The organism is Bacteroides gallinaceum (assembly GCF_030373775.1).
Lineage (GTDB): Bacteria > Bacteroidota > Bacteroidia > Bacteroidales > Bacteroidaceae > Phocaeicola > Phocaeicola excrementipullorum.
Map to the genome: position 1 here is coordinate 1 of NZ_JAUDEN010000023.1, position 41391 is coordinate 41391.

At 50.4% G+C, this 41391-nt stretch carries 32 protein-coding genes, 2 tRNA genes and 2 pseudogenes; 15 read left to right on the top strand and 21 right to left on the bottom strand.

Annotated elements, in window-relative coordinates; all coding sequences use genetic code 11:
- Positions 1-259: pseudogene (locus QUW60_RS11830) on the bottom strand (hypothetical protein); the annotation flags it as partial.
- Between the two features lie 631 nt (positions 260-890).
- Here QUW60_RS11830 and QUW60_RS11835 point away from each other — a divergent pair.
- Positions 891-1715: a pyridoxamine kinase gene (locus QUW60_RS11835; RefSeq protein WP_375337979.1), complete on the top strand. Its 825-nt coding sequence runs from the start codon at positions 891-893 to the stop codon at positions 1713-1715.
- Positions 1716-1854: 139 nt separating this feature from the next.
- Here the strand turns inward: QUW60_RS11835 and QUW60_RS11840 are convergent, their stop codons facing one another.
- Positions 1855-2226 carry a DUF2023 family protein gene (locus QUW60_RS11840; RefSeq protein ID WP_258338315.1) on the bottom strand — a complete coding sequence of 124 codons (372 nt, stop codon included), beginning with the start codon at positions 2224-2226 and terminating at the stop codon, positions 1855-1857.
- Between the two features lie 15 nt (positions 2227-2241).
- The gene (gene fldA / locus QUW60_RS11845) at positions 2242-2751 is read right to left on the bottom strand and encodes a flavodoxin FldA (RefSeq protein ID WP_258338314.1); all 510 of its coding nucleotides are present in this window, start codon (positions 2749-2751) and stop codon (positions 2242-2244) included.
- A 346-nt stretch (positions 2752-3097) separates the two neighbouring features.
- On the opposite strand from fldA, the gene QUW60_RS11850 reads away from it, so the two are divergent.
- The gene (locus QUW60_RS11850) at positions 3098-3919 is read left to right on the top strand and encodes a metallophosphoesterase family protein (RefSeq protein ID WP_434736867.1); all 822 of its coding nucleotides are present in this window, start codon (positions 3098-3100) and stop codon (positions 3917-3919) included.
- Positions 3900-4568 (top strand): hypothetical protein, encoded by a 669-nt coding sequence (locus QUW60_RS11855; RefSeq protein WP_258338313.1) that lies wholly within the window; start codon positions 3900-3902, stop codon positions 4566-4568. The genes QUW60_RS11850 and QUW60_RS11855 overlap by 20 nt, the downstream gene beginning before the upstream one ends.
- A gap of 33 nt (positions 4569-4601) precedes the next feature.
- On the opposite strand, the gene QUW60_RS11860 is transcribed toward QUW60_RS11855, so the two are convergent.
- From QUW60_RS11860 to QUW60_RS11895, 8 genes are all read right to left on the bottom strand, one after another.
- Entirely contained in the window at positions 4602-6260 is a 1659-nt protein-coding gene (locus QUW60_RS11860) for a S41 family peptidase (protein ID WP_289560721.1), read from the bottom strand.
- Between the two features lie 157 nt (positions 6261-6417).
- Positions 6418-9645 (bottom strand): carbamoyl-phosphate synthase (glutamine-hydrolyzing) large subunit, encoded by a 3228-nt coding sequence (gene carB, locus QUW60_RS11865; protein WP_289560723.1) that lies wholly within the window; start codon positions 9643-9645, stop codon positions 6418-6420.
- 31 nt (positions 9646-9676) lie between these two features.
- Positions 9677-10822, bottom strand: a complete 1146-nt coding sequence (carA, locus tag QUW60_RS11870; RefSeq protein WP_258337869.1) for a glutamine-hydrolyzing carbamoyl-phosphate synthase small subunit — start codon at positions 10820-10822, stop codon at positions 9677-9679.
- Positions 10823-11233: 411 nt separating this feature from the next.
- A tRNA-Thr gene (locus QUW60_RS11875) sits at positions 11234-11306 on the bottom strand.
- A gap of 97 nt (positions 11307-11403) precedes the next feature.
- Positions 11404-11610 (bottom strand): Sec-independent protein translocase subunit TatA/TatB, encoded by a 207-nt coding sequence (locus tag QUW60_RS11880; RefSeq protein ID WP_258337870.1) that lies wholly within the window; start codon positions 11608-11610, stop codon positions 11404-11406.
- An 89-nt stretch (positions 11611-11699) separates the two neighbouring features.
- Entirely contained in the window at positions 11700-12131 is a 432-nt protein-coding gene (locus tag QUW60_RS11885; RefSeq protein ID WP_258337871.1) for a DUF1893 domain-containing protein, read from the bottom strand.
- Complete coding sequence (locus QUW60_RS11890; protein ID WP_289560727.1) at positions 12128-13522, bottom strand: aldo/keto reductase; 1395 nt, start codon at positions 13520-13522, stop codon at positions 12128-12130. The genes QUW60_RS11885 and QUW60_RS11890 overlap by 4 nt, the downstream gene beginning before the upstream one ends.
- 32 nt (positions 13523-13554) lie before the next feature.
- Positions 13555-15075: a 4Fe-4S binding protein gene (locus QUW60_RS11895; protein WP_289560729.1), complete on the bottom strand. Its 1521-nt coding sequence runs from the start codon at positions 15073-15075 to the stop codon at positions 13555-13557.
- Positions 15076-15586: 511 nt separating this feature from the next.
- Here QUW60_RS11895 and QUW60_RS11900 point away from each other — a divergent pair.
- From QUW60_RS11900 to QUW60_RS11925, 6 genes are all read left to right on the top strand, one after another.
- Positions 15587-17077, top strand: coding sequence for a butyryl-CoA:acetate CoA transferase (locus tag QUW60_RS11900; protein WP_289560731.1), 1491 nt, complete (start codon positions 15587-15589; stop codon positions 17075-17077).
- Between the two features lie 40 nt (positions 17078-17117).
- Complete coding sequence (locus QUW60_RS11905) at positions 17118-18032, top strand: ribonuclease Z (protein ID WP_258337875.1); 915 nt, start codon at positions 17118-17120, stop codon at positions 18030-18032.
- A 75-nt stretch (positions 18033-18107) separates the two neighbouring features.
- A complete protein-coding gene (locus QUW60_RS11910; RefSeq protein WP_258337876.1) occupies positions 18108-18659 on the top strand; it encodes an RNA polymerase sigma factor in 552 nt (183 codons plus the stop codon).
- Between the two features lie 45 nt (positions 18660-18704).
- On the top strand, positions 18705-19079 hold the full coding sequence (locus tag QUW60_RS11915) for a hypothetical protein (RefSeq protein WP_258337877.1): 375 nt from the start codon (positions 18705-18707) through the stop codon (positions 19077-19079).
- A gap of 13 nt (positions 19080-19092) precedes the next feature.
- Positions 19093-19560 (top strand): hypothetical protein, encoded by a 468-nt coding sequence (locus tag QUW60_RS11920; RefSeq protein WP_289560736.1) that lies wholly within the window; start codon positions 19093-19095, stop codon positions 19558-19560.
- A gap of 96 nt (positions 19561-19656) precedes the next feature.
- Positions 19657-19741 (top strand) — tRNA-Ser (locus tag QUW60_RS11925).
- 285 nt (positions 19742-20026) lie between these two features.
- Here QUW60_RS11925 and QUW60_RS11930 read toward each other — a convergent pair.
- The 5 genes from QUW60_RS11930 to QUW60_RS11950 form a co-directional block, all read right to left on the bottom strand.
- Positions 20027-21757 (bottom strand): ABC transporter ATP-binding protein, encoded by a 1731-nt coding sequence (locus tag QUW60_RS11930; RefSeq protein WP_289560737.1) that lies wholly within the window; start codon positions 21755-21757, stop codon positions 20027-20029.
- On the bottom strand, positions 21754-23580 hold the full coding sequence (locus QUW60_RS11935; protein WP_289560740.1) for an ABC transporter ATP-binding protein: 1827 nt from the start codon (positions 23578-23580) through the stop codon (positions 21754-21756). The genes QUW60_RS11930 and QUW60_RS11935 overlap by 4 nt, the downstream gene beginning before the upstream one ends.
- A gap of 6 nt (positions 23581-23586) precedes the next feature.
- Positions 23587-24408, bottom strand: a complete 822-nt coding sequence (locus QUW60_RS11940; RefSeq protein WP_289560742.1) for a class I SAM-dependent methyltransferase — start codon at positions 24406-24408, stop codon at positions 23587-23589.
- Between the two features lie 156 nt (positions 24409-24564).
- Positions 24565-25176: a TetR/AcrR family transcriptional regulator gene (locus QUW60_RS11945; protein ID WP_258337882.1), complete on the bottom strand. Its 612-nt coding sequence runs from the start codon at positions 25174-25176 to the stop codon at positions 24565-24567.
- A 235-nt stretch (positions 25177-25411) separates the two neighbouring features.
- On the bottom strand, positions 25412-26233 hold the full coding sequence (locus QUW60_RS11950) for an alpha/beta hydrolase (RefSeq protein WP_289560745.1): 822 nt from the start codon (positions 26231-26233) through the stop codon (positions 25412-25414).
- A 445-nt stretch (positions 26234-26678) separates the two neighbouring features.
- On the opposite strand from QUW60_RS11950, the pseudogene QUW60_RS11955 reads away from it, so the two are divergent.
- Positions 26679-27527, top strand: a pseudogene (locus QUW60_RS11955) (glycoside hydrolase family 3 C-terminal domain-containing protein); the annotation flags it as partial.
- A 448-nt stretch (positions 27528-27975) separates the two neighbouring features.
- Here QUW60_RS11955 and QUW60_RS11960 read toward each other — a convergent pair.
- From QUW60_RS11960 to QUW60_RS11980, 5 genes are all read right to left on the bottom strand, one after another.
- Positions 27976-28992, bottom strand: coding sequence for a FimB/Mfa2 family fimbrial subunit (locus QUW60_RS11960; protein WP_289560747.1), 1017 nt, complete (start codon positions 28990-28992; stop codon positions 27976-27978).
- 63 nt (positions 28993-29055) lie between these two features.
- Positions 29056-30606 (bottom strand): hypothetical protein, encoded by a 1551-nt coding sequence (locus QUW60_RS11965; RefSeq protein ID WP_289560748.1) that lies wholly within the window; start codon positions 30604-30606, stop codon positions 29056-29058.
- Between the two features lie 52 nt (positions 30607-30658).
- Positions 30659-31759 (bottom strand): hypothetical protein, encoded by a 1101-nt coding sequence (locus QUW60_RS11970; protein ID WP_289560750.1) that lies wholly within the window; start codon positions 31757-31759, stop codon positions 30659-30661.
- A 1-nt stretch (position 31760) separates the two neighbouring features.
- Positions 31761-33227: a DUF3868 domain-containing protein gene (locus tag QUW60_RS11975; protein ID WP_289560752.1), complete on the bottom strand. Its 1467-nt coding sequence runs from the start codon at positions 33225-33227 to the stop codon at positions 31761-31763.
- Positions 33228-33252: 25 nt separating this feature from the next.
- Positions 33253-33840, bottom strand: a complete 588-nt coding sequence (locus tag QUW60_RS11980) for a DUF3575 domain-containing protein (protein WP_258337902.1) — start codon at positions 33838-33840, stop codon at positions 33253-33255.
- A 400-nt stretch (positions 33841-34240) separates the two neighbouring features.
- On the opposite strand from QUW60_RS11980, the gene QUW60_RS11985 reads away from it, so the two are divergent.
- The 5 genes from QUW60_RS11985 (at position 34241) to QUW60_RS12005 (ending at position 41138) form a co-directional block, all read left to right on the top strand.
- Positions 34241-35380 (top strand): Gfo/Idh/MocA family protein, encoded by a 1140-nt coding sequence (locus QUW60_RS11985; protein ID WP_289560754.1) that lies wholly within the window; start codon positions 34241-34243, stop codon positions 35378-35380.
- A gap of 480 nt (positions 35381-35860) precedes the next feature.
- Positions 35861-37510, top strand: a complete 1650-nt coding sequence (locus tag QUW60_RS11990) for a tetratricopeptide repeat protein (RefSeq protein WP_289560756.1) — start codon at positions 35861-35863, stop codon at positions 37508-37510.
- Between the two features lie 226 nt (positions 37511-37736).
- Positions 37737-39026, top strand: coding sequence for a DUF3575 domain-containing protein (locus QUW60_RS11995; protein WP_289560758.1), 1290 nt, complete (start codon positions 37737-37739; stop codon positions 39024-39026).
- Positions 39023-39934 (top strand): DUF5119 domain-containing protein, encoded by a 912-nt coding sequence (locus tag QUW60_RS12000; RefSeq protein ID WP_289560760.1) that lies wholly within the window; start codon positions 39023-39025, stop codon positions 39932-39934. Before QUW60_RS11995 ends, QUW60_RS12000 begins: the two co-directional genes overlap by 4 nt.
- 43 nt (positions 39935-39977) lie before the next feature.
- Positions 39978-41138: a fimbrillin family protein gene (locus tag QUW60_RS12005; RefSeq protein ID WP_289560762.1), complete on the top strand. Its 1161-nt coding sequence runs from the start codon at positions 39978-39980 to the stop codon at positions 41136-41138.
- Positions 41139-41391: the final 253 nt, after the last annotated feature.

Sequence of the window (41391 nt, forward strand, 5' to 3'; positions counted from 1 at the left end):
AAAGATTTCCTTTTTGCAATGAAGAAACAGCATAGCCGCTGCTGCGTTTGATGACGACATAGTCACCGCTTGCCCCAAGCTCAATGCTTGCATACGGAGAAGAACTGTCTGTGATTTCATATTTCCCGCTGACAGATTCGTACTGGGGAGGATTCATATTGACAACGACATCTTCAGTGTCGTCACTACAAGAAAAGAAACACGGAACTGTCAACACGGCCAACAGTACCAGAAACGGAATTTTACAATACTTTTTCATAATTATTACTGTTTAATGTTGAATTTGATTGTCGGTAATCAAAATTCTGCAGACGGGATACAGCAATAATTATGTCTTTAAGGGAAAGAGCCGTCCCATTACTTTCAATACATCGGATAAACTCATTTATCACATATCGAATTGCCAAGGTAATGTAATTCCCTTATCGGATGCCCGATTTTGCATTGTAAATTTACAAATCAACAACCAGAAATAAGACCAGCCATCCGTTAAATTATCAAAACTGCTACAACATTTTTATCAATACTTTTCGCACAAAGCACAATCGGACACTGACCGGCAGGAACTGTATCAGTACCCTATAACCATACTTCTGCCGCTCTTGGTTTCAAGGAGGCATATTCCCCATACAGATTTACGACGAAAAGTTTGCCCAATTCGCCAAAAGTAACGTCCTTTGCAAAAACTGTTACAAATATATACCATCATGGCCGACAACTATATCGAAAAGCAATACGAGGCATACGAGGCGCGCAAGGCTGCCTGGGAAAAAGAGAACAAATACAAGCGGAAGAAGACTGCCGCACGCACGCAGCCGGACAGCACTCCCTGCGAACGGCTCTTCCACAACCACGGAAAAAGAGTGGTGGCCGTACACGACCTTTCCGGAATGGGACGGGTATCGCTGATGGCTGTGATACCCATTCTTTCGTCCATGGGACTGCAGGTGTGTCCCCTGCCCACCGCCATCCTTTCAAACCACACCCAATATCCTGTCTACTCGTTCCTCGACCTTACCGACGAAATGAAGCGGATCATCGAAAAATGGGAGGAACTGGACATGCGCTTCGACGCTTTCTATTCGGGATACCTCGGATCGCCGAAACAGGCTCAGATTGTGGAGGACTTTATCAGAAGATTCCGGCGGCCTACCGACCTCGTTGTCGTAGACCCTGTCATGGGGGACAACGGAAGCCTTTACAAGGGGATCACCGAAGACATGGTTACCGAAATGAAGAAGCTGATCTGCCTGGCAGACATCATCACGCCGAACATGACGGAGCTGTTCCGCCTGCTCGACATGCCTTATCAGGAGTGCATGACCGACGCGGAACTGAAGGCTGCGCTCAAGGCTCTGTCTGACAAGGGACCGAGCATCGTCATCGTAACCAGCGTGCCGGTCAAGGACGACCCCCACTCCACCTCGGTCTATGCATACAACCGGTTCGGGAACCGCTACTGGAAGGTTACCTGCCCTTACCTGCCCGCGCACTATCCCGGCACGGGCGACACGTTTACCAGCGTCATCACCGGATCGCTGATGCAGGGCGACAGTCTGCCCATCGCGCTCGACCGCGCCACCCAGTTCATTCTGCAGGGCATACGCGCCACCTTCGGCTACGAATACAACAACCTGGAGGGAATCATGCTCGAAAAGGTGCTGCACAACCTTGACATGCCTATCCAGGTGAGCAGCTACGAACTGCTGGAATAGACAAGTGCAAAAGCGGGAGGCACAGCGGGAGGAAAGCCCGCCATGCCTCCGCAGAAAAAGAGAACCTGATTAAAAACGTTTGTCCGTTGTCCGAGAACAATGAACGAACAGAAAAAATGTAGAGATTCGAAACAGTTCCTCAGTTGTTTTTCATCACGCAGTTCTTGCGCGACTTGCGGTCGCAATACCGCTTGCACTGCGCGCAGATATCGTATCCGAGCATCGCTCCCAGAATAAAATCCTCCTCAGGCGTCAGCTCGTTGAGCGGACGTTTCACCATCACACGGATTGCCTCAATGCACTCCGCCTTCCCGAAAAACAGGTTGATGCGTTCGCTGTCCACCTCCTGAATCACAAAACGGATGCGCTGGCTCTTCAGCCGCTTCACGGCAAAGGCTTCGTATTTCTTGTTCGTGGTATAAAGCACCATCTGGCGCACACCTTTCTTCAGCTCATAAATATGGTTCAAGAACACCTTGAGTTCTATCGGATTGATATCGGGAGCAATCATAAGCAGGCTATGTCTTTATACGGTTAAATCAGCTTTCAGCATCTCGGTCCACGACTCCACACGGGCTTCCGTCTTGTCGCTTTCGTTCATCTCGTCGATGGCCAGCCCCACAAACTTCCCGTCGGCCACGGCGACAGACGCGCTGTAGGTATAGTCCGACTCGGGCACCGCGCCGATAAAGACGCATCCGCTGTCCTTCAGATCCTCGTAGAGCACGCCCATGCCGTCGCAGAACGTATCGGCATACGACTCAGAGTCGCCGCACCCGAAGAGGGCAATTGTCTTTCCCTTCAGATCGGCACCCTTCAGCACCTTGATGCCGTCGTACCAGTCATCCTGAAGCTCGCCGTCGCCCCAAGTCGAAGTGCCCAGTATCAGCGCATCGTACGAAGCCACCTTGTCAGCGGTCATTTTGCTCACATCATGCAGATCAGCCGGCGAGATACCCAGCTTTCCGGCAATCAACCGGGCCACCGACTCTGTCGTTCCGGTTGTGGAACCATAAAAAATACCAGTCTTTTTCATTTTTCTCGTTTTTGATTTGACACGACAAAATAAGCGCATGGCGGCGAGATATGAAATACCTAAAAATTGGGATTTTTTTCTCCGTTCTGCGCCAAACAATCATACGGAACACTTTTAGCGTCTTTCTGATGTTTTGAATTTTGTTTTTTATCTTCAAATTTGCAACACAAATAAACATTTGCGGGTGTATGCAGCCTGACGGACTCCAAAAAGCAAGAAGAAAACAGCCGGAATCGGGGGAAAATCTTTATCTCCAACTTAAAGATGGTTGGCTCCAGGCTGAAGACAGACTATTTCAAGGCTTCGGAAAACAATGTGCGGCAGACATTCGCCCAAACCTTTATTTATGAACAATTGCAGAACTCACATCTTGCCTGCGCTTTTGTGCTGCTGCCTGACGTTTCCGTCGGGAGGATGCGACATGATCGAATACCATCCCTACGACCTCGACATTGACGGAGAAACGGGCATCAACGCAAAGAACATGCAGCGCATCGAAGCGGAGCTGGAAGGCCGGAAGCGCATCACGTTTGCCGTCATCAGCGACACGCAGAGATGGTATGACGAAACGGAAGAGGCGGTAGAGTCGCTCAACGGACAGAAAGACCTTGATTTTGTGGTGCATACCGGCGACTTGTCCGACTTCGGACTCAAACTGGAGTTTGAGAAGCAGCGCGACATACTCAACCGGCTCAGCGTGCCTTATGTATGCATTCTGGGAAACCACGACTGCCTTGCCACGGGCGAAGAGGTGTTCAACCGGATTTTCGGAGAAAACAACTTCTCGTTCAACGCCGGGAATGTACACTTCCTGTGCCTCAACACCAATGCCCTTGAATTCGGCTACGACACGGCCATACCCGACTTCCAGTATATCAGAAACGACCGGCAGAGCCTCCCGGAAGGAATAGAGAAGACAGTGGCAGCCATGCACGCCGGCCCTTTCTCCGAGCAGTTCAACAACAACGTGGCCTATTTCTTCGAACAGACGATAACATCCTTCCCTTCACTGCAGTTCTGCGTCTACGGACACGGACACAATGTCAGCGCAGATGAGCTGTTTGAAGACGGCGTAATGTACTACGAATGCGCCTCAGCGAACAAACGCTCATACCTGCTGTTTACCATCAACGAAAACGATTATACCTATGAAGTGGTTTCCTATTAAAATATTGTGCATCCTGCCGGCTTTCCTTTCTCCTGCGGTACATGTATGTGCCGGAGATACCATTCCCGCCCCGGCCGTTCAGACCCGGCGGTGGGACAAGCGCGTCCACCTGAAATACAAACGCTGGGAACGCCTGAAGCCCACCCAGGCTTCGCTCCAGTATGCCGGAGGAATGGGCATGTTCGCCATCGGAGCCGGATGGGACTACGGCAAGCGATGCCAGTGGGAAACCGACTTTCTCTGGGGATTCCTTCCGAAGAAATATGCGGGCGAAAAAACAAGGCTCACTTTTACGGTAAAGCAGAACTACATCCCGTGGAGCATCAGTTTCGATCCCCGCTGGACACTCGAACCGTTTTATTGCGGGCTGTACGTGACCACCATCACGGGCGACGAGTTCTGGAAAAGAGAGCCGGGAAAATATCCAAACAAATACTACAACTTCAGCACCAAGCTGCGCCCGTACATCTTTATCGGGCAGCGGTTCGGGTTCAACCCTTCGCACAACCTGCTGCGGAACATCTCCGCCTATTACGAAGTGAGCACCTGCGAACTGTATCTGGTCAGCAAGGCAACCAACCGCACGCTCCGCATGAAAGACATCCTCCGCTTCTCGTTCGGCATAAAGGTGCATCTGTTCAGGGACTGAAAAAAATCTTGCCGGAAAAAGTTCCGCCGCCCGTCATTCATCGGCAATCAGCTCAAATGCTTTGCCGAGAGCTTTCTCCTGCGGAACAGCATAGTCGGGCAATGTGCCGTGAATGTCGTTTTCGTCCGCCCCGTACAGCCAGAAGCGTTTCCAGGAAATGGTGCATGCCAGCCGGGAAACAGGCAGCCTGTACAGGAGGACATCTCCGAAAGACACGCTCATTCCACCCGTTTCCTCACCGATCACGGTTCCCATTCCGAAATGCTTGAACGCCCATGCGAACGAGCTGGCCGAAGAGAACGTCATGTGACTGGTGAGCAGATACACCTTGCCCTTATAGCGTTTCTCCGCAAGCGGAAGAATAAGACCGCTCCCGTCCTCTCCTTCTCCATCGAAGAAAGTCCATCCCGGTTTCAGCCCCGGATAATCCGTCAGGCGCAAGGTTGCGGGAGTGATCCGTGCCAATCCTTTTCCCATCTGCCGGAAAGGCTTGTGCGAGATATAGCGCAGCAGCACGTCACCGACCGCGGAGTTTCCCCCTCCGTTGCCGCGTATGTCAATAATAAGATTGCCTATATGTTCCTTGCCGAGCACGGAAAACATGGAGTCGGCGAAAGCCGCCATCCGCCGGGGATTATTGAACGAGCGGAAATCCATGACAGCCACGTCCTTATCTTTCAGTATCCGGAAAGAATAGTCGGACGCCTTACGTTCCTCCTTCTTCTTGTCCGGCATCCGTGCCTTCATTTCTGCAAAGACGGCCGGACGCAATGTGGAGTGAAGCGTGTCTGTTCCTTCCTCCAAACGGTAAGCCACATCGTATTGCCCGGCAGCATAGAGCATTTCGAACAAGGCTGCGAAATCATAACCCAGACGCGAAAGGCGGAAAAACTCACGCTCGCCGCTCGCATAAGGCATCATGGCCTCCAGCATCTCCGCCGCACTCCGACCGTTTATTGAAAGCACTTCCGCCCCCGCCGGTATCAGTCCGTCGATGCAGCGGTCCACAAAAATGCGGGGTTCCGAAGTGGACACCTTGACAAAAAGCGGCAGGCGGAGATAAGTTTCAGTGAATATGTCATTATAGGGAAAACGGAGCATCGTATGCCCGTCGCCTACCAGCGTAACCAGCGGAGCTGCACGGCGGAAAAGTTCCAGTGCAGTGACCGAGTCAGGCATCTCATCCTTCACCTTGTTCACAGCACGGAAGAAATCTTCCTGACGACATGCGGAAAACAGGTCAGGATGGATTTCACCCAACGTATAGACCAGCGCATCCACATCGAACCTTGCCTGCGCCTTCGAGAGTTTCCCGTCAGCCCCTCTCCTCAACATCTCGGCAGAAGGCTCCTCCAAAGGGTTCGCCGACTCCCACTGAACGCGCGTGAACGCGGAGTCCCCCTCAGCGGTCAGCACAACAAAGTCATATGCTCCGTCCTTTTCTACATCAAAAACAACAGAGTCACGCTCGTTGGCGAACTTCACCCTCCTCCCCGATGTCGGATAGACATCCGGACGCGTACGGGGATCCGCCAGCCACACTCCGGGCTGAAGCCGACCGTCCACCCATACATGAATATCTTCCTTTCCCTCACGAAGCACCGGCAATGTCTTTGCCTCGTCCTGTGCAGAAACCCCTACAGCCGCAGAAAGCAATCCGCAGACCAACAATGTTTTTTTCAAGTTTTTCATAAGTATATTAAATATTACGGAAAGCAAATCTATTAAAAAAAATCCGTATGGCAACAATTTCGCACGGAATTTTGCATAGAAAAGCTGCCCGCCATTGACGTACGTTTCGTCAAAGACGGGCAGCATTCCATGTTTTGATTTATATATCTGACTCGCGTTATTTATATTCGTCCCAGCTCTTGATGGCAATGTCGTCAATGCTCATCGAGCAGAAGGCATTGATGAACGCGCTCGCCAGACGGGCATTCGTAATCAGCGGAATATTCAGGTCGATAGCCGCACGGCGGATCTTGTAGCCGTTGGTAAGCTCGCCCACCGACAAGTCGCGCGGAATGTTCACCACCATGTCAATCTCCTTGTTGTGAAGCATTTCAAGGGCCTGGGGATGTCCTTCCTCACTCGGCCAGTACACACGCGTGTTCTCGATACCGTTCTCGGAAAGGAACTTCGAAGTTCCGCCCGTTGCATACAGGTTATATCCCTTTGCCTTCAATGCGCGCGACGCCTGAAGCATGTCGACTTTCTGCTTTGTGCTGCCCGTAGAAAGCAGGATATTCTTCGCGGGAATACGGTAGCCCACAGAAAGCATCGCCTTCAGAATAGCGCATGAGGTATCATCGCCCAGACAGCCCACTTCGCCGGTAGAAGCCATGTCGACACCCAGCACAGGGTCGGCCTTCTGCAGACGGTTGAACGAGAACTGGCTGGCCTTGATGCCCACATAGTCAAGCTCGAACAGATTCTTCTCAGGTTTCTCAACCGGCAGTCCGAGCATCACCTTGGTGGCAAGCTCGATGAAGTTTATCTTGAGCACCTTGCTCACGAACGGGAACGAGCGTGAAGCACGGAGGTTGCATTCGATTACCTTGATGTCGTTGTCGCGGGCAAGGAACTGGATGTTGAACGGCCCGGAGATGTTCAGCTCCTTGGCAATCTGGCGTGAAATGCGCTTGATGCGGCGCACCGTTTCCACATACAGCTTCTGCGGCGGGAACTGGATCGTCGCATCGCCCGAATGCACGCCCGCAAATTCGATATGCTCGGATATGGCATAGACAATGATTTCACCGTTCTGAGCCACTGCATCCATCTCCACTTCCTTGGCATGTTCGATGAACTGGCTTACCACCACCGGATGCTTCTTCGACACGTTGGCCGCAAGCTGCAGGAAACGCTCCAGCTCGTCCTGGTTGGAGCAGACATTCATGGCAGCTCCCGAAAGCACATACGACGGGCGCACCAGCACCGGGAATCCGACCTTCTTGATGAAGGCGTTGATGTCGTCCATCGAAGTCAGCGCACTCCATTCCGGCTGGTCCACTCCGATACGGTCGAGCATGGCCGAGAACTTGTCGCGGTCTTCGGCATTGTCGATGCTCTTGGCCGACGTTCCGAGAATGTTCACCTGCTGCGCGTCAAGACGCATGGCCAGATTGTTCGGAATCTGTCCGCCGGTCGACACGATGACACCGTGCGGGTTCTCCAGGTCAAGGATGTCCATCACACGCTCAAAGGTCAGTTCGTCGAAATAAAGGCGGTCGCACATGTCATAGTCGGTAGATACTGTTTCGGGATTGTAGTTGATCATCACCGAACGGTAGCCTTCCTTGCGGATTGTGTTGAGAGCCTGCACGCCGCACCAGTCGAATTCCACCGACGAACCGATACGGTAAGCTCCCGATCCGAGCACCACGATGCTCTTGTGATCGCCCAGATAATGCACATCGTTTGCCACGCCGCTGTAAGTGAGGTACAGGTAGTTGGTCTGCGCCGGATACTCGGCAGCCAGCGTATCGATCTGCTTCACCACCGGAAGAACGCCAGTCTGCTTGCGGTAAGCGCGCACGGCAAGGATGCCGTCTTCCATATCTCCCTGATAGCCGATGGCGCGGGCCACCTGGAAGTCAGAGAATCCCTGACGCTTTGCCTTGTAGAGCAGCTCTTTCGGAAGCTCGGAAAGCTGTATATGGTTGTTTCCCCACTCGTGCAGTTCCCTGGAGGTCTGCATGATGTTTTCGAGCTTGTAGAGGAACCACTTGTCGATTTTGGTAAGCTCGTGAATCTGGTCGACGGTATATCCGGCGCGCATTGCCTTCGAGATGACGAAGATACGCTTGTCGGTCGGCTCGCGCAAAGCCTTGTCGATGTCGGCGATAACCAGTTCCTTGTTCTCCACGAAACCGTGCATGCCCTGGCCGATCATGCGGAGTCCTTTCTGAATAGCCTCTTCGAACGTACGTCCGATTGCCATCACCTCACCCACCGACTTCATGCTGGAGCCCAGCTCACGGTCTACGCCATGGAACTTGCCCAAGTCCCAGCGCGGAATCTTGCACACCACATAGTCGAGTGCCGGCTCAAAGAAAGCCGAAGTGGTTTTGGTCACCGAGTTCTTCAGGTCGAACAGTCCGTAGCCCAGTCCCAGCTTGGCAGCCACGAATGCCAGCGGATAACCCGTAGCCTTCGATGCCAGCGCCGAAGAACGGCTCAGACGCGCATTCACCTCGATCACACGGTAATCTTCCGATTCGGGATCGAACGCATACTGCACGTTGCACTCTCCCACGATACCGATGTGGCGGATGATGCGGATAGCCAGTTCACGGAGCTTGTGATATTCACTGTTGGTCAGCGTCTGGCTCGGCGCAATGACAATAGACTCTCCCGTATGGATACCCAGCGGGTCGAAGTTCTCCATGTTGCAGACCGTGATGCAGTTGTCGAAACGGTCGCGCACCACTTCATACTCCACTTCCTTCCATCCTTTCAGACTCTTTTCCACGAGCACCTGCGGAGAGAACGAGAAGGCTTTCTCGGCCAGCACGTTCAGCTCTTCCTCGTTGTCGCAGAATCCCGATCCAAGACCGCCCAGCGCATATGCCGCACGGATGATAACCGGATAGCCCAGGTCGCTGGCAGCCTTGCGCGCCTGCTCAATGTTCTCGCACGCCTCACTCTTGATGGTCTTCACGTTGATCTCGTCGAGCTTCTTCACGAACAGTTCACGGTCTTCCGTGTCCATAATGGCCTGCACGGGAGTGCCCAGCACCTGCACACCGTATTTCTCGAACACGCCTTCCTGATAGAGAGCCACGCCGCAGTTCAGTGCCGTCTGCCCTCCGAACGAGAGCAGTACGCCGTCGGGCCGCTCCTTGCTGATGACTTTTTCCACAAAATACGGAGTGACGGGAAGGAAGTAGATTTTGTCGGCCACCCCTTCGGATGTCTGCACCGTAGCGATGTTCGGATTGATGAGCACCGTTTCGATGCCCTCTTCTTTCAGTGCCTTAAGCGCCTGCGAACCGGAATAGTCAAATTCGCCCGCTTCACCGATTTTCAATGCGCCTGACCCCAGCAGCAAAACTTTCTTTATATTTTCTTTCATTGATGTTCTTTCAGTTAATGGTTGGTTATTGTTAGATCAGCTTCACGAACTCGTCAAAGAGGAATTCCGTGTCTGTAGGTCCGCTGGCGGCTTCCGGATGGAACTGCGCGGAGAACCAGGGATTGCGCTTGTGGCGGATTCCTTCGTTCGACCCGTCGTTCATGTTGATGAAAAGCGGTTCCCAGTCAGCGCCAAGCGTATTGTTGTCCACCGCATATCCGTGGTTCTGCGAAGTGATGAAGCAGCGTTCCGTGCCCACCATGCGGACCGGCTGGTTGTGGCTGCGATGGCCATATTTCAGTTTGTATATTTTCGCCCCTCCCGCCTTCGAGAGCAGCTGGTTTCCCATACAGATGCCGAAGATGGGAAGCTTCTCGTTTTCCATCGCCTTGCGGATGTTCTGCACGGCAGCGTCGCATGTGTCCGGATCACCGGGTCCGTTGGAAATGAAAAGTCCGTCGAACTCGATTCCGTTAAAGTCGTAGTCCCAGGGCACACGGATCACTTCAACGCCTCGCTTGAGGAGGCAGCGGATGATATTCGCCTTCACTCCGCAGTCAACCAGAAGCACGCGCTTGCTGCCTTCCGCATTGAACGAAGCCAGCCGGGAATTGATTTCCCCTTTCGGCATATCTGCCGGCAGCTTGCAGCATTCATTTCCTTTGTAAACAACTATCTCGTCACACGATACCTTGTCCACATAATTCACGCCCGCATACTGCGCTTCGGGCACATTTTCCGGTTCATCGTCAAACACGATTTTACCCATCATCACCCCATGTTCGCGCAGCACCTTCGTCAGTTCCCTCGTGTCGATGCCTGTAATTCCGGGAATCTGTTCACGCTTCAACCATTCGGCAAGACTCTCCACCGCATTCCAATGACTGTACATTTCACTGTAATCGCTCACGATGATAGCTTCCGCATGAATCCTCTCACTCTCCATAAAAGTGGGCAGACCGTTCGCCTCGAAAGTGAACGGAGGCACCCCGTAGTTGCCTACCAGCGGATAGGTCAGCGTCATCAGCTGCCCCGCATACGAAGGGTCGGTCAGACTCTCCGGATAACCGGTCATCGCCGTATTGAACACCACTTCGCCCGCTACCGGCTTCTCATAACCGAACGACTTGCCGTGAAAGCGGCTCCCGTCGTCAAGGATTAACGTCACGTTTCTCATTCCTTATCTATCTGTATCGTTATAGTTGTTGTTTTTAGCGTCACTCCAAAAAAAACCCGGACTTGCCGAAAAGCAATTCCGGGAATATGAAGAAATAAAACAAATTGTGCCGAGAAAAAAGAAAGGCTCTTCCGGTGTCCGCCAGCCGAGCGGAATCCCGAATGTATGAATAGCTGCTGCACTGTACATAAGTCCGTCATTCATGAGTCGCTTCTTTGTTTGATTCATAATTCGGAGTGCAAATATACGGATTTTCCGCCAAAAGAATGCGCTGTTTTGCAAAATAAATTGCAAAATATTTCCAGAAAGGGACGGAACGCATGTTCTTTTCATCCGCCAGGCGAGTGATACGGCCTAAAAAGAAAATTGCAAGCGCCCTGCATACAAGCACTTGCAACAAACATCAAAGTGAGCCGAAAGCGGGACTCGAACCCGCGACTTACTCATTACGAATGAGTTACTCTACCAACTGAGTTATTTCGGCATTGTTCCCTTCCGAAAACGTGTGCAAAGATACAACTTTTTCGGAAATGCAAAAACTATTTGCCTGTTTTTTTCAACAATCTTTTTTTATTTGCCTCTCACGACTCGCTTTTCTTCTCCTTCTGTTCCTTTTCGGGAGCAGGCTCGTCAATGTTCACGCTTTTTTCCACTTCGTTCAGCCCTTCCTTGAAGCTGCGCACTCCCTTTCCTACTCCTCGCATCAGTTCAGGAATCTTGCGTCCGCCGAAGAGAAGCAGAATCAGCACGACAATAATTATAATCTCAGGCATTCCCAATCCAAACATATCCGTAAATTTTATAAATCCGGATGCAAAGCTATGCTTTTATTGAATACGAACAAAATTTTCCCTGCAAAATTCGGGCGCAAAGACCATTATCCAGCCGAAGGCTTTTCCTGCATCTTCTTCACGAAATCGCAGATGACAGGATAAAGCACTTCCGGATTGTCCGACACGTCGCAAACGGTTTCCAGCGGACAGCGCCCGGTACGGGTGCGGTTGATGATGAAGGGAACCTTCTCGTCATAGCTCAGTTCAACGCCGCACTTCTCCAGCAGTTCGCAAGCCGGCTCGCTGATGACATCGGTCCACACCTCCGAAACTCCTCCCAGAGCCAGCATAGCCGCGGCTCCCTTGCCGATCACCTTGTCGGCAACCTTCGCTCCCCGCATAAAATCCGGATCCGAACGGTAAAGCTCGAAAAGGTCAACCACTCCCCTCCGCGTGAATGTGCGGATTTCGCCGTCTTTGCTCACCACACACGAATAGTTTCCGTCGTGCAGCAGCCTGATCAAATCTTCTCTCATAATGTTTCCTGCTTTAGTTTTTCTGCATACGCATCAATCCGCCTCAGCTCTTTCGGAATGTCAATGGACTGCGGACAATGGGGATTGCATTGCCCACAGCCCACGCAATGGTCTGCCTGGCGAAGCTTGGGAACACTCCGGTCGTACCCCACAAGAAAAGCCCTGCGCGCCTCGGCATAGTTCTTGTCCATACGGCTTTGGGGAATGTTTCCCTCATTCACGCATTTATTGTAATGCAGCAGCACGCCCGGAATGTCGATGCCGTAAGGACAAGGCATGCAATACTTGCAGTCGTTGCAGGGCACCGTCGGATACTCGCGCATCAGCAAGGCCGTATCGAGCAGAAACCGGTTTTCCTCGGCGGTGAGGGGAACCAGAGGCGAATAGGTGCGGATGTTGTCCTGAAGATGCTCCATGTACGTCATTCCGCTCAGCACCGTGAGCACCATGGGCAGAGTCCCTGCAAAACGGAACGCCCACGACGCGACGCTGCTTTCAGGATTGCGCGCTTTCAGGCGCGAAAAGATATGCTCCGGAAGCTTGGACAGACGGCCGCCCAGCAAAGGCTCCATGATGACCATCGGAATGTTCCGCCGGGAAATCTCGGCATACAGGTAGTCGGCATTCACGTTGTTGCCCGTGGCATACTTCCAGTCTGAATAGTTCAGCTGGATCTGGATGAAGTCCCAATGCACCTTCTCGTGAAACGACAAGATAAAGTCGAACTCCTCTTTCGAGCCATGAAACGACCAGCCCAGGTGCCTGATACGCCCCGCTTCGCGCTCCTTCAACAGATAGTCGAGCAGCCCGTTGTCAAGGAAGCGCACCTTGAAGCTTCTCTTGCCGGAAGAACCCAGCGAATGGAGCAGGTAATAGTCGATATAGTCAACCTGCAAATGCTTCATCGAATCGTGATACATCTCCACGCTCGACTTGAAGTCGCTCCGGTCAAAATTCGACATTTTCGTGGCAATAAAGTATTTCTCGCGCGGATGGCGCTTCAAGGCCATGCCCGTAGACCGTTCCGACCACCCCTGCACATAGACAGGAGCCGTATCAAAATAATTCACCCCATGCCCGATGGCATAGTCGACAAGGCGGTTCACCTCCTCCTGGTCAATCACATTTCCGTCGCCTGCCGGCGAAGGAAGAGTCGGCCAGCGCATACATCCATAGCCGAGCAGCGAAACCCGGTCGGGAGAAGGAGGAAAATTCCGGCAGGTCATCTTGCCTTCGGGCACCTCGGAAGCAGCGTTTCCCGAAGCGTCCGCTTCTTTCTTCGGAGCACATCCGCAGACTCCGGCCGTAGCCGCCACCGTACTGATTCCCACGATTTTCAGGAAATTGCGGCGATTCATCTTATCTTTCTTACACATATCGTTCTTTTCCATAGCAAAAACTGTTTTTTATCCGACAACCCGGATCAGATTACCCGGTGCACTTCGTGGCCTTCCACATAGATGGCGCTCAACGGACGTGCCGGGCAAAGATACTCGCACGCCCCGCACCCGATACACCGCTCCGCATCCACGGCCGGAATCTTCAGCGACTCCGGATCGGAAGGATCAGAAGGTATCATGGTTATGGCTCCCGCCGGACAATGCCGGGCACAGTTGCCGCACTCCTGCCCGTCGGTGAGCGGAATGCAGCGGTCTTTCACCCACACCGCATGGCCGATCTGGATGCTCGACTTGTCCGCCCGGCTGATTTTCAGGATGGCGCCGGCGGGACATACTTCAGAACATTTCGTACACTCCGGACGGCAATAGCCCCGTTCGTACGACAGATAAGGCTGCATAAACGTATCGAGCCGGCGCGAAGGGCGGAGCACCTCGTTCGGACAGACCGACACGCAAAGCTGGCAGGCGGTGCAATGCGCCTGCATGTGGCGCGCACCCACCGAACCCGGAGGAGTGAGCGGAGTGGCGCGCACCGGCTCTTTCTTGCCGATAATGTCAGCCAGCCCCCCATCCATTTTAACGGGCTCCACCTTCTTTGCCACCTGCGCGCTGACCGCCGAAGCGAACATCACGGCCGTACCTGCAATGAAAGCCCTCCTGCCGTTGCCTTCATCAGCCACCGGCTTCTGCCGGCCGGCAGATACAGGCTCTGTACGGACAGCCTTCTTTCCATAAGCGAAACGGTAGCCGATGGCTCCGCGCGAGCATTTGTCCAGGCAATCGAAACACATCACACAGCGGCTTGCGTCTACCCGATGGGCTTTCGCGTCGATGCAGGACGCCTTGCAGTTGCGGGCGCAAAGCGTACATCCGTTGCATTTGGAGGTATCGACGGTTATCCGGAAGAGCGAGAACCGGGAAAGCATCCCCAGCACTGTGCCCACCGGACAAACCGCATTGCAATAAGTGCGCCCGCCGCGCCAGGCCAGTACAGCCACGGCAAGGATCATCACAAAAGATACGGCAAAAACCGCCGCGCCCTTCATCCAGACCTCCACCGAATAAAAAGCATAGCTGTTCATCCTCTCGGCGAAATAAGCCAGCACATTGTTTCCCCACATCCACAAAGGCTGGAGCAAGGCATTGGCCGCACGCCCGTAGATGGCATACGGATCGAGCCACGCCGAAGCATGAAAGACGGCGGCCAGCACAAGAAATACGGCCAGCACGCCATAGCGCAGCCAGCTTTTCGATTCGGAAAACGCATAGGGGAGCTTCTTTCTGCGGTGTCCGAAACGCGCCGCCAGATCCTGGAACACGCCCAGCGGACAGATGACCGAACAGTATACGCGCCCGAAAACCAGCGTAAGCAAAACAAGAAAGACAATGACACCGGCATTGAGGGCAAGCACTGCCGGAAAGAACTGAATCTTGGCCAACCAGCCAAGCCAGAGATGAATCGCGCCCGTAAAGTCAAGAAACAGCAATGTGACGAGCGTGAAACAGACGGCGGCCGATATCTGCCTGAGTCTTTTCATTAGCATATCCACAAAAATTTGTTAGTGTTTCGTTGTTAGACTTTGCGAAGTTAAACATATTCTGCGAAAACAAGGCGCATATTTCTGCAAAAAAGTCATAAACACAAACACACTGACAGACAAGAAACGTTGCGCCAATGTCCCTCCGGAACCAGCCTGAAAAAATAACCCGTCATCGCAAGTAAAATAACCCGTCATTCAAAGTAAAATGTCCCGTCATCCTGATCAAAATGTCCCGTCATCTTTTCGAGGCTTCAGAGATGGACGGAAAGCGCAGGCATTCAACCCCTTATACAAGGATGAGGCATTCTGCCAGAAACCGCAAGGCAAAGCTCCTCAAAAAATGCCAGGCAAAAGCACAAACGATGAATCACGCCGGCATCTTCCGCGCCGCCTGCCAAAGCCTTCCATATCAAAAAGCAAGAAAAACATCAGTCCGCATTGATAATTTGGAATAAAAACACTAATTTTGCCGATACTTTTTACAACAACTAACTTTTTCAGCTTAATTTATATCATGAAATATCCGTTCATATCCGCCGCGGAAGCGGCCTCATCCATCCGGCACGGAGATACCGTAGGAATCGGAGGATTCTCTTCCGTAGGAACACCGAAAGCCGTTCCTGCCGCACTGGCCGAACATGCCGGAGCCATGCACCGGGAAGGAAAAGAATTCAAGGTTGGCCTGATAACAGGAGGCGCCACAGGAAACCAGGTGGACAGCGCGCTGGCTCTTGCCGATGCAGTTTCGTTCCGCACCCCCTTCCAATCGAACAAAGACATGCGCAACTCGATCAACGCAGGCGAAGTGCAGTACTTCGACCTTCATCTTTCGCAGATCGGCCAAGACGTGCGCTACGGCTTTCTGGGGAAAGTCAACGTGGCCATCGCAGAAGCCTCCGACATCACCGACGAAGGAGAAATCATTCCCAGCACCTCAGTGGGCATCACGCCTACCCTGCTCCAGGTGGCCGACAAGATCATCATCGAGCTAAACGAAGCCCATTCGGGAAAGCTCGCCGGCATGCACGACATCTACGTTCCGGCCATGCCTCCCCACCGCACCGAGATACCTATATATAAGGTGAACGACCGCATCGGAACCCCAAGCGTGAAAATCGACCCGAGCAAGGTGGTGGGCGTGGTGCGCACGAACGAACGCGACCGCATAGCCGCATTCACTCCGCTCAACGAAACGACCGTGCGGATCGGGCATAACGTGGCCGAATTCCTATGCAGCGAATGGAAACGCGGAGCCATCCCGCAGGAGTTCCTGCCCCTGCAGTCGGGTGTGGGCAACATCGCCAACGCCGTATTGGGCGCACTGGGCGACAACCCCGCGCTTCCGGCCTTCTCGATGTTCACCGAAGTCATCCAGAACTCGGTCATCGACCTTATGGCAAAAGGACGCATCCGCTTTGTGGCAGGAAGCTCGCTGACACTTTCGGACGACCACCTGGACATGATGTACGACGACATCGACACCTTCCGCAGCCGCGTGCTGCTCCGCCCGCAGGAAATCACCAACCACCCGGAACTGATCCGGCGGATGGGCATCATCGCCGTAAACACCGCACTCGAGGCAGACATCTTCGGCAATGTAAACAGCACCCATGTTTCGGGATGCAAGATGATGAACGGAATCGGAGGTTCGGGCGACTTCGCACGCAACGCTTTCCTTTCCATCTTCACCACACCGTCTACGGCAAAAGGCGGACTGATTTCTTCAATCGTGCCCCAAGTGTCGCATGTGGACAGTACGGAACACGACGTGCGCATCCTCGTAACCGAACAGGGCGTGGCCGACCTGCGCGGGAAATCGCCTTCGCAACGCGCGCGCTGCATCATCGAGAACTGCGCCCATCCCGACTACAGACAACTGCTGTGGGATTACCTGAAACTTTCGGAAGGACACTCGTGCCATACGCCGATGTCGCTGAAAAACGCGTTCAAGATGCACATCGCCTTTGCGGAAACAGGCGACATGAGGAACACAAAGTTCGAGTGATTTCCCGCTACATCAAAAAAAACGCCTATCTTTGTCCCCCATGGAAAAATTCGACATACACATATTGGGATGCGGTTCGGCCCTGCCCACACTCAGGCACAACGCCAGCTCGCAAATAGTCAACGTGCGCGAAAAGCTCTTCATGATTGACTGCGGAGAAGGAACGCAGGTACACCTCCGCCGCTCGCGGCTCCGGTTCAACCGGCTGAACCACATCTTCATCTCCCACTTGCACGGGGACCACTGCTTCGGGCTGATGGGCCTTATCTCAACATTCGGAATGCTGGAACGCACGGCACAGCTTCACATCCACGCGCATCCGGAGCTGGAGCGGATTCTCAAACCGCAGCTCGCCTTCTTCTGCAACGGACTGCCCTTCGATGTCGTCTTCCACCCCATCGACCCGGCAAAGCGCGAAATCATCTACGACGACCGGTCGGCAAGCGTGGAAACCATCCCGCTGAAGCACCGCATGCCTACCTGCGGGTTCCTCTTCCGCGAAAAGCCGACCGCCAACCACATCCGGCGGGACATGATCGACTGCTACGAAATCCCTCTATATATGATCAACCGCATAAAGAACGGGGAAGACTACGTTACGGCAGACGGCAAGGTGATTCCCAACGAAAAGCTCACCTTTCCGGCCGACCCTCCGCGCTCATACGCCTACTGCTCCGACACGGTCTACCTCCCCCGGATCACGGAACAGATAGAGGGAGTCGACCTGCTTTTCCATGAAGCGACCTTCGGAGAAGACAATGCCGCGCGGGCACGGAAAACCCAGCACTCAACGGCGGCGCAGGCGGCACGGATAGCCCTCGAAGCAAAGGTGAAGCGGCTGGTCATCGGCCATTTCTCGGCAAGGTATGAAGACGAAAAGGTGCTGCTTGAAGAAGCAAAAGCCATTTTCCCCCATACGATGCTGGCCAACGAAAACCTGACCATCTCCATCTGAACAGTTAAAGAAAACTAACCCGTTTAAACCCGACATCCCGAACAATGTCATACCAGACAGTATGAACTCCAAAGCATGAACAAATACAACGAAAAAGAAACCATATACCGCCTGCAGGATCCCGAAACACGGCGTGACGCATTCGGCGAGGTTGTACGCGCCTACAGCGAACAGCTATACTGGCAGATAAGGCGCATGGTCTTTTCGCACGAGGACGCAAACGACCTGCTCCAGAACACGTTCATGAAGGCCTGGGACAATCTGGACTACTTCAGAGGCGAAGCCAAACTCTCAACCTGGCTCTACCGCATCGCCATCAACGAATGCATCAACTTCCTGAACAGGCAACGGGCGGAAAGGCAGCTCTCGATAGACGACGAAGAGGCGGCACTCGTCAACAAGCTGGAAAGCGACCCTTATTTCGACGGGGACAAAACCCAGCTCATGCTCCAGAAAGCCATCATGACTCTGCCCGAAAAGCAGCGGATCGTATTCAACCTAAAGTACTTTCAGGAAATGAAGTACGAGCAGATAGCCGAAATAGCTGGAACCAGCATAGGGGCGCTCAAGGCCTCCTATTTCCATGCGGTGAAGAAAATTGAAGAATTTTTTAAAGCGAACGATTAAACCTTCCCGCCACAAAATTGTCTAAAGAAATAAAAGAGATGTAACATGAAAAAGGAAGAAACCAACTTACTTAACCGGTGCGGCAAGGAAAATCCGTTCAAGGTACCCGAAGGATACTTCGAGAACTTTGCCGAGCAGTTGATGGACAAACTTCCGGAAAAGGCTCCCGTTGAAGCTCCAGACATCACCTTGTGGATGCGCATAAGGCCATGGGTGTATATGGCAGCCATGTTCTGCGGAATCATGCTGATGGTGCGGACGTTCGTAGGAGAAAAAAACGCGCAGGCGGCTGATGTGCCCAGCATAAATCTTTCGGAACTTCCAGACGAAGTGATCGACCCGATAGTGAACCAGACCATGATGGATGACTATACGCTTTACCAGTATCTTACGGATGCTGATTCTGAAATCTATAAATAAACAAACTACATCAATGAAAAAAGTACTTTCTATATTTCTGATTCTGTTTCCGGTGTTTTTTCTTCCAGACCTGCGGGCGCAGCAGCCGCCAATGAGCAAGGAGGAATTCCGCAGCCGCCAACAGGAATTCATTACCCGCCGTGCCGGACTGACTCAAGAGGAGGCCCAGAAATTCTTTCCGCTCTACTTTGAGCTTCAGGACAAGAAAGGAAAACTCAATCGGGAGGCATGGCAGAATATGCGGCAGGGCAAAGATCCCAATACAACGGAAGCGGAATATGCCCGGATTGTGGAAGACATGATCCAGGCGCGCATCACCAACGACAAGCTGGATCTGGAATACGTGAGGAAATATAAAAAGTTTCTTTCCGCAAAAAAAATCTATGACATCCAGAAAGCTGAGATGCGCTTCCACCGCGAACTGCTCAAAAGCGCACACCACGGTGAAAAAGGAAGGCCTGGAAACAAGGAAAAGAGATAAAAAACGATCATTTTTTTGCCAAAACATTTTGCATATTCAAAAAAGATGCGTACCTTTGCATCGCTTTTGAAAGGAAGCACTCCTGAAAAGAGTTTTGGAGAGGTGGCAGAGTGGTCGATTGCGGCGGTCTTGAAAACCGTTGTACCGCGAGGTACCCGGGGTTCGAATCCCTGTCTCTCCGCAATAAACCTTGAAAATCAAGGGATTATAAAACAAACACCCAGTTTTGCACTCAAGAATGTAAAACTGGGTGTTTTTTCTTATTTAAGAAACTATGTAGAACACTTGCAATGAAATCAAACATCGCCCACACTCAATGAGGTTGGCGATGTTGCAGAAGGTTGATCTGTTTGGAAGATTGATAGAGGACGAAGAAGTGAATCTAAAGCTACATGGCTCTAAGGAGGCATACAACCGGGCTGACCTCGCAAATGAAGTCAGCCCGGTTTTATCCTTTTCAATAGTTTCATAGCTTCCAGCCAGAAATACGTTCCTGTATTTCCCATAAATGAGAATAAAGCCCTTGCCTCCGGATGAGTTCATCGTGTGTTCCTTCTTCCTGTATCTCTCCGTTATTCAAGACGATTATACGGTCGGCATCCTTGATGGTCTTGAGCCTATGGGCAATAACAATGACGGTACGTCCCTTGACAAGCATGTCAATGGCTTTCTGCACCTCCACTTCATTTTCAGGGTCAAGCGAGGCTGTAGCTTCGTCCAGCAGAATAATTTGCGCATCTTTCAGCATGGCACGCGCAATGGATATGCGCTGTTTTTCGCCTCCGGACAAAGTACAGCCCCCTTCGCCCACCATCGTGTCATACCCTTGCGGCAAACGCATGATAAAATCGTGGCAACAGGCTTTCTTGGCGGCGGAAATGATTTCCTCGTCCGTCGCGTCTGTCTTGCCGAAACGGATGTTGTTGCGTATCGTGCCTTGAAACAGATAGACATCTTGAAACACCATGGAGATATGACTCATCAGACTTTCGGGTGCTATTTCATCCATCGGAACGCCGTTGAAGCAGATGCGCCCTTTCTGTGGATCATAAAAACGGGCGCAAAGCTTCATCACCGTGCTTTTCCCGCTTCCCGAAGGGCCTACAAGAGCCGTTAATGAATTTTTCGGAAAAGTAACGGTCATATCGTGCAACACTTCCTTGTCCTGATAGGCAAACGATACGTGTTCAAACCGAATGTCGCCCGCCGCCGGGGATTTCCGTTCTCCTTTCATCTCCGGCTCATTCATCAATGAAAGGATGCGCCCTCCGGCAATGGAAAAATACCGGAACTCCGTAAAATTGGTCAGAGCGGAAGTCAGCGGATCGAACACACGGGAGCCGACCACAAGGAACAGTACGAATACAAGCAGCGAAAGCTCTCCTCCCAGCAGAAGGTAGGTACCGCACAAGACCATGATTGTCAGCCCGGCACGTACCAGGGTAATGCTCAACAAGACGAACGGCCCCAACAGAGCCTCCTGACGGATGCAGGCGCGGCGAAGCTGGGCAAACGCATCGCGCAACCGGACAAAACGGTCACCCAACAGATTGTAGGCTTTCATCACCCGGATGCCCTGCAGGTATTCTTCCAGTCTGTTCCCTGCATTTATTTTCGCCTGTATCTGCCTGCCGCTCAACTTCCTCTGCACGCCAGTACTTGCCCACAGAACAAGCATGGCAAGCGGAAGCGAGGCAAACATGCTGACCGCCATCCTCCAGTCTGTCCAGACTAATGAGGCAAAAGCCAGTACGGGCATGACCACCGCACCCATCAATTGGGGCAAGTGGTGCGAAATACCGGTTTCCGCCATCATGAAATCCGTAATAAGCATGGAAGACAAATCACCGGGATCGCGCCTTGACAAAAATCCCAACGACAGTTTCCGCAGATGTTCTGCCAGCGACAGGCGTCCCGAAGCACTCATTTCGTATGCTCCCCTGAAATTGGCGCGATAAGATGCCCGTTCCGCCAAAGCCATCACCAGCATATAAACAACCATAATGCCGAATATCCACCATATACGGGTCGTGTCGAGCGGTTGTCCGCTTCCGTCAAAAGCATTGAAAATGATGCGTATCGCCTCGATGGAGAGGCAAAACGGCACGATGTTGACCAAGTTGGCAAGCATGGTACAGCCCACAGGCTTGTAAAGCCGTTCGACATGTCCTATTGTAATGTTCTTGATTGCATTCATATCCTGTTTTTTTCTTTTATTTTTTTATTCAACGTCCAGTGGCAAGCACTCGTATAAGCATCCCACATCTTCTTATATGTGCCGTCTGCCACAGACAAGACTTCATGCCTTCCGCATTGCACAATCCTTCCTTCTTTCATGACGACAATCTGACTTGCGGAAACAACGGAAGAGAGGCGGTGCGCTATCACGATAACCGTCTTTCCCTTTATCAGTGACTGCAAAGCCATCTGCATCTTATACTCGTTTTCCGGGTCGGCAAATGCCGTGGCTTCGTCCAGCACCAGTATCGGGGCATTCTTTAGGATAGCGCGCGCCACACATATCCGTTGCGCTTCGCCACCCGACAGGAACACGCCTTTGTCACCTATCCGTGTTTCGTAGCCCTGCGGCAAACGTCCTATGAAACCGTGGCATTGGGCGGCTTTAGCGGCGGCTACCACCTCTTCTTTGGTTGCATCAGGAGAGCCGACGGCAATGTTCTCATAGAGCGTGTCATAAAACAGGAACGTGTCCTGGAAAACGAAAGACACCATGTCCATCAGCTTCTCCGTGGCTATCTGGCGGATGTCCACGCCGCCTATGCGTATCTCTCCCTGTTCCACATCCCAAAAGCGGGGAATCAGATTGGCTATCGTAGACTTGCCGCTTCCCGACGGGCCCACAAGCGCCGTTATCTCTCCTTGCGGTGCCGTGAAGCTGACATCGCGCAAGGCTTCCGTCCGCGTGCCCTGTTCCGTGTTTTCGTAGGAGAATGATACATGGCGGAACTCCACATCGTAGGATGTAGGCACCTGCGGGTGCTCCGCTTCCGGTACAGGCTTTTTTCCCAAGATGCGGTCGATGCGTTTTACACCCTCATCGATGTCGCGCGTGTTGCCTCCCAAGAATGTTAGTTTATAGACGGGAGAAGCCATACCCGGACCCATGATGATGAAAAACAGCCATACTACTGCCAATGACAAGGATTGCGGACTGGCTTGCATTAGCAAGATGCCCATCGGGAGTATAAATGTCACCATCGAATTGAGCAGGACGGTAAACGCTATCATGCCGTTCTGATAGGTGTCACAGCACTTCAAGGCGAATGTCTTGTATGCCTGAATCTCGGTATTGAACTGACGGAACGAACGGACGCTTTGCCCGAAAATCTTGACTATGGGCATTCCGCGTACATATTGCACGGCAGATGCGCTCATCTTTTCCTGCGCATCATAATAAATGGCCATGAACGCTCTCGCCCTTTTCCCCATAAAATTGGAGAACTGAAGAAATAAGCTAATCGCCACGACAGCCAGACATATAACCGTCAGCCACACATCCAAAGAGAAAAAGATGACAAGCATTACCACAACCGTAGCCACCACATTCACCAAATCCGGAATGGTATGGGCGATGAAACCTTCTATCTTTTCGATGTTCTGGTCCATCGTTTTCTTGATGGCTCCGGTGGAAGTGCTGTTCAGATACCCTAACGGAAGTCTGCCGATGTGTTCGGACAGACGGACACGCAGCCCGTACAAAATGCGGAATGCGGCCACATGCGAGGACATCAGAGCGGCATATAACAATACCAATCCGCCGACAAGCCCTCCAAATGCGATCCATCCCCAGCGAATCATGCCCGCTCCGTCCGAAGCTGCAGGATTCCCTCCATGTGTCAGCAGTTCTTTCAGAATCTCATAAACAGCCCAATAAGGCACAAGCATGCATACCGCACTGCCGGCAGACAACAAGCCTGCCAATACAAGCAGCCCCTTCCTTTGTCCCGCAATCTCGAATAGACGGGACAAGCCTTCTTCCTTTTTTGACTTCTTCATCATATTACGCTATTTTGACAAGACTTTATATCCGAGAAGCGAGCTGAATTTATAGCACAGCCAGGGCATACGCCCCAATATCTGCCCGAAGAAGAATCCCCAGCGCGGACGGAAGAACCTCATGTAATTGGCTTGCTCGATGAGTTGCAATTTCGGCTCCCATCGTTCTACCAGATGTCCGTCACTCAGCCCGGACCGGATTTGCGCCTCGTGCTTTCGGAGTGAATCGGGCTTCACACCGTGCCGGCTCATCATCGTGCCGCACACATCGAACCACAGTTCACCTCCCTCGAAACGGTCTGCCACGTGATGCAGAAAGGCTTTTACCTGCTTCTCGTAAAAATACATCAGCACGCCTTCCACTATAAATACAAAATCCGCATCGGGATGTTTCCTACGCAAATCGTCCATCCAATCGGTTTCCAGCAAGGAAGCCTCGATACAGACATTACCCGGTTCCTCGGGTATCAGTTTGCGGCGCAGCGCAATGACTTCCGGCAAGTCCATGTCATAAAAAACCGCTTTCCGGTTGCCGATACGCTGAAAACGGGTGTCCAGCCCGCATCCCACATTCACGACTACCGGATGGGGATGCGTGTCAATGAAGCGTTTCACGGCACAGTCAAAGTACCAGCCTCGCACCACACAGCCCACTTCGCTCAGCTTTGCTCCGTCGAATTGGGAGTAATCGTATTCCAGACTGTCCGCCAGCCGTTCCGCAACCTTGTCGTCCAGAATGGGATGCTCACGACGGCTTTCTTTCGCCCTCATATAAAGAGGGATGAGCAGTGTTTCTGCCACAACGTTCTTAAATTCATGCTTCTGTTTCATTGTATATATTGTTATTTAATGGTGAACGTGAGAAGGCGCGCAATAGTGAACGATATTCAGAAATGTTCATAAAAAAAGGAGGAAACCTCCGTGAAGATCTCCTCCTTGCCAGCCGTCCTGCGGCGACTGTTTGCCTGTATGTCCTTTGTCTGTTTCTCATATCCTGATGATTGCCCTCCATCCTTGAATTTCAAAAAGAATATAGTCGTGCAAGATGGCTTCCATTTCCGGTCGGGGCACTGAATGCATCAACAATTCCTCAAATAGGGTGAACATCCATACCGTATGCAAATGGATGATAAAATCAGATACATCCGTATTGATTTCGGGGTGCTTCCGCTGCATGGACGTAAACCATGCCTTGACCAGTTCAGTAGAACGGTCGGTATAGTTTTCGCGGAAATGTTCCAGTGAAGAGCCTTGCGCACGAAACAGCAGAATTTCCATTAGCGGACGATGCTTCTCCATAAGTGAAACATATTCGTCGATGCAGGATTTCAGATATTTTTCCGACCGCATCATCATGACATCCTCACCCCGTATGCCGTGATGTTCCTGCAACATGGCCTCCAAAGCATACAAGACCGGACGGACTACTTCACAGAAGAGTTCGTCTTTGTTCGCGAAATAGTTGTAGATATTCCCTACGCCGATCCCTGCCAGTCCGGCTATTTCGCGCATAGAGGTTTTAGAATACCCTTTCTGCCCGAACTGCTGTTTGGCGACAGCCAATACACGATCCCGTATGTCTTCCTTGAGCACCTGCATTTATAAAAAACAATATCTGTTTTTAGGTTTTGCAAAGATACAGGGCCTGAAATTGTCAGGCAATACCTATTTCTAGGGATATTATCTTGCATGGCACTTCGCGGAGGCAGTCAGCATAAACAACGTTCTCTTCTGCAACCCCATTTTTTGCCTCATTTTCGTGACCAATGATTTATAAACTCCCCATATCCGCAAAGAAAGGTCAGGCCGACTGGGCAAGCAAGCGTAAATAAAATCAATTGTCACTTACAGGCATACCTAAAATTTTCTTTATATGATATTCCAGTATGTGATAAGCCGGCTCAACCATTGAGCCATGTCCATGTCCGTCAATCTCGTACAGGCAAGTTTCTGCATGTCCGGTCAGCTTCATCATCCTCCACATGTAGGCATTTTCTTCATAGCGTCCGAAAAGTTCGATGTTGCGGTCACCAGTAATCAGTATTAAGGGAGGCGCATCTTTACGGACATGGAAAAGCGGGGCATACTCGTCAATTAACGGCTGCAAGTTTCCGATACCTTTCATTTCACGATACGCAAAATGACTGATCATTTGCCCGCTGAAAGGTATCAGCCCCGCAATGCTATCAGCGTCAGTCCCGTATTCGGCGAGCCATCTCTTGTCCAGTCCTATCATAGCTGTGAGATAGCCTCCGGCCGAATGTCCCGATATGAAAATCTTCTTCTTATCTCCTCCATATTTCCCAATCTCGCGGAATACCCATGCCACGGCAGCTGCTGCATCATCAATGCACTCTCCAATCTCTACTTCAGGCAACAAACGGTAGTTGACCGCCACCAGCACCATCTGCTTCTCTTTCAGTTTCCAAGGAAATGACTTGCTTCCTTGTGTCAGTCCGCCACCGTGAAACCATACAACAACCGGACACCCCGTCGTATCTTCCGGATAGTAAATATCCAACTTACAACGTTCAGACGCATATGCGTTTTCCATTTTTCTATAAGGAATATCATACACAGCAGCATACTTTAACTCTTCAGCAAAGGCGATGCCGCATACCAGCATTGCCATCATAATCAATATTACCCTTTTCATTTATTTACTATTTACTCATTCCGATACTGAAACTGATAAAACAACAGTCAATGCCCATAACAATAGCACGCCGGGAAATCATATTAAAAGCAGCCCCATCCAATAGAGGTGATTGCTGTAATCAAACCCGTAATTTCAGGACATATTGCATACCATTGCCAAAATTACTGAAAACTTTATATGAACAAAAGATTTCAGCCGCATTTGTTAGCATCATCCTTCAAGATACTGACATATAGATTCTCGCCATTGGCATGTGCATATTGAAACAGGGTATCCGTCTACACCTGAACATCACTCAATTTTCAACAGATACCCTGTCAGATTTACTGTAACTGCAAACGCAAAGTTGATTTGGCTCCAACTAAAAGCCCATTAGCGAATGATATCTTGAAAGGGCTTTACCATTTGAACGAAGCAACAGCATTCGCCGGGACAGTGTAACAATTACGTCATTTTTATCGGAGGATTAAACAAAAGTGCTGGACAAGATTGCGAAGATGCCGACCGCAAAGCGCTGAATCTTTCCTACGGACAAGACGAGGTTATCATGGCGCTGGCGAAAGCCAATCCGAACCTTATTGTAGTCAATGTCTCGGGCAATGCTGTCGCCATGCCGTGGAAAGATGAAGTTCCTGCCATCATTCAGGCTTGGTTCTTAGGCTCGGAAGCCGGCAATTCCCTCGCCTCCATATTGACAGGCGAAATAAATCCGTCAGGCAAACTGCCTTTTACTTTTCCGGCATCACTGGAAGACGTAGGCGCACACAAGTTGGGAGAATATCCGGGTGTGAAACGTATGGACGAAAGCGGCATCTGGGACGAAAAATACAATGAAAGCATTTTCGTAGGCTACCGCTGGACGGACAAAGAAAAGACCAAGCCGCTTTTCCCTTTCGGACACGGAATGAGCTATACCACCTTTAAGTACGGAAAGGCAAAAGTAAACAAAAAAGAGATGAAGGCCGGAGAAACGCTGACTGTCACTGTTCCGATAACCAACACCGGCAAACGTGAAGGTGCGGAAGTAGTGCAGTTGTACATACGGGATGAGAAGTCCTCTCTTCCCCGTCCTGTAAAAGAGTTGAAAGGATTCTACAAAGTCAAACTGACACCTGGCGAAACCCGGGAAGTGACATTTACTATCGATGAAAAAGCACTAAGTTTCTTCGATGACAAACGTCACGCATGGATAGCCGAACCTGGAAAGTTTGAAGCTATCATCGCTGCTTCGGCAACTGACATTAAAACAAAAGTATCTTTTATCTTAGAGGATGAATCTCTTTTAGATTAGCGAAGGCTTAAAATACCAGACTATTTATCTTCACCCGTTAAGAGCCGTCGTTTAAATTTTGCTCGGCTTTAGTTTGGGCATTGTTTTCGAGTATGCTTTCCTGTTTTTATGAGAAGGACAGCAAATGTCTGACAAAGAGAAACAGGAAAGCAGACCGGAAACGGATACAAAAAAGAGGCTGATAATATTTTTACGCTATTCCTCAAGTCCTGCCCCAAAGCCCGTCATGATCTGTACGTTTAAGTTCTTCCACGCCACTCTTCTGTCCGAACAGAACACTTCCCCGTTTGCAGTTGTCTGACAGCCCGACAGAAACATTCATTCGCTTGCTCTGCCTGTAGGCCTGCGCGTTGGAAGGCTGCACACTTATGCCGGATGAATAGAAAAAACGAGGGCCGGCAAACAAGTTGCCAACCCTCGCGAGTCTTCCTGATACATCTTTACTTTCTCAATCATCACCGAACCCGATGCTTCCGTCCGTAATGCTCCATTTAAGAAGCACCACATAGGTGAGCATTTCCGGGTTCTTTTCATCAGGCGAGGAAAACTCTATTCGCATATCGAGCTGCTGCTCTTGCAGCGCACCCACTTCACGGATTTCCTTTCCGGACAGATTCCTCTTCAAAAACTCCCACAACGAAATGGGTTCAGTCATCGGTGTGCCGTCCGCAGCATATACACGGACATATATATTCCGCGTAGTCTGCTCAAGCTCGGCTTCGGGATTCCGCCCGTCTTCACCATGTCCGTTTCGGCGGAAGAAAGAGAGTTCGGAAATGTAAGTGCCCGTATTCGGGTTCCATCGCAGCACTGGCCGATAGTCGTTTGTCCCGCTGCCTGTGGGATTCCCATTGATATCCATGGCAGGAACAGCTCCGGAGAGTTCTATATAGTAAGGCATCCGCTCCGGATTCTCCGGCCCGGGCAGCCCCTTCACTCCTATACGCAACTCGGTGTGCGCGCTTTTCATTTCCACAGTCTCCTCCACTACCGGACGGAAATATTCCTCACTCGAAGTCACTTCAAAAGTGTGCTTTCCAAAATAATTGCGGTCGTTTGTCTGCTTCTCACTGTTCGGATTATACATCGAGATACGTTCAAGATCGACGGGAGTGAGTACATTCTCAAGCGAAGTATTGTCAAAGTCATTTCCGAAAGCCACTGCATGGTAAATCCCGTCGGGCAAGTCCAACTCCAGAGGCATACCGGCTCGTATCTCCTGTTCCGTCAGGTGAGCTTTGGCTGCCAGTTTGCCCTTCCCGTCGAAAATATAGACATCTATGCCATGCAGGTAGTCCTGAATGACATTTTCTTCTCCGTCGGCATAATATATAAACCGAAGTATCACATTGTCGCAGTCTGCCGCTTTATCGTCATATACGCAGCTTGCAACAGCCCCCGTCAGAAGAAGTCCAATAACGACCGGAAGGAATTTTGTCCATAGCGCAAAGAAAGATTTGTTCATTGTGCGGTTTCGGTTTGTTTTTTATCAGCTGTATGAAAAATCACTTAACAGACCTGGCAAGGCTTATTCGGCAAAAGATACCGTTCCATCCACAATCGACCACTTCAATACTTTCACATAGGCGATCAGTCCAACTTTCTGAGGACCGTCTACATCCGTACCGATATGTTTCTTTGTATCAATCGTCATTCCGGTAAAGCGATAAATATAGCCGGGTTTGAAGCTGTCAATCTTGCTTCCGGTAGCATTGTCGATATATTTTGTTACCACGGCAAAGACCTGATGTCCTACTTCCTTACCCTCAGGAAGAATGTGGTTGTCTTCGTCCTCATTGGACGAAGCTTCGTCATAATTCTTGGCATAGGAAGCATCGTAGAACACGAAAGTCAGATTGGGGACCCACCGGCTGACGTTATCCGCATCCTTCGAATAGCGTGCCTGTACGTCGGCATCCCATTTCTTATAGCTTTCATCCGTTTCCTTATAACTGGGGAAAATGTTAAAGGTATATGCTTTGCCCTTATCTTGCTGAGTACTTGCCCATTCAGTGTTGCTCTCGTCCCAATACGGAATATAACCCGGCAGGTTCGGTTCATTGAAGGATATTTTCAATCCGTCGGCACCATACGTTTCAGCATTGCTGAATGTGTATTGTGCATTGTTCTTCAGGTTGTAAGACGAACCTTTCAGTCCATTTTCTCCTGTTTCGTATTTATACTCATAGGATTTATTCACATATATCGGCGCTGAGGCTTTCACCTTTCCGGGATCAACCGAGTTGTTTCCGCTCTCCTCTGTCCATCCATCGTAATGCACCGGCACTTCCCGTCCCTCTTCAAGCAACAAGTTATTCAGAAATATTCCTTTCAGGGTAAGGTTGGTATAAGTTAAATAGAAATCACCATCGCAATAACTTGCCAATCCGGTATAATCATCGCCTCCCTCTTCCTTTCTTGACATTACTCTAGCTTCCGCTGCTTCGTAGTCAGATCCGCAATCATAGTTTTTAAAACTTATATCACTAAATTCCAAACGCGCCATGCGGTGTTCCGGACTTAGCACCACAGTTATCTTTGAACCGTCAGTACTTATTTTAGAGAAATCAGTAGTTTCGGCGTAAAGGGGTTCAGCATAGCCGGAAGTAACACGCTCAGCGGTCAACACCATAGGTGCAGCTTTTCCGTCATTGATAGACACGGTGAGTTTCTTGGGATCAATAACATCCTCGAATACGACCCCCTCTTTTCCGTTAATCTGGCCAGTTAACGCATCTGCATCAGCAACTGTAGAGCCTAAGGGTAATTTCGCCTTGTCCGCCTCACCGTTTTGCAACGTTATCGTGCGTTCACGTCCCCCGTCCTGGTCAATCAATGTAAACTCTACCTTATTGTATGTCACCTCCATAACATTCTCACCGACTTTCCCGGGCGTTTTATCCGCCAAGACATCGCCGCGTGAAGCGCCGCCCACCGGATTTCCGAAATATACCATCATCCGGGTTCCGGCACCCGACAGTACATCACCGTCCTGAAGCTGCATTTCATTTTTCTGACACGCTCCCAACAGAAGCGCAACTACTCCTAATGTAAGAAATTTGTTCGATTTCAAGTTCATAAATGTTCTTTTAAGTTAATATTTGGTTGGTTTATATAATCAATATGCGCCGTTACCGCCTGCATATCCATAAGTCAGTTCCGGATAACGCAACACCGCGCGACCCCCCGGACAAAACCGGTTCGACCCGCACCAGCAGATTCTTTGCAACATCCACCGTAACTGTTCCGAAACGGTAAATGCATCCCGGCTCAAACATGTCAATCAGTTCTCCGTTACGCTCGGTATAGCTGGTTACCACTGCATAAAGCATCTGCTCTTTGCCGGTATCCGTTCGCTTGGCCTTGAACACAAGCGTCAAAGAAGGTACCCAACGGCTTACAGCACCCTCTTTCTGCCTCCATCGTTCCACAACATCCGCAGCCCATCCTTCGGGAGTCTGCGTATAAGTCGGAAAAATATTAAACGCAAAACCTGTTGAATGATCCGCCGCACCGCCAGACATAGGCAAACCGGTAAGCATCCCTTCGTTCCACCCGTCGAAATGCAAGGGAACGGCAGGCTGTTCGGCCGGCAACACATTGTTCAGAAACGCTCCCTGCAATACCAGGCCGGTATAAGAAGGATTTGTGCCCTCAATGCTCACTCCGGCAAATTCAAGCCGTGCCATGCGATGCTTCGGCGTCACCATCAGCACACATACGGGATGCCCGTCGTTGTCTTCGGTATAGTCGAAACGGGTGACCTCAGCATAAAGCGGAACGGCAAGTCCTGCGTTCACCAGTGTGGAGGTGAGGCTCATAGGAGCTTCTACCCCTCCATTAATGGATACTGTCAGTTTCTGAGGATTGTCTACACCTGTAATCCGAAACCCCTCATCGAGCATTTCTTCCGGCGAGAGATTGTCCGGCAATGTCAGAATATCCGATGACGGAAGCGTACCGTCTATGGTAGAGAAGGTCCGCACCCCGTGTGCGTCAGTCAACTCAATGCTCACCTGACGGTATTCTAAAGGAATACCTCCTCCATCAGACTCCCGTGTAAAAGCGCCAGACATCCGGTCCAGACGTTCAGCGCCTGTAAAGCAGACGATCAAGTCCGTCCCTGGGCCAGCGGATTCAAGGGCATCCATGCTGCTGCAAGCCACAACAGACAGAGCTGCCCATGCCGCCACGACCATGCGTATACTATATTGTAGACTGCGGTATCTCATTTCATCGGGTATGTGATAACCATTCGTTCAGCAACTGCAAGTTCGCACATGCATCAGACGCACCTGCACCAGCAGCCTTTTCAAACCACAGGCGCGCTTCTTCGTACCGCTTTGCATGGATAAAGGCAACGCCTACGATATTCTGCAAGGAAGCCGTATGTGCCTTTCCGTCGAGCAGAGCAAGCGCCTTAAGCGGATCTCCCGCTTGCAGATATGCTACAGCAAGGTTCTGCAAAGCCTTGTCGTCAGAAGGATAAAGGCGCACAGCAGTCTGGAATGCCTCAATCCTTTCCGGAGAGTTTTCCGGATAGCTCATTGCCACGCGATAGATCTCGGCCGCACTCAAATGTTCCGGCTGCTTCAAGAGCTGTGCTCTCGCTTCCTCAACCGTAAAAGAACGCACAGCAAAACGGATGATGTAATCGTTGTGGCGCAAATACGGGTAATGCTTGCGGTAGAGCGTTTCATAAATGGTGGCAGGACGCAGCTCCTTCAACTTCTGTTCGCGCAGGTCAAGATTGTCCGGATATTTGCCGATGACATCCAGTATCTGTTCGCGCCCGAGAAGCAAAGTGTCTTTCTCTACAGCCTCGCGCAATCCGCCCCAGTCTTCATTAGGCCAAGAAGCAAACCACTTCTGGGCAGGCACTTGCGGGAAACGCTTCTTCATGTAGTTGACAAGACTCGTCGAACGATTGCGTGCCAAACGTTCATTATAAGCGACAGTAGCTTCAGGCGAGGTATATCCCCCCACTTCAATGCTCATGATGCTCAAGTCGGGATTGGAAGCCACTTCATCAATCTTCTCGCGCGCCTCTTCAAGTTTCTTGTAATTGTCTTTATAAGCAGGATCTATATCATACTTGTCAAGACGGAACTGGAAACGTCCGCGGAAAGTGATGGAGCGCATTTTCACATCCTCTTCCTCCGGTGTAACCAAAGAGGCGAAGCGGAATGCGGATGCATCAGGAATGCGATAGGGCAATACAGAAGGCACCACGGTAGTCGCGGCATATCCGTTCAGACAGTTAGCACAGCCCGTCACGTATTCACGTATTTCGATGCGCGCGCCATACATCCAACGCTCCCATGGAATTTCGGCATGGTATTCCAACGGCATGTATTTTCCTTTATGCCGACGGACCACTTCTCCGTTGCGCGGCAGCCAGTCGGCAGACAGTTCACGGCGTTCGTTCACCCACCTGCGCACACGGCCTTCGACAAACACGGGAGGCAGTTCAGCTTCTGCCGTTCCGTCGGCAGCAACCAATACGGGCGTAAACTTTGCCTGATTCTGGGTGTTCACCTTCAGTCCGGCAAACTGCCAGAGCAAATCTACCGTTACGTTATCATCAACCTTCCTGACCGCCTTTGTTTCCACCGTTATGCGGTCAAGATAAGAAACCTGCGCGGCAGCGACCAGTGCCGTTATCCATAAGATTCCGGATAATATAATTCTATTTGTCATAGGTATTTCTTATTCTTTAGATAAATCAATTAATGACATATACGAGTGTCAGGGCTGCTTTTGTAGGGCCCAGATAGTTTTTGTGCCCTTTATCCGTCCGCTTGGGACATTGAGAGCAACGATAGGTTTTATAGTCCGTATAAACGTACCCTACTCCGATTTCCGCTTCCAGGTTCCAGCGTTTGTTAAGCACCCACTGATAACCATAGCCCACGCCCGCTCCGGCATACCAGCCTTCGTAACGGTTGTTGCGGAGTCCCGGATAAAGCCCGAAAGGCAAATGTACTTTAGCGAGATTGTATTGCCCTCCCAATGCATGCATAGCCAGGAAATGACCGTTGAAACGTTCGCAGAACCAATACCGGGCCTCAGGCTGCACCATCCAGTGCTTCCATTTACGACACCCGCAACTGCTCATGTTCCATCCATTATAATTGCCCGAAACGTCAAGCGTCCATTTGGGACTGAGCCCCGTTTCAAATCCGGCATTAATGGTAGCCGTAGCATCGTAAAGCAAGTTGGTCTTCACGGCCAGGTTCTGAGCCGACAAGGAAGGTGCCAGCATCAAAATAACTCCCGACAACGTAAATCTTAAGAAATACTTTTTTATCATATATCACAACATAATTATTTTGGCGCAAAATTAACACCAGGGATGAATCCGCCCACTTTCTCGTGATGTACATGATCTATCAGACAACTTATTGATATTCAGAATAAAGCCTTTTTACTCAAATGTACAAATACTCAAATACACCACGCAAAACGGCACAAATCCCGGATTTTTCCCCCAATCAGGCCTTTCCACGGCGCAATGCCGCGCATGGATTTACAACTTATAAAATCGTGCTCCCGCTTGCACGTTAAAGAATTTCTTGATAACTTGCCGCTGTGTTTCTTCCAGACCCGACGGATGCATAATGCAGCCAAAGATGATCAGTTCGCGGAAAGGAAAAACGCCCTTTTTGTTTCATACTTTAATCTTTAAAAACAGGCTCTTAATTTAAATTCATATGGCAGCCATTAGAACCAGCATAATAGGTTTGGGTTATAGAGGAAAAAGATTGCTGACTCTTTTGTCATCTATAGATGATTTTAATATAGTATCGGTTTCCGATCCTTGCATTGACGAGGAAACAAGGAGGAAATACCCTTCTTTCTCAAACGGCAAAGACGATTACAAAAATATGATATTGCAGTGCGCTCCGGAACTTGTCATCATCGCTTCTCCATGGGAGCATCACGTCGAACAGGCTTTGTTTGCCGTGTTGAATGGCTGCCACGTGGCTTTAGAGATAAAGGGAGGACTGTATATAGACGAATACAAGTCACTGCTCAGCGCCGCCCTCGAAAAGAAAAGAACGGTTTATCCCCTGGAGAACACCATATTCATGAGAGAGCACATGTCGATGCTCAATTTGATAAACGCCGGTTTGCTGGGAAAGATTGTAGCCGTAAAAGGCGGCTACAGGCACGACCTCAGGAAAATACTTATCAGTGAAAAGGGAGAAATAGGCAAAGGCTCCAATGCGGAAGGAGTCTGGAGAAGCAAATTCTATCAGAAAGAGAACGGAGATATATACCCCACGCACGGATTGGCTCCGATATGTCTGTTCTCCGGAATAGGCAGAACAGACAGAATTGTTGAACTGGCATCGTTTGCTTCCAGCTCGCATGGCATAGCCGAATACATCAGCTGCCATGGAGGGAGTGAGCATCCGGCAATAACCATGGGAGATATCATTATAACGCAAATGCTTACAGAGAAAGGTACCCTCGTTACGCTGACTCACGATACGACACTCCCCCGCCCCAGAAGCCTGGACATCGAAGTGCAAGGAAGCAAAGGCATATGGAGAGGCGAGTTCCGAAAAATATACATAGAGAATGTTTCTCCTTATGAAACATGGGAGGATGACGGCAGATATATTGACGAGTTCGAGCACGTTTCATGGAAGAAATGGGGAAAAGAAGCAATTAAAATAGATGAACACCACAGAGGCATGGATTATATAATGCTGAAAATGCTGGCAGAAGACATGAAGGGGACAGGCGTATACCCCGTCAATCTCAACGATCTGGCCTCATGGACATCCGTAACTCCGCTATCAAAATCATCGATTAAAGAAAAGCGCATAATAAAGCTCGGATAGATTCCCGCCAGCAAAGCAGCTGCCAGAACAACAGCTGAAAACCGCACCGGAGATCCGGAACATCAGCCCCGAAGCGAATAAGGAAAGCTGCGGGGCTTTTTCTGCATATGCACCTCCATATCTTGCGTGTACATCCCATATGTACATCCATTAAAAGCATGAAAAATCAGATATACAGACCTTTATGCGACATAGCATGTACATGTAAAAAATTGCTTTTCTATACAAATACCGCTTCCTTTGCACCAGAAAAGAAAACAGACCGATCGAGAAATGACTCGTCCCGGAACAAGCGGTCTGATGTTATGTGAAGCAGAATGATTTCTACAAAAAATTGTAATCATATTAATTTTCTAAACATTCCTCACTTATTATTGTTCTTTATGAACGTCTGGATGTTTGGCAAAGCATAACACCCCCCGTTCTTTTCTAAAGATTCTATGTCAAAAGATAAAAGTGTATATTAATAAGGTTAAAGATATGCGGTTGGAAACAGGTTTTATCGTAGCAATGCTGATCATGAGCTCATTTTCGTGCAGCCGTAAGCAACACAGCATTTACAGTCCGTCGCTGCTGATGCTGGAAGACTCCCTGGACGTTATCCCGGAAAAGTCTGTAAGGCAGATACTTGAAACTGATACATCCTCTCTGAGAGGAGCCGACAAGGCATTCTATTATTTTCTGCTGGTCAAGGCGCAGCTTACTTCCGATGCTTCTGAATTGCTGCTGGACAAGTCGGATGTGGCTCTGTCGCATTTTACAAAACAGAAAGACTCCGCGCGCTTGTGCCAATTGCACTTCTTCCTTGGGAAAATATATTCCGGCAGATACGCCTTTCTCAGAGCCAATGCCTCTTACAGCCAGGCTGAGAGATTTGCAGAAAAGGACAGCGGAATGATGTTTGCCATCAAGGTGGGAGAAGCCTATATTTACCGTTTCAAGATGATGCATGACATGGAAGAAAAATGCCTGGAACATGCCCTCGACATCGCCAGCGAGATGAAAGACTCTACGCTGATGGCAGAAGCGCTGCATGAACTTGCAGAACTCCGCATTTCTGAAAAGAATTACACTGAAGCCGGACAGCGTCTGTGCAAGGCTCTCAGCATCTTGCCGCAGAAGGAATTCTCTGCCCGGGCGGAATACAACAAGGACCTGAGCAGAGTCTGCCTGGCCATGAACAGGCCTGATTCGGCTTTATTCTATATAGATATCGCCCTGCAAAACGACCATTCCGATGAGTTCGAATTGACTTGCAATGTATTGAAAGGAAATATCTGCCTGAAAATGAACCGCTTAAAGGACGCGGAGCGTCTTTTTCTGAAGAACATCGAGAAACTTCCCTTGAAAGAAAAGCAAGACGTTTACTACAAGATGGCACAGCTGAAGAAGGAGGAAAAGGACTTTCAGGCAGCCTCTGAGTATGCTGAAAGAAGCATCCGCTGCAGGGATTCACTGGAAGCAAACAATAAGGCCGGATATATCAGCAACCTGAACGCTTTCCAGGAGCACGAACGCCAGCAGCGGAGAATAGCCAATATGAACACGAAGATTTCAGAACAGGAAATTTCTTATTACCGCCTGGCCATCCTCTTGTCACTGATGCTGTGTTTAGGCATCTCAATCGTCCTCCGCATAAAGCAAGCCAAGAAAAAGGTTGAGGTGTCACTGAAGGAAAAGGAACAGGACATGGTTCGGCTCCAGAACAACCAATGGGAAACAGAGGTGAAATATTTGCAGGAGAAGCACAACCGTGAAGCCATTCAAATAGAATCGCTGAACCAGAATGTAGAATACTACAAGCGGCTGAATGCTCTAACCGTCCCGATTCTGATGAAAAGCCAGAACTCGCAAGGAGCCATGCATCTGAAAAAGGAGGAGTGGGATATAATCATACAGAATACGGATGCATGTTTCAACGACTTCACGTTCCGGCTGAAAGAGGCTTATCCGCAACTCACTCTGGAGGAGGTGCGCTTTGCCTGTCTGCTGAAGATGGAATTCTCGCTTTCCCTGCTTTCAGAAATATACCACATAGCCAAAGGAAGCATTTCGAGAAAGAAAATGCGTCTGAAAGAAAAGATGCAGATCGAAAACATGACTTTGGACGACTTTATCAAACAGTTTTAAGATCTGGCACAGGCTCATTGCCGGGCGGCAAAGGCAGACAAAGCAGGACGGACATCATCCGAATGCAAATTGTACATGTACAAGAGAATATTATACCCTGTATATCAGCATACTACGCATAAAGACATGTACATTGCAGAATCTGTCTTCTGTGAAATCTTATCTCTAAATTTGCAATCAGAAATACAAGACTTGTAATATGATAAAAAAAATTTATTGCTTTTGCATGTTATCCCTAACAAATCTTGCCGTATGGGCCGATGGCATTATGCCGGTTGACACTTTCACTGTCGAGGTCTATTACCGGCAGGGAAGTGCGCGGATCGACTCCGCCTATCAGGATAACCGCAACAAACTGGACAGTCTATTGGGAGTCCTCCACAAACTCTCATCCGACAGCACGCTTCGCCTGGACCGTTTCAGCATAATGTCGGGAGCATCGCCGGAAGGAAGCACGTCACTGAACAGAAACTTGTCGAAGCGCCGGTCGCAGAGCATCGGCAACTATCTTCGCCGCCGCATTCCTTCCCAGGCTTCCATTATAACAGAAACTCATGCCGGCATCGATTGGGACAATCTCCGCACGAAAGTCGCGCTGTCTGACATGCCCTGCAAAGAAAAAGAAGAAGTGCTGTCTATTCTGGACAATACCCCTGAGTGGGTCATAAAAAACGGCATCGTGGTAGACAGCCGCAAAAAGCAACTGATGGACCTTCACCGGGGAAATAGCTGGCGCTATATGGAAAAGCATTTCTTTCCCCTGCTGCGCCGTTCGCTCGTTGAAGTGCAATACGTATCCTTGCTGCCGGCTGCCGGGACGGAACAAGTGCCAGAGCCTGATGCCGAACAGACAGATACAGTGGAGATGCCGCAGCCTCTCACTCCTGTGCCCGCATCCAAAACGGAAGCGGAAGACAGCCGGATGGTATCAGAATCGCAACAGCAGCCGCCCTTCTACATGGCGGTCAAAACCAATCTGCTTTATGACGTCCTGCTCGTCCCCAACGCCGGCGTAGAGTTTTATCTGGGCAAAGGCTTCTCGGCAAGCGGAAGCTGGATGTACGCATGGTGGAAGAAGAACAGACGCCACCGCTACTGGCGAATCTACGGAGGCGAACTGGCCATACGGAAATACTTCTGCCGCCCGGAAGGAGGAAGCCCGCTCAGCGGACACCATCTGGGAGTGTACGGACAGATACTTACCTACGACTTCGAAACCGGAGGGCGGGGATACATGGGCGGCAAACCGGGCGGCACGCTGTGGGAAAAGATGAACTACACCGCAGGACTGGAATATGGCTATTCGCTGCCCATTGCAAGGAGATTGAACATCGACTTTGTCATCGGCCTGGGCTACTGGGGAGGAACCTATTACGAATACCTGCCCATGGACAACCACTATGTATGGCAGGCAACGAAACAGCGGCACTGGTTTGGTCCGACCAAGGCTGAGATATCTCTTGTCTGGCTGCTTGGCCGCGGAAACCACAACCTGAAGAAAGGAGGCAAAAAATGAAAAGATACGGTCTACTGTCCCTGCTCGCGCTGATAGGCATACTGACAGCATGCGAGCACAAGGAGCTTTGCTTCGACCATCCCCACACGGCTGATCTGCGGGTAATCTTCGACTGGAGATATGCTCCCGATGCCCGGCCCTCGAGCATGCGGCTTTATCTCTTTCCGAAAACAGAAAAAGAACCGCTGGTCTACGAGTTCACCGACCGGACGGGAGGAACTGTCACGGTTCCGGCCGGACATTATCGCGCATTGTGCCTGAACAGCAACACAGAGTTCATCCTCTACCGGAACGCTGAGCATTATGAAAGTTTTGAGGCTTATCTGGCCGAAGGAGCGTTCCCGCGTCCCGTACCGCGAAACGGCCAAAGCATCAGAGCGGTCCCGGACATGCTGTGGGACGACCGCGCGGAAGAAGTGGAGGTGGTGGCTTCACGCGAAGGACAAATGCTTACGCTCTACCCGAAGATTGTTGTGCGGCACTATATCGTGGAAATAATAAATGCAGGAAACCTGGAGTACATCTCCTCGGGAGAAATATTCGGTTCGCTCACAGGCATGTCCGGCGGCTTTATGCTCGGTGAGGACACACCGACAGACGAACTGGCAACGCTGCCCTTTGACATGACATCCGACGGAAAGACGACTGTAAAGGCCGATTTCTACACTTTCGGCTATCCACCGGCATCGGAAACTCCCCAAAGCCTGGTTGTATATGCCGTGCTGAACGACGGGAAAAAATACAGCTTTGTCTATGATGTCACGGCAAAAATACACGAGGCTCCGGATCCGATGAACGTACACATCGTGCTCGACGGGCTTCCCCTGCCCAAGCCCATCGACGACGACAGCGGCTTTAACCCGAATGTAGACGAATGGAATACAGAGGAGATTGAAATCTCCATGTAGATATAAAACGAACTTTTTTTTCTTAACCATTAAAAATTGTTTTATGAAGAGTAACATTATTTTGAGTTTAGCGATTGTGTCTGCATCATTTGCAGCCTGCTCCAACGACGAAGTAGTGGATGTGAACAGTGGAAAAGGAATCGCTTTCCGCACATTGGTAGACGCTTCTACACGAGAAGGCAACCAAGAAACATCCGCCTCTCTGAATGCTTTCAAGGTTACTGCCATCAGAAGTACCGGCACAGAGTTTGAAACAGATGTAACGAAGTCTGGCGACGCATGGAATACTGCGGGTACATATTATTGGCCCGAGTATGAGCTGAAATTCTATGCCTACGCAAACGGTCCTGCCTCAGGAAAAGGAACTGTAACCATCAACAAGGACAGCAAAACAATCTCCGATTTCACTCCTGACGGCAACGTGACTAACCACAAGGATTTGCTGATTGCATACAAAGCCGGGACTAAAGAAACTTACAACGCAGCTCCGGTTCCCTTGAACTTCAAGCATGCTCTATCTCAAATCGAGGTAAAAGCCAAGAACGCGAAAAGCAGCTCCATCAAAGTTGAAATCATCGGAGTGAAGATGGTCAACATGGCAACAAAAGCCAGTCTGACTTTCCCGGAAACAGAACTGGGAGCAAACGTTAAGCTGGCAGACAACGCATGGGGCAGCCATGCAGACCAGAATATGCCGGCAAAAGCTTATTACAGCAACGGAACAGAAGCTGTCACGCTGGACGGTACTCTGAAGTCCGTCATGTTCGGAGAAAAGAACTTCATGGTCATTCCGCAGCAGCTCACTCCGTGGAACGGAACGAAGAACAACCCCGAGGCGGAAATAAACAAGCAAGGCGCTTATCTCGCCGTTCTCTGCCGTATCTCCAATCTCAGCAACGCAGGAGAAACCTTGATTTATCCGCAACCGACAGAAAGTGACAACAAGGCAGGAAAGTATGCTTACTCTGCTGTAGCCATCAACACAAACTGGCAGCCGGGCAAAAAGTATGTCTACAACCTGACTTTCTGCGGGGACGGCGGCGGTGCTGGCAAAATAGACCCGAATCCGGAAAACCCCGGCGGCACGGATGACAAGACGGATGAAACTCCGGGCATCGGCGGACAGGATATTCTGGGAGGTCCCATCACCTTCACCGTCAGCGTGGATGACTGGGAAGAAGTTCCTACAGACATAAACATGTAATACGCTGCAAGCGATTTTTTTTGTCAATCATTTTAATTGTTTCATTGGCCTGAAAAAAATGACTTCGGTCTGCCAATAAAGGTCGAATCATTTCATCTGTTTTTTATGGCCAGGAGAGCATCTCGAAGGGATTTTGAGATGCTCTCTGTCTTTTTATACAACACCTGAGAAGCTCCGGTGACGCACCGCCGGAAAAAAAAGAATCTCCAGCCTGAAGACATATGTCTTCAAGTTGGAGATATGTATCTTTAAG

Excerpts from the sequence above, each read along its gene's own strand:
- QUW60_RS11880 (WP_258337870.1), bottom strand. The coding sequence starts at position 11,610 with ATGTTTGGATTGGGAATGCCTGAGATTATAATTATTGTCGTGCTGATT.
- QUW60_RS11835 (WP_375337979.1), top strand. The coding sequence starts at position 891 with ATGGGACGGGTATCGCTGATGGCTGTGATACCCATTCTTTCGTCCATG.
- QUW60_RS11980 (WP_258337902.1), bottom strand. The coding sequence starts at position 33,840 with ATGATAAAAAAGTATTTCTTAAGATTTACGTTGTCGGGAGTTATTTTG.
- QUW60_RS11995 (WP_289560758.1), top strand. The coding sequence starts at position 37,737 with ATGTTATCCCTAACAAATCTTGCCGTATGGGCCGATGGCATTATGCCG.
- QUW60_RS11915 (WP_258337877.1), top strand. The coding sequence starts at position 18,705 with ATGAAAAAGGAAGAAACCAACTTACTTAACCGGTGCGGCAAGGAAAAT.
- QUW60_RS11985 (WP_289560754.1), top strand. The coding sequence starts at position 34,241 with ATGGCAGCCATTAGAACCAGCATAATAGGTTTGGGTTATAGAGGAAAA.
- QUW60_RS11920 (WP_289560736.1), top strand. The coding sequence starts at position 19,093 with ATGAAAAAAGTACTTTCTATATTTCTGATTCTGTTTCCGGTGTTTTTT.
- QUW60_RS11930 (WP_289560737.1), bottom strand. The coding sequence starts at position 21,757 with ATGAATGCAATCAAGAACATTACAATAGGACATGTCGAACGGCTTTAC.
- QUW60_RS11860 (WP_289560721.1), bottom strand. The coding sequence starts at position 6,260 with ATGAAAAACTTGAAAAAAACATTGTTGGTCTGCGGATTGCTTTCTGCG.
- carB (WP_289560723.1), bottom strand. The coding sequence starts at position 9,645 with ATGAAAGAAAATATAAAGAAAGTTTTGCTGCTGGGGTCAGGCGCATTG.
- carA (WP_258337869.1), bottom strand. The coding sequence starts at position 10,822 with ATGAGAAACGTGACGTTAATCCTTGACGACGGGAGCCGCTTTCACGGC.
- QUW60_RS11935 (WP_289560740.1), bottom strand. The coding sequence starts at position 23,580 with ATGATGAAGAAGTCAAAAAAGGAAGAAGGCTTGTCCCGTCTATTCGAG.
- QUW60_RS11885 (WP_258337871.1), bottom strand. The coding sequence starts at position 12,131 with ATGAGAGAAGATTTGATCAGGCTGCTGCACGACGGAAACTATTCGTGT.
- QUW60_RS11895 (WP_289560729.1), bottom strand. The coding sequence starts at position 15,075 with ATGCTAATGAAAAGACTCAGGCAGATATCGGCCGCCGTCTGTTTCACG.
- QUW60_RS11960 (WP_289560747.1), bottom strand. The coding sequence starts at position 28,992 with ATGAACAAATCTTTCTTTGCGCTATGGACAAAATTCCTTCCGGTCGTT.
- QUW60_RS11905 (WP_258337875.1), top strand. The coding sequence starts at position 17,118 with ATGGAAAAATTCGACATACACATATTGGGATGCGGTTCGGCCCTGCCC.
- QUW60_RS12005 (WP_289560762.1), top strand. The coding sequence starts at position 39,978 with ATGAAGAGTAACATTATTTTGAGTTTAGCGATTGTGTCTGCATCATTT.
- QUW60_RS11975 (WP_289560752.1), bottom strand. The coding sequence starts at position 33,227 with ATGACAAATAGAATTATATTATCCGGAATCTTATGGATAACGGCACTG.
- QUW60_RS11910 (WP_258337876.1), top strand. The coding sequence starts at position 18,108 with ATGAACAAATACAACGAAAAAGAAACCATATACCGCCTGCAGGATCCC.
- fldA (WP_258338314.1), bottom strand. The coding sequence starts at position 2,751 with ATGAAAAAGACTGGTATTTTTTATGGTTCCACAACCGGAACGACAGAG.
- QUW60_RS11990 (WP_289560756.1), top strand. The coding sequence starts at position 35,861 with ATGCGGTTGGAAACAGGTTTTATCGTAGCAATGCTGATCATGAGCTCA.
- QUW60_RS11940 (WP_289560742.1), bottom strand. The coding sequence starts at position 24,408 with ATGAAACAGAAGCATGAATTTAAGAACGTTGTGGCAGAAACACTGCTC.
- QUW60_RS11970 (WP_289560750.1), bottom strand. The coding sequence starts at position 31,759 with ATGAGATACCGCAGTCTACAATATAGTATACGCATGGTCGTGGCGGCA.
- QUW60_RS11850 (WP_434736867.1), top strand. The coding sequence starts at position 3,098 with ATGAACAATTGCAGAACTCACATCTTGCCTGCGCTTTTGTGCTGCTGC.
- QUW60_RS12000 (WP_289560760.1), top strand. The coding sequence starts at position 39,023 with ATGAAAAGATACGGTCTACTGTCCCTGCTCGCGCTGATAGGCATACTG.
- QUW60_RS11945 (WP_258337882.1), bottom strand. The coding sequence starts at position 25,176 with ATGCAGGTGCTCAAGGAAGACATACGGGATCGTGTATTGGCTGTCGCC.
- QUW60_RS11965 (WP_289560748.1), bottom strand. The coding sequence starts at position 30,606 with ATGAACTTGAAATCGAACAAATTTCTTACATTAGGAGTAGTTGCGCTT.
- QUW60_RS11950 (WP_289560745.1), bottom strand. The coding sequence starts at position 26,233 with ATGAAAAGGGTAATATTGATTATGATGGCAATGCTGGTATGCGGCATC.
- QUW60_RS11855 (WP_258338313.1), top strand. The coding sequence starts at position 3,900 with ATGAAGTGGTTTCCTATTAAAATATTGTGCATCCTGCCGGCTTTCCTT.
- QUW60_RS11890 (WP_289560727.1), bottom strand. The coding sequence starts at position 13,522 with ATGGAAAAGAACGATATGTGTAAGAAAGATAAGATGAATCGCCGCAAT.
- QUW60_RS11900 (WP_289560731.1), top strand. The coding sequence starts at position 15,587 with ATGAAATATCCGTTCATATCCGCCGCGGAAGCGGCCTCATCCATCCGG.
- QUW60_RS11840 (WP_258338315.1), bottom strand. The coding sequence starts at position 2,226 with ATGATTGCTCCCGATATCAATCCGATAGAACTCAAGGTGTTCTTGAAC.